We start from the raw sequence: 57,671 nt of genomic DNA, 5'->3' as shown, positions 1-57,671 counted from the left end.
TGACATACGGACGGTAGTCACCGAAGCCCATCGATCGAATGATTTCTGGTAGACCGATCATAAGAATGGCGCCAACAATCGGGCCATAGATGGTCCTGAGACCGCCAAGAACGGCGATTACCAACAGAAGCACTGTCTGGTCAAGTGTAAACGCACCTGGCGTGATGAGGCCGTTAACGTGCGCGTAGAGCGCACCGCCGATGCCGAGTACAAACGAGCCTAACACGACGGAAATGAGTTTATATCGAGACGGATTGTACCCAATCGAACGCAGTAGCTCCTCGTCTTCACCAGTCGCGATTGCAAGCGTGCCGAACAGCGAGCGGTCGAACGCGGTCACGATGAAGATTACGAGAACCAAAACCGCAAGCAAGAATACGTATTGTTCAATCTGACTCGTGAAGACAAGTGGACCCAACGAGGGACTGGGCATCCCGGAAATACCGGTCGGGCCCACTTCGCCCCAGTTGGTGAAGACGTAGTAGACGATTTGCTCGAAGGCGAGCGTGGCGATGACAATTTCGAAGGTCGAGCCGATGATGATCGCCGACATCGCGACGGCACTACCAACGATGGCGGCTGTGACGCCGCCGATTAGCAGTGTCACCACGAAGGGGAGTCCCATCTGAATCGCCAGCAATGACGAGACAACCCCACCGATGACCGCAAGCGCAGCCGGACAAAAGACAAGCAGGTTTGGCCATCCAAGCATGATGTTGTAGCCTGACGCCATAATGCCAAACATGAGTACTAAGAGCGAGACGTAGCCGACATAACTTGACGAGATTACGAGCGGAACCGCGATAAGCCCGGCGAACAGAACGAATACGGCGGTACGAATCGGTTCTGTCCACTTTAGGTTTCGTAGATCGACGTCAAGTTCATCCTCAGGTGTGGCCGTCGACTCGGGATTACTCATCTGATTACCCCCTGTCGAAGAGACTTTGCCCGTTTCCGGAGTCCGGTGATAAGCGATTCTTCGCCCTCATTAAGGATAATAGCCTTCAATAAGAAGAAGGCGATGAGCACGGCGAATTCCGAGGCATAAATATAGTACGACGAGAGGTACAGTACCGCGAAGGTTTCGTAGAGACCGAGAGCGTAGCCGGCAACCATCGCCCCCATGACACGGCCGATGCCACCGAGAATCACAATGATGAAGGCCTTGATGAGCAACGAAAACCCGAGCGTCGGTTCAAGGGTGAACATTGCTGCATTAAGTATGCCAGCGGCGGAAATCATCGCCGCGCCCAGCGTGAACGCTACAAGGAACACCCGATTGACGTTGATGCCACGCATGATTGCGAGTTCTCGATCCTGGACGATTGCCTGAAGGCTGAGGCCGATCTCTGTGTAGTTTATGAGCCAATAGAGGAACACGAAATTCGCTATGGCGAATGCGATTACAACCAATTCAAGATGGGAAACGGATGTGTCTACGACCTGGATGCTACCCTCTTGAAGTTGGCCCAACTCAATGTATTTCGGCGAATGGCCCCAAATTTGGGCGTAACCCCGCTCAAGAATTCTAGATAACCCGATAGTCACGAGGATGACCCCGAAGACGTACTCCGATTCTTTCCGGTCATAGAGAGGTGAAATAATTGCTTTTTCGATAGCGGCGCCAAGTAAAGCGATTATGAGAACAGCCCCGATCAGGCCGACAACCCACGGGAGACCAGTGAGATTCACCAACTGATAAAAAGCGTATGCACCGCCCGCAAACAGCGCGGCGTGTCCCATGTTGGGAATATCCATCACCCCGAAAATGATGGTAAAACTCGCCGCGAATACGGCGAAAATGCTTCCTTGAATGAGGCCATTAATGAGTGATTCAATTAGGACCATCTCTGTCTCAGAGTTCCGTCTCCGGCGGGATGCTTGTAATCGGCGGGAGTTGACCGTCCCATGCAACAGTGTCAATTTCTGCCTCACCACTTGAGCCGTCGAACTTGATTAGTGCACCGGGAATGGACGGCTGACCTCGATTATTGATGGTCGCGTCGCCGAGGATGGTCGTGAATTCGTTCCCGACTAACGCCTCTCGCAGGTCTTGTCCGTTCGTTGATCCAGCCTGTGTAAGTGCGTACTCGGCAGCTTGTGCGTCGGCATAGACGTTATAAGCGGTCGGATGGTCCGGTGTTCCCTCTATTGATTGGTATGCCTCGAACTGGGAGAGAGCCTCATCACTGATGGTTTCGGCAATTTGATCGTTATCGGCGTAGGAGAGCCGGGTATAGACGCCAAGGGCGTATACGTTGGTCATCGAGCCACCGACTTGGTCTAGTGAATTGTAGTCGGCACCTCCGAGACCGGTTAGGATTGGCATTTCGTCGTTGAGACCGGCTCGGTCCTGTTGTGCAATGAATCGCTGCATCGCCGCTGCCCATGTTTGCACGTAGAGCGCATCAATATCGGCGTTGCGAGCGCTAGTAATGTACGACGAGAAGTCTTGTTGGCTGAACGAGAACCGACCGAGATTTTCATATTCACCGTCGTTGCCGGCTTCGTTGAACCACCAGTCCATCAGGTCAAGCGTGTCGCCGCCCCAGTCGCCTTCTTCAGCGATGACACCAATTCTGTCGATGTCGTCGCTGTCGCTGACGAATTGGAGTGCTGGATAGGCGTCCATCACTGTCGAGACCGTTAGTCGCATCATGTACGTCCCCTCGGTGTTTACCTGAGGAGTAAAGCCATGTGTGAACGTCGGAATCTGGTTATTATTGATGACCTCATTAATCGCAATGGCACCGTTCGAGCGCCACGAAGAGAGAATCATCGAAACGTCGTCTGATGTGGCGAGTCGCTGTGCTGCCGACCGTGCTTGGTCATTGGAGGATTCGTCGTCATACTCAACGATACTAACCTCGCGCGACTCGCCGCCCACATCAAGACCGCCGTCGCTGTTAACGTTCTCGACCCAGGCGCTCTGCGCTTCTGTCGCCAGTTCACCGAAGGCAGCAGCGGATCCTGACAGCGGATTGATTGCGCCCAACTGAATTTGGTTTCCACCGCCGCCACCGCCCATGCACCCAGCTAGACTGACAGCGATTCCAGTTACCGCGCCACTCTTGGCCAAAAACGACCGTCTATTGTACTCTGCCATGTGTCTCCAAGTGCCACATCTCAATGATGGTATATAAAACTTTTTCATGAGATAGTGCGTTCAGATAAATGCTTGAATGTTACTGGTATTTTATCTTCTTCCCCAATTTATGGCGATTTCAACCCAAAACTAGGCGGTGGTTTGTTCTAATCCGAATCAAACCTCGAAACGAACACAGCGAAATCCATCTAAACACGACTCTTGTCTGAATCTATCTGTCATCCGAAAATTGAATTGCTCAGGAATTATACAGAATCGAGGAGAATACCTGTGGGTTCAGCCGCAGGATGAATCCGGTAACTCGGACCCAGTGCACGGTTCGATAGCCAATCCCAGAGTTCTTCATCCGTGTGTTGAACTGACAGGCAACCATACTTAGAGGCAGGAATCGGGTGGGATGGAGTAATTCCCGCCAGTCCGACGATGGCGGCCTATCTACCCCACACAATCAGACAGTAATCGGAACCAGTCTGGTGAACGGTCGGTTCCTAGAATGAACCGATTCCGTGCCCGACTGCTTGCAAGCACCACAGAACGTAACTTCGAGTCCGTCGAAGTCTGGGGGATTTCCCGAGGCAAAACCAACTCCGGGAGTCCCTCTATGACCGAGGAGAGGAATCCTCGGGGGCTTGGCACTCCCAGCAGTCTCACCCGTCCCAGTCCGTGAACCCCGCGCGGATTCTTACCGCGTCGGGGTTCGGTGGGACTGCAAACCTGAAATCTCCAACGCTCAGGATTCCTCCGCGTTTACGCCGAGGAGGATGTCAACGGTCCTCGACGTACGTCATTTCGTCGTCAACCGACTGCCAGACGTCCATCGCGATGGGAGAATCCTTTTCCTCGATGATTTCTGCAATGAGTCCAGCTGCACGGCTAACGATGGCAAACCCACGAGCAGCTTCCGGTTCTAAGCCAAGGTCTGACGCAAGAGCTCCGATAGCTCCAGTAACATTGATCGGGAGATCTCTTCCTGTAGCCCCCTCAAATTCGCTCTGTAGGTCCCGGAGGATGGCCACATGTTCGCCAGCAACGTTGGCATCTTCGGCAAGCTCGAAGAGACGCTGAGCGCGAGGATCAACCGGGTCAAATTCGGGGTGGCCTATTCCTGAAAAACGACTCCCACTCTCTTGGTAGGCCGCAACGAGCTCTGCCACTGACGCTTCTCGGTCGTCGGCCGAAGCAATCGACTGGAGGTCGGTGGCGCACTGTTCCATCGCTCCTGCGAAGCGGGATCCGACGCCGAGCAGACCGCTTGCCACAGCTCCTTGAGTCGAGTTAGGTTCTGAAAGGAGTGTCAAACGCGTTGCGATTGCATGGGGTGTCGTTCCGTGTACCATCAATGAGGAGAGCATCGCATTCACGAGGCGCTGCTCCTCGGCTGTCAGCGACTCTCCAATAAGTAGATGGATGAATGCACTCCCGAAGTCCATCTTGCCCATCACCTCTTCTGTGAGGTTCTTCCCACGGATAGTCACTGATTCCTCGTCGTGTGTCGAAAGTCGGGTCTTGTAGTCACCGTTCATCGCAAATAGACTTGTTTTGCTTTGAACAATAAAATTGGCGCTCCATTAACTCCAAGCTAGATAGCAGTGGTGCTATTGGTCGAAAGAGGTTGACCAGTGCGAACAAACAAGGAAGGGTGACTAGCGATTCTGATTAAATGAGGTGGGCATTTCCAAATATAATTGGACCAAAAGCATTCGAATATACAAAAATCATTCCTATACTTTTAGAATTTTCCTACCTTACAGCCCTATCGACGGAATCAATACCGAAGCACGCGATAAATTTTGGTGCTCGATTCCATGCTTTCAGGTTATCACCGTGAGCGCTACTGAAGTGGCGTCCGACACTCCTGTGTTGGCAGAACGGGAGTCCACTGGCAAGCCCACCACTTCAGCGGCGGGTCGCTGACGTAATCGGAATACCGCCGAACGGGTGTTTTTGAATGTGGAATGCCGCCCTGAGATGTTTGCCACAACTTTTCGTCAAGTAACTACAGACTTTGCTGAAATATGACCACAAACCTTCGCGGTTGTCTGGGACCACCCAATTTGAACAATACCTGTTTGTGGACACCAAGCTATTTGCTGTAGTCACACGATAGCAAAGATATGACTTGGCGTGGCGACACCCTCAACGAGTTGTTAGATGCAGCCAAGAGAGACTACGGAGAAACAGATGCACTCGTCACATCGCGTGAACACTTAACGTACACTGAATTGCACGAACGCGTTCGTGAATTCGCGCGCTCCCTACTCACAATCGGAGTTCGTCCGGGCGATCGGGTCGGCGTACTCATCAGTAATCGTGTGGAGTGGTTTATTGCCACCTACGCTGTCGAACGTGTGGGCGCAACTATGGTTGGTCTGAATACGTGGTACAAGGCTGATGAACTCCAATACGCACTCCGACAGGCGGATGTTTCGACACTTATCACTCTCGATAGCTTCCTCGGAAACGACTATACGGAGATGCTCACCGATATTGACCCTGCCATCGCGTCGGGTGATTCCAGCAACATAAATTCCGTTGAGTTACCAACCCTCCAAAATATCGTTGTAATCGGTGATGCACCGCCTTGGGCACACGAGTGGACGAGGCTTATTACAAGGGCGGAGGATGTGTCTCTGGAGCGGTTAGAAACAATTGCCGAGTCCGTTTCCCCAACTGACGAGGCTTTTATCCTATTTTCATCTGGGACAACGAGCCGTCCAAAACCGATTGTTCTCGAACACGATGGGTTGGTGACGAACCCGAGAAGTATTGGATCACGACTCGGAATCAAAGACGGCGACCGCTTTTGGCTCGGGTTGCCCCTATTTTTCAGCTTTGCGGCCTGTAATGAGTCGATAACGGCATTTGCACATGGTTCTACCCTCGTCGTTCAAGAGCACTTTGACGCCGACGAGGCAGTCGCCCTCATCCAAGAAGAAGCCTGTTCTGTCTTGTATGGAATGGGGAATATGTTCAAACAGATGGAAGATTCTGGAATTGATCTCCAAGAAGCACTTGACTCAGTACGAGTTGCCTTTGTTGTCGGACCACGCCCTGTCCGTCGACGTTTTGAAGAAGAGCACGGTATTGAGCAAGTGTTACACGGTTACGGCCTCACCGAAGTTTCTGCTATCTGCGCCATTACGCACCATAAATCCCCGAAAAAGCAACGGCTAAACACCGTCGGACACCCGCTTGCCAACGTCGACATTCGGATTAAGAACCCGGAAACAGGCGTCGAGGTTGCTCCCGGCAAGGAAGGTGAAATATGTGTTCGAAGTCGAGCGATGTTCAGAAAATATCTCAAGCGACCAAATAGGACTCGAAAAGCCATTGACGATGAAGGATACCTTCGAACCGGTGATCTCGGATGGCTTGATGCGGACGGCCGACTGGTCTTCGAAGGCCGTATCAAAGATATGATTAAAACCGGCGGTATTAATGTCTCGCCACAAGAGGTCGAGCGCGTCATTAGCCAGCATCCAGATGTCGATGAAGTATCCGTAGTAAGCCTGCCTGATGACGAAAAGAATGAAGTCGTTGGTGCAGTGGTGAGGCCCGTGTCGAATCGCCCGCTCACCGAAAACGAAATTATTTCATTCTGTGCAGAGCAGATGGCGGGTTACAAGGTCCCGGCTGCGGTTGACATCCGTAAGGGTGAATTTCCACGGACAGATACTGGAAAAATTCGGAAGGTCGAGCTCCGTGAAGACCTCGTCGACGAGACGGAACGTTGAGTACCACCAATGAACATATGGTAATGACCTACATACATTGAGTATGGAGACAGATTTACGTGGGGACACGCCTGGTGTTCACCGGCTGCTCACAAGTCTCGTCGCACCACGCCCTATCGGATGGATAAGTACCATAGACACGAGCGGCGTGTCGAACCTTGCGCCATACAGCTATTTCAACCTCGTCCATACTGACCCGCCGGTTGTGATGTTCTCAGCAGAGGACGGCGACGACGGTTTGAAGCACACACCCGCGAACGCAATCGAAACCGGAGAATTTGTTATAAATCTAGTTACAGAGGCGCTTGCGGAGGCGATGGAACACACGGCTCATCCTGCTTCAGCTGCTGAAAGTGAGTTCAAGTCTGCAGGGCTTGAGGAAGCACCCTCAGTTGTGGTTGACGCCCCGCGGGTTGCTGCGTCTGCGGCACATCTCGAATGCGAACTGCGGGATACAAAGAAAATCCACGGAAGCACGTTAATTTTCGGTGACGTCAGACACGTCCATGTCGATGAGGATTTGCTGACGGACGAAGCAATCGACGCTCGAAAAGTCGACGCAGTCGGCCGACTCGGCGGGCCGTATTTTACGGGTATAAACCAACTCTCGCTTACGCGAAGGACCGATTACTGACGCAATTTCGGTCTATCCGTGTTGTGTGTCACCATTACACTTATCAGGTACTCCCTTCGAAACCCCCATATGGAAGCTCTTACCGATGAGCAGCGGATGGTTCTCAAGACCGTTCGGGAACTCGCCGAGCAGAATTTTGCCGAGAAGGCGTGTACTTGGAACGACCAAGCACCGTGGGAGAACATCCAACTTCTCGCTGAGCACGGGTTTCTCGGCCTCAATTTTGACGAGAAGTACGGCGGTGGCGGGATGACAGAAATCGAAGCTGTGCTGATGATTGAAATCGTCTCCCGGGTCTGTCCTGACACAGGACTATTCCTCAACTCTCAACAGATGCTCGCCCCGCGTGCCGTCAATGAGTTCGGGACTGAATCTGCGAAAAAGGCCTATCTTCCACCCATTATGAACGGTGAAGACGCGATGGCACTCGCTATCTCTGAACCCGATGCCGGGTCTGACGTCAGTGCGATGAACACAACTGCGGTAGAAGACGGCGACGGTTTCCGCGTGACCGGTGAGAAGACATGGGTGAGCGACGTTCCGCACTCCAGTTCTGCCGTCGTTTGGGTCCGGTACCCCAATGAAGGGCTTGGCTCCCTTATTGTGGATTTCGACGCAGAGGGCGTCGACATCGCCAATCATTTCACGAATATGGCCGGTCACAAACAGACACAGTTCTATATGGAGGATGTCTATGTCCCCAAGGAGAATGTTCTCACACATGGGCGATCCGCATTCAAGGAACAACTTGTTTCCCTGAACTGGGAGCGACTCGGAAACGCAGCGATGATAACCGGACGAATGGCATTTGCCCTCGACATGGCAATCGAGTACGCGACAGAGAGAGAACAATTTGGACAGCCCATCGGCGATTTTCAGGGCATCGAATGGAAACTTGCCGATCTCGTCAAACAGTACAAAGCCGCACAGGGACTAACCCACCAAGCGGCCCGTAATGCCGTTTCGGCCGACCGGACACTGAATCGGCTTGACGCATCAGTCGCAACCCTCTATGCGTCGGAGGTTGCGGAACGCGTTGTGAGCGAGTGCCTCCAGATTCATGGCGCGAACGCCTACCAGCGAGGCCATCCATTGGAATTCCTCTATCGGGATGTTCGTGGGTGGCGCATCGGTGCGGGAACCGACGAAATTCAGAAGAATCAGATTGCGGATGCGATAAAGGAGAACGGACTTGGCCACATAGTGTAACTGCCAGCACCTATCTTCTGCAAGGAGAGAATCCCGTCGTTCACGACGGGCGTGAATCCACCAACGCCGACACAATCACTGCTCAGCACCAATACGGGTATCTACGTGAGGTCACTTCCTAGTATGACGCACTCCGAGGCGGCATGACCGCCACCTAAATGCACAATATCGGAAATTCCGAGACCCAGGATGTTCGAGACACTCTCTCGAAGGGCTGTGGTGTCTCAACCAAGATAATTCCGAGTCCCATGCTGGGATAGGAGTGACGGCGGTGTGGCCCCGCCATCGGCCCGTCATGCCAACCGGTCGAAAACCAGCAAATAGCCCAAACCAGCGGTGCGGTGGGACGCCTCGCCGTTCACGGCGAGGAGGTCACAATTTAGGGCACCATATTTTCGCAAAGATCAATCTGTTCTGTCGGCGTTGTGTCCACTGTGGCCGCTATTCGACATAGCGGTCCGCGACCCGATCACGAAGTTCGACCTTTTGTATCTTCTCTCCGTGTGGGCCGGCCGATCGCGGAAATTCATCTACGAACTCAATAGCTTCCGGTTCTTTGTAGTCCGCAACGTAGTCATCCAGAAATTCATAAATCTCGTCGGCGGTAAGGGTTTCGTCGCTTCGTTGGACGAAGGCAACGGCGACCTGTCCGTGTCGGGGATGTGGTGCACCGACGACTTGGGAAAGCGAAACGCCTTCGTGTTCATTTATGACGGTTTCAATATCACGTGGTGCGACGAGAAATCCACGGATACGGAGTGCATCGTCCATCCGAGATTGATAATAGAGATGACCATTTTCAGGGTCACGGACGCCAAGATCCCCCGTATGAAACCATCCGTCGTTGTCGATGGCTTCGTTCGTCTTATCCGGCTTCCCGAGATACTCGTTCATCACGTTGAATCCTTTAAGGCATATCTCACCTGATTCACCGTCTGGGAGAGCATCGCCGGATTCGGGGTCAGCAATACGCACCTGCTCCTCTTCCGGGAAAATCATCGGCCCGCCAACACGCTTTCGGCTCTCTTGGGAATCGTTTGGATCGCCTACGAATATCTGACTGTTCCCCTCCGAGAGTCCATAGGGCTGGCAAATCGGAATCCCGGTGCGGTCTTCGATGGCCTCGAAAACGGACTCGTCATAGCCCATGCTGACGAATCCGATAACACCTTTTGTGAGCGAGGCGACGCGGTCCTCCGTAAACGCATCATCCTCAATAAGTCGCTGATACATTGTAGCGAGTCCAGACATATATGTGACGCCGTGGTCCTCAACATTCCTAATCGTTTGTTCGGCGTCAAAGTGAGTCTGCACAATTTGTGGAATGCCATGCGTAAGAACACTCATGAACATGTTATAGCCCCAAATACCACAAAACGGGAGGATTCCGAGGCCAACATCGTCCTCACCAAGCCCGAGGTGTTCACCTACTTGATAGGAATGGTTGAGCAGCGAACGGTTGGACTGCAGAACACCTTTTGGGTCGCTAGTTGTGCCGCTTGTATAAAAGACGCAAGCAGGAACCTCAGCCTCTGTCGCCGCCGAAATATCATCCTGCTCACGCCCACTATCCTCAACATCCGCATACGCTCTCACTGCTGGGAAGTCGTCGTGGGAGTCGAGAGCAATGACGTGTTCGAGCGATGGGACGGAATCTGGATTGAACTCCTCTGGCGTTGTGGTTTCAATCTCAGGGATGGCATCCGCAACCATCTCGAGGTACTGGTTTCCGAGGAAAGCTTCCTCGGTAAGCAGGACGGAACACGACGAATCCGACATCATATACTCGAGCTCATGAGTTCGGTAACGCGTATTCACCGCAACAATGGTCGCACCAAGGTAAGAGGCAGCGAGTTGGGCTTTGATCCATTCGGGCCGGTTGCTCAGCCACACAGCTATCCTATCCTTTGCCCCAATCCCGAGGTCGGCAAGGCCGTGTGCGAGTGCCTTGCTCTCGGCGATTAAGTCGTTATAGGTCGTTGCCTCTCCCTCGAACCGCATCGCGACTGTATCTGGATTTTCGGATGCAACGGCGTCGATCCCTTGATAAATGGTAGCATTGGGCCAATTGAGCATACAGTAGAAGAATATCACGGAGCAGCAAAAAACCCGGGTTTGGCACACTCCAGCACGTCCTTCTGTTGGCGAAAGAAACGGAGCTCAATCGAGACGGAAGACGGGTATTCCGACGCCTTCCTCCTCGGTTAAGATGAACGCGACGGAGACCGGGTCGCCGACGGAGACATCGCCGGGATCACAGTCGACAAGGTTCGTCATAATCCTTGGTCCTTCAGCCAGCTCAACGTAGGCAACAACCAGTGGAAGGTCCGTCTCGGGCCAACCCTCCATACGTTCGGCGACGGAGTACGAGTAGACTGTGGCACCGCCGCTGGCCTCCATCCACTCTGTCTCTGTGAAACAGTCGGGGCAGCGTGCTCGGGGATAGTGGATGGCGAGGCCACAGTCGGGGCACTTAGAAAGTAATAGTCGTTCGTTGCTCGCACCGTTCCAGTAGCGCTCGTTCTCGGGTGTAACTGTTGGCAAGGGACGCGGCTCCCACGTATCCATCATGAAGTACCCTCCTCCCCGAGGATAACCGTCGCCGCACCGTGTCGGGTCGCAATACTGCCGCCGGTGCCGTGTGCGAGCGCGATGTCGGCATCAACCTGTACCTCGGGATTTGCCTCGCCACGGAGCTGTCGCACAGCCTCGATGACTTTTGTCATCCCGCCACGATTCCCTGGGTGATTCGAACAGAGGCCACCGCCGTTGGTGTTGAATGGGAGTTCGCCATCCGCGCGTAGGGCCCCATCCGCGACAAACGTGCCGCCATCGCCTTTTTTGCAAAACCCGAGGTCTTCGATGGCTTCGAGGACGGTGATTGTGAAGGAGTCATAGATGGAGGCGTAGTCAACGTGTTCGGGGCCGAGACCTGCCTCCGTGAAAGCCCGTTCACCAGATTCAACAGCTCCTGTCGTGGTGATATCGAGTCGGCCGGCATTGTGATGCTTTGGTGCTTCTCCATGGCCCAGCACTTTAACACACTCACGATTAATTTGAGAACGAACATCCTCGCTGACGACGAGGAGAGCCCCCCCACCGTCCGAAATGACACAACAATCGAGTAAGTGTAGTGGTTCTGCAACGACGGGGGATTCAAGGACATCGTCAACAGAGACCGGATCGGGGTACATCGCGTGTTCGTTATATTGGGCGTGATGGGACGCTGCAGCGCGTATCTCTGCAAGCTGCTCACTGGTCGTTCCGTACTCCTCCATATGACGACGTGCGGCCATTCCGTACATTGTCACGTTCGTCGTGCCATAAATGCGCTCGTAGCTATCCTGAACAGTCCGGAGCTTCCGAGCTCCGGAACCCGTCGACTGTCCGCGTGAACGTGGACGTCCAGCGAGCGTAATCAACGCGACGTCACACTTATCGTCACGAATGGCGCTTGCGGCGTGGCCGACGTGTGAGATATAGGACGACCCACCGTAATCTGTCGAATCAGCATATGCGACATCTAAGCCAAGGTAATCGGCAGCCATCAACGGCGTCAGACCGTGTTCCATTTCAGGCACGCCGGCGGTGAAGTAGGCATCAACGTCGTCTTTTGGAATTCCGGCGTCCCTGAGTGCGCCCACGGCGACGTCTGCGTGGAGTTGCATCGTCGATTTGTCTGGAGCTTCCCGCGTTGGGTGCTCATAAGCCCCCGCGATATACACTGATTCAGGCATTAGACCACCCCTCTACCGTATCTGTATATCGTGAAATTGTTGTGCTGGCAATACAGGAGGTAATGCGGCTTGTGGTGGTTTCTGATTCAATCATGTTCGGTTAACGTGCCAATCGAGTGCCGTTTCGATATCGTGGGGAATGTGCCCACCGGAGGCGAGCCCGCGGTCGAGATACTCTCGGAGGCCTTCCCGGTAGTCCGGATGGGCGCACTGCTCGATGAAGGCCGTCGCGGTTTCTTTTGGGGATTTACCACGGAGGTCAGCGACGCCTTGCTCGGTAACGACTACGTCGATATCGTGTTCAGTATGGTCTACGTGAGGAACCATAGGAACGATTCGGGAAATTTCGCCACCATCGGCTGTTGACGGAAGCGCGAGCACGGCGAGTGGGGAGTGGCGGTTGAAATCACCGCTTCCCCCGATTCCGTTCATCACGCGCGTGCCGTTCAGGTGTGTTGAGTTTACATGGCCGAACAGATCGACTTCGAGCGCACTATTTACGGCGACGACGCCGAATCGATCGATGAGCGTTGGGTTGTTTGAGAGGTCCCCTGGCCGAAGAACTACGTCCTTGGCATAGCGGTCGAGGTTGTCGAACAACCGCTTTTGTCCTTCGCTGGACAACGCGAGCGATGTCGCACTCGCAGCGGTCAATTTTTGCTCATCAAGGAGGTCAAGTAAACCGTCTTGGATGACCTCACCGAAATATATCAAGTCGCGGCTACCGAGGTCTGCATCGCCAAGCGCGCTCATCAGCGCATTTCCAAGGCTTCCGACGCCGAACTGGATATGGAGTGATTCTTCGAAAATGGGTGACCGCCGGACCTCGTCTTCGAGGAATGTACCGAGGTTCGACGCAATCGCGCGGTCGTCAGAGGTCGGATCACGGAATTCGTAGGGCTGGTCGCGGCGGTCGGTTTCGACGACGCCAACGAGTTTCGAAGCGTCAAACTCTATCCTTTCATCCCCAATCCGTCCGCCAGGGTTGGTGAGCGGATTTGGTGCCCGATTCGGAGGTCTTTCGGGGCGATAGATGTCGTGAAATTTACGGACGGCTGTTGGGACTGAGCGATTGAGTTCGACGATGAGGCGATCCGCGCTTTCGACGAAAGCGGGCGTCTGGCCGATGCTCATCGTGGGAATTAGCCAATTCGTGCCCACTGCAAGAGCTTCGACGACAGCAGTACCCCCATCTGCGAGCCCGCCGTATTGAACCTCGTCACCGAGTGTGCTGATGTTCCGATCTTGGAAAGCAATTTCCTGCGCGTTGACGGCCTTCCGAGCAGGAGAGCGGGCCTGATATGGATAGCGTCGAGCGATTGCGTCGGCCTCAACAAGTTTGCTGTCTATTTCGTTTCCGACACTCCCGCCGCTTATCACAGTAAGAGAAAGGTCGCGGTTCGAGGCTGCGAGTGCGAGCGGAACCGTCTTTGGGTAGCCGACACTGCCGAACCCGCTAACGAGTAGGGTTTCGTCGGCAGCTATGTCGGTGGCTACCTCTGAGGCGTCGCACAGGGGCAGATTACCGACGAGTCGCTCGCCATCGTTCATTCACCTTCACCCGGTTGTGTCCCGACCCCCCCTGGCCATCCTGGGGGCCGTGCTGCGGATGGCTCAGCGTGTTCACGTTTGAGCACCATCGGCGTCCGTTCAAGCGAAAGAACGAGGTCGTCATTTTCATTATACGCGCGTAGCTCCGTCGTAACCATTCCCACATGGTCGCGGCTTTCGGACTCACGCTTGGAGAGGACCTCGGATTCCGCGAAGATTGTATCACCGTGGAAAACGGGGCCGTGGTGGCGGACCTTGTCGTATCCAAGGTTCGCCGTGGCGTTCATTGAAACATCAATGACGCTCATCCCAACCGCTAGCGAGATAACGAACGTGCCGTTGACGAGACGTTCACCGAACTCCGTCTCCGACGCATACGCCTCATTGAAGTGCATCGGGTTGGTATTCATGGTGACATTCGTAAACCAGACGTCGTCCGTCTCGGTGACTGTCCGCCCGTATGGATGTTTGTAAACGTCACCCACCTCGAAATCTTCATAGAACCTTCCCTGCCAGCCGGGTTTAAGTGATTTTTCTGTCATCAGTAGGATCGCGGAAGTCCGAGAACATTCTCACCGATGTAATTCAACGCGAGTTGCTGTGTAATTGGCACTAGTCGCGTGAGGCGTGCTTCGCGGAAGAATCGCTCGACGTCGTATTCGCGTGCGATGCCAAACCCTCCGTGGGTTTGCACAGCGGCGTCAGCGGCTTGGAACGCTGCGTCAGAAGCGAGGAATTTCGACATGTTCGCGAGTGCTCCGACGTCTTTCTGGGTCGCTTCGCCGGCCTCGTTTGCGGCATTATATACCATCCCTTTAGCGGCCTGGACGCGAGCATGTGCTTCGGCAAGCGGATGCTGTATCGCTTGGTTGGAACCGATTGCAGCTCCAAACACCTCTCGCTCGTTCGCATAATCGACGCCAGCTTCGATAGCTGCCTCTCCGAGTCCGATACACTCGGCCGCAATGGCGAGTCGTTCCTCGTTGAGGCCGTCGAGCATTTGGTAAAATCCCATTCCTACCTCGCCAATTACGTTCTCTTCGGGGATTCGGAGGTTCTGGAAGAAGAGCTCGTAGGAATGAACTGGTCCACTCGCTGTCTTGTCTATTTGCTCAATCTCGAGTCCGTTTTGCTCGTAAGCCTCCTCAAGCGGAACGAGGAACATTGTCAACCCCTTAGTTTTCTTTTCGACCTCGGATTTTGGCGTAGTACGCGCCATAAGGACGAGATAGTCACTCGCGTCAACCCGGGAAATCCAGATTTTTTGGCCATTAATTACGTATCCGTCGCCATCCCGCTCTGCGCGCGTCTCAATAGATGTCGAATCAGAGCCCGAATTCGGTTCGGTGAGTCCGAAGGCCTGAATCGACTCTTCACCACTTGCGATTTTTGGGAGGAGCTCTTCTTTCATTTCTTCGCTCCCATACTCCACCAACGGAACGGAGTTATAGATAGCGCCATGGACGGCTTGTGCAGCGCTAAACCCACCGCCAGAGGCGGCAATTTCCTCCATCATTACCACTACTTCTGGTGTACCCATTCCAGCGCCACCGTACTTTTCGGGAAGAAGCGCCCCAAACCACCCGCCTTCGGCGAGATCGTCTGCGAACTCGTGTGGATATTCCTCTTGTTTGTCCCTCTCACGCCAGTAAGACTGGTCAAAGTCAGAGCATATATCTTGAATCGAGTCTCTGACCAGTCGCTGCTGTTCTGTTAGCTGGACCGTGTCTCTATCTACCATTGACCGTTTGCTACACGTAAGGGAAACGGCTTAAAACTATGGTTCAGTCACGCTTCCAATTGTAGCCACCACATCCTCATGCTCTTCTAGAGTTGTGAAAACATCCACGAGAGCGTCCGCATCGGACTTGGAAATGGCGCGGCCTGCACACTCATTGAATTTTTCTCGGAGTTCTGCGTCGGTAAGTGGGTTGTCATGGGTTCCTGGTGGATTTACCTGCTGTCGCTCATAGGTACCATCATTCGTCTCGATACGGACAACCGCCTCGTGAGAGTCGTAGTGGAGGTTGTCGTCGACCTCGTATTCAACCCTCTCTCTGACGCGCTGAACGTCAGTCTCTTGAATCGCTGACTGGTCGAAGACACCGAGCCCAACGCGGTCACGAACGGCAGCGCATGCGACGGTGTACTCTAGCGAGAATTTCGCTTCGAGGCCGGTTTCAGGGTCTGAGTGGTGGAGAGCATCGGCTGCACCTTGTGCAACCCGAACGTGGATGAGCTCGATATTTTCCGGGCTAATATCATGTTCGTTGACGAGAGTCTGGGTGCCGGCGATACTTGTATGAGTGAAATAACAGCAAGGATAATATTTGATATGGATACCTCGATTGGCGAGAATCCATTCGTCGGAGTCGAACGTAAATTCGGTACGCTCCTTGGGACCGTATAAATCCCAAAATCCACGAACGCCACTTAGCGCGTCGGAGTCAGCGCTAAAGCCCGCACCTGCTAGACGTGCGGCAGTAACCCCGGAGCGCGCGGCTAATCCAGCATGGAGCGGTTTGGTCATCGATCCAAAGTTGCGCTTAAGACCGGCAGGCATCGACGCTGCGACGTTCAACACATGGCGGGCTTCCGCCGCGGAAAGGTCGAGCAATGAAGCCGCGGCGGCGGCCGCTCCGAAGGTCCCAAATGTGGCGGTTGCGTGCCATCCAGACTCGTAATGGTCGGGACTAATCGGGTCGGCTAACGCGCATTCGACCTCAAAACCGGCAGCGAACGCCGTAATGAGATCTTTGCCGCTTGCGTTGGCCTCATCCGCGAGTGCGAGAAGTGGCGGGACGAGCGTAACGCTGGGATGGCCATCCATCGACCATGCGAGGTCGTCGTAATCTAGCGCATGACTCGCGGTTCCGGTATGGAGGGCTCGATCGGTTGGCGACCGATCCGATTTGATACCCAATATGGTTGGGACGCCCGCGGTGCTAGTGTCGACACCGTCAATTTCGAACACCGCACTGCCGGCATCATCAATCGCACCCGCTAGTGTAACGCCAACTGTATCAACAAAAGCGCGTTTGATTGTTTCACGAGCAGGTTTCGGGATATCTTCGTACGTTACTGTAGCGATAAAATCGCTGAGTGCAGCCTCAGGCGAAGTCATAGGTAGAACCTCGGGAGCAACGCACATAAATATTCGTCATAAAGAAGATTTTCGACGATAAGGAACATTAAATATAGATGGGGTGAATATGTCATATATGACCGAAATAGAATCAGACTCCGAGGCTGACTCCGTCAAGTCTGTGGAAACTGTGTTTGATGTCATTGAGTTTATTAATCGGAGAGATGGAGCTACCATTTCGGAGGCCGCCTCGGAGCTTGAATATGCGAAGAGTACCATCCACCGCCACCTTTCGACGCTCGAACGTCGAGGATATGTAGTCAATGAGGATGGCTACTATGTCGGCCTTCGGTTTCTCGAGATTGGTGAAGATGCTAGGAATCGAAAACTGGCATATCAACTGGCAAAAGAGAAGGTAGAAGAGCTGGCGGAGGAGACGGACGAACGAGCACAATTTCTCGTTGAGGAGCACGGCGAAGCCGTCTATATTCACCGTGCAGCAGGCGACCGCGCTATTAGAACGGACCCCGGAATCGGCAAACGGATACCTCTGCACGCGACCGCGTCGGGAAAGGGAATTCTCGCAGCGATGCCACCAGAGAAAATGTCCCGCATTATCGAACAGGCAGAATTCAAGCAGATTACAAACGAGACGATCACAAATCCAGATACCCTGTACGACGAATTGGATCAAATTCGTGAACGGGGTTATGCTTTCAACCGAGAAGAAAATCTTGACGGCCTTCATGCAATCGGTGTTCCAGTTAAAGGTCCCAACGGGGGTGTAATTGGGGGTCTCAGCGTTTCGGGCCCTAGCCATCGGCTCACCGGCGAACGCTTCGAGGTGGACCTTCCTTCACTACTGCTTGGAACCGCAAATGAACTCGAACTCAACATCGCACACGCCTGAAAACGACTGCCGTGCTAAGATTCCTTAAAATGTGAATGAACGTGAGTTTCGTGGCCATTTTTTGGATAAAACAGCGACGGCGCGTCCCTTAACTGCGATATATCGTCTCGACAAGGATCCGAAGTGGCGTCGCCAGCCTCTCAAACAAGAGTGACGTCCTCGTACGGTTGTCCCACGTTCGGTCCCCCGTGTTTGAGAAAGGGCTTCTATTAAGCTCCAACAATAACAAAAGTACTTTTGTTATTCATCCCCATATTTGTTGGAGTATAAATTCTTGATTCCACACAAGGAAGCTTGGTTTCGGCATGTATTGAGCGTCATGATTCTTGCCTCAATCGTACTTTTATTTAATTAGTCATCATTTTCCAATCTTTTGCCGCTCCTATTTGTTCCGTATCATGGAACAAAACTCTAGGATCGGCATTGGTAGTGAGTCACCCGGCAGTGTTCAGATAAGGATGAAGGGTGAGGTGGAGCGAGATTCTAGTGATCCATGCCAGAAATCGCCCGCCTCAACGGAGGTAGCGACTGCTTCGAGTTAGAATTTGTGGAGCGAGAAGCGACACCGGAGCCTGCGATGAAATTGGGTATCCGACTCCATACCGCCGGCTTATCACTCTCGGATACCGTCTCAGTCTTAGCTTCCATCCGTCTTTAGCTAAGCCAGAAACCGCGTGACAGCAGCGGCTTATCGAGGCTACTTTTTGTGAGGAGTGAGGGGGCGACGAGTGTGCACAACGAAGCCTCCTCATCGAGAATTATGCGTCAGCTCACTACTCTCTTTCCCTCTGAGTTCCTCGAAGAGCACGCCGAGGAACTCGGCGTGGTCGAGCGAGACGGCAAACTTCAGATTCCAGTCCTCGTGTGGGCGCTCGTGTTCGGCTTCGCCGCCGGCGAGAGCCAAACACTCGCCGGGTTCAGACGCTGCTACAACTCCACAGCTGATGAACCGCTCTCTCCCGTTGGATTCTATCAGCGGTTGACGCCGACGTTGGCAGAGTATCTCCGCGACCTCGTCGAGCGCGGCCTCGACGAGGTCGCTGTCCCCAACGCTGTTGACGCTGATATCGACCGATTCAGGGACGTGATGATCGCTGATGGAACGGTGTTGCGGTTGCACGAGTTCCTCTCTGATGAGTTCCAAGCCCGTCACGAGGAGCAGGCTGGAGCGAAGCTCCACCTGCTCCACAACGCCACCGATAAGACGATCGAACGGATCGACCTAACGGATGAGAAAACGCACGACAGCACGTTGTTCAAGACAGGCTCGTGGCTGCACGGACGGCTGGTTTTGTTCGACCTAGCGTACTTCAAGTACCGCCGGTTTGTGCTGATCGACGAGAACGACGGCTACTTTGTGAGCCGGCTGAAGGATAACGCGAATCCGGTGAGAACAGAGGAATTACGGGAATGGCGCGGCCGCGCCATTCCCTTGGAAGGCGAGCAGATCCCGGATGTGGTCGATGACCTCTCACGACAGTACATTGACGTGGAGGTCGAAGCCCAGTTCAAGCGAGGCCAGTACGAGGGAACGCGTTCGTTGGATACGAAGCGGTTCTGCGTCGTCGGCGTCCGAATCGCGGACGCCGACGACTACCATCTGTACATCACGAGTTTGCCGAGAGAAGAGTTTCTCCCGGCGGATCTAGGGACGCTGTATCGGTGTCGCTGGGAGGTAGAGACGTTGTTCCGTGAGCTAAAAACACAGTACGAACTGGACGAGTTCGACACAAGCAACCGTGATGTCGTGGAGATTTTGCTGTACGCGGCGTTGTTGTCACTGCTGGTGAGCCGTGAGCTGTTGGATCTGGTAACCGAGCAGGCTGATGATGAGATCGTGTTTCCGCCGGAACGCTGGGCGGCGACCTTCCGGTCGCACGTCCAGCTCATCCTCCATAAACTCGGTGAGTATCTCGGTTACTCGCCACCGCCGTTGCTGGAGCGGCTGATTGAGGATGCTCAGAAGATTCACCAGCAACGACCAGTCTTACAGGAGACGCTCGCTACCGCTACGCAACCGAGGTGTGAGTCTTAGCTAAAGATGAATGGTCTTAGCTTCCTTCGGTGTCGAACGTGCTCGTTCAACTGTTCACAATTGGGTACAGAAAGCCGGCCTACAGCCCAACTCCGGGAAGAATCCGAATCACGTTGCGATCGACGAAACCGTGATTCAACTCAATGACCAGCGCTACTGGCTGTACGCCGCAGTCGATACTGAAACCAACGAATTCCCCCCCACGTCAGACTCTTTCCAACCAGAACAATCGTCTTGACAAAACAGTTCCTGACGGAGCTCCGCGAGAAACATCGCGTCGAAAATGCCGTGTTTCTGATTGATGGCGCACCGTGGCTCAAAGCCGCATTATTCGAGCTTGAGCTCCGATTCCAACACGTCACATATGGGAATCGGAATGCCGTCGAACGCGTGTTTAAGGAACTGAAACGTCGCACTGAGCAGTTCGCCAACCACTTCCGCTACGCAACTGCTGACTCGGCAGAAACATATGGTTGCAAACCTTCGCGTTTGCCTGGAATCAACTAATCTGAACAATGCCGAGTCACCCCCGCCCCACACTTAGCATCGATCAGTAGAACGTTCCGCCGTTCTTCGCCTTCTCCACGAGCAAGTCGCAAGGGAGTGTCTCAGCGACTTTGTCGGTATCTGTGTGGCGGTTAGCCACTTCGGTGACCTTTTCCAAAACGACATCCGCACCGACCTCGTCGCATTTTTTGAGAGGGCCAGTCGGCCAATTCCCGCCGAGTTCTGCACCGGTATCGATGTCCTCAACGCTAGCAACCTCGTTTTGAACCATCTTTACGGCCTCATTAATGATTGGCGCCCATACGAGCAGCGAATCAAAGCCTTGGCCAGCATCAACGGGAATATCTGGCTCATCGCTGTCAGTGTAGTCGTAGTATCCGGCGTTGGTCTTACGTCCATACCGTCCCTTGTCGTAGAGTTGGTGGAGTATCGGACATACTTCCGTGTCATAGGACATGGGGCGATCGTCTTTGAGGTGGTCCTGTTCGGCCTCTACCCGAACTTGGAGACCACCGGTGTAATCCGCCAATTCGAAAGGACCCATTGGAAACCCGGCTTTGAATTTCATTGCAGAGTCAATCTCTTTGATGGAGTGTTCGCCTCGGTACACCATCCACGCGGGCTCCTCACCGTACGGTCTCATCAATCGATTTACGATAAACGAGGGGATATCTATCTTGCATCGAATGGGCGTTTTATCGAATGATCTGATGATTGATTCAGCAGTGTCAGCCGCGCCATCTACCGTGTGTTCGGTCATAATCACCTCGACTAATTCCATTAACATCGGCGGGTTGAACCAGTGCGTCCCAATAACCTGTCCGGGCCGACTAGTCGTTTCGGCAAGTTGAGTGATATTGAGTCCGGACGTGTTCGTCGTAAGAAGGGCGTCCTCAGGGGCTATCTCGTCTAAATTTTCGAAAATATCCTCCTTGACCGATTGCTGCTCAACCGCTGCTTCAGTGACGAAGTCTGCATCACCAACTGCTTCCTCAAGATCGGTGGTGAACGTAAGTCGTTCAATTGCAGCGTCTGTCTCCGCCTCGGTCGCGGCTCCGTTCTCGACAGATTTTCCGTAGGACCACTGGATTTGCTCTTTTGCCTCAACAAGCTGGGACTCGTCAATGTCGTTGATGTATGTCTCGTAGCCAGCCAATGAGGCGACAGCGGCAATTCCTCGCCCCATCTCTCCGCTACCAATTACTGCAACGGTCTCGATGTCGCTGATTCCTACAACCATATTTATGCCGTCTCAAACGAGCCTGAAAAGTGTATTGCTCCGAATGAGGCCTTGCGAAGAATATCACGGCTGTGCCAAACACGACAGGCGAATAACACAGGTGGGGGTGTGACGTGACCACGCCCTGCGTCCTCGTGTGTGACGTTTTCTATGACGCCCTCAACGTGTGTTTAAGCCATTTAAACGGCGCATTGAGCAATACGCTACAAACTCCCGCTCACAACTGCTGACTCCGCTGAAAAATGGCTTCAAACATTCGCATCCGTCTGGAGTCAATTAATTTGAACAATGCCGTTTCAAGAGAGAGTAGCTTATTTTCCTTGCCACTCCGGCTCACGGTCCTCAGCGAAGGCGGTGGTGCCCTCATCGGCGTCTTCGGTCTCTTGAAGGATGTCGAAAACCCGACGTTCGTACCGTCGGCCCTCGGCTAAACTGACTTCCTGTGAGCGATTGACGACGTCCTTCAACGACCGAATCGATAGCGGGGGCTGGCCTGACAGTTCTTGGGCAAATTCCTGAACGGTCTCGTCCAATTCTTCTTCCGGGACGGCTTCGTTGACGATACCGTCTTCGGCGGCCTTGTTCCCATCAATTTTCTCGCCGGTCATGGAGAGTCGCTTGGCTCGGCTGGGTCCAACCAGTTCGGCCAGTCGTTGGGTTCCGCCACCTCCAGGAATCAGCCCAAGATTGACCTCTGAAAAGCCGAACAGGGCATCCTCGCTGGCAAATCGGAAGTCACAGGATAGCGCCACCTCTAGGCCACCACCAAGACAGTAGCCATCGATCTTGGCAATCACCGGTGCTACGAATTCCTCGGCGATACTCGTGACTGGGCTCATATTGAAGGAGCCGGTTTGGACCTCCGAAAACTCCGTTATATCGGCACCAGCACAGAACGCCTTCTCACCAGCCCCCTCTAGCACGACGACACTGACTGCAACGCCGTCCGACTCGTCATCCAACCGTTCGAGCGTCTTGAAGGCGGTGATGACGTCTTCACGCAACTGACTCGACAGGGCGTTCAGGACGTCCGGTCGGTTTAACATAATCGTCGCGATTCCAGTGTCTTCGTCTAAGTCCCACTCGACTGTTGCCAATGACTCGCTAGGCATACTTCCGTATGTCATTGGAATCAGTAAAACTTTACTGAGAATCTGTCCGGCATTGTTCAGACTAACTGATATTTGGAAAGTGAACAAACCATCGAGATTCATCGATCAAAATACTTGTAAATCAGTTTGGAGAGGCCCATAATTCGAATTTAGAAGAAATTTAGAGGAATCAGCGGACGACAACTCCCATCAGGACGTCGCTGTCCGCTTCCATCCAACCGGTTGTTCGCTCAGAGAACCAACAATAATTTTAGCTGTATCAGGGATTGAAGGCCCTCACAAACTAGTTTGGAAGTAGACACACAGATAATGTCTGGAGGAAGCTGTGCCCAGGCTGAGGGGCAACTGAAGCGGCTCACAGTTGACGAGACGGGCACTGTTCAGATTACGTGAACTCGACTCCACGAAGAATTCGCCCCTGTGCCCGTCAGTCTGAGCAAGCGCGACGATACCACAGAGTCCATGGAAGTCTGCCAGATTTCCTGGGTATAACGACACGGAGAGTCCGAACGGGATCGAGGATAGGGAACAGCCAATTGGTGCGGCTAGACAACCACCGGCAACAATAGCTTGGTTGGATGTGAGCTTCCGTGAAGTGGCGACGATTATAGTTTCATACTTGATGTTTTCACTGATAGGGATTCTTCCCCTTACACGTGGAGGGGGCTGTCAATTGTCACCCTTAAATTTGGATTTAGCCAACGAAACGGCAGCATCTGTATCAAGTGAGCCACGGTCAGATAGAAGCTCAGCGAACTCCTTAACCTGGGCCTCTGTCGGATCAACATCTGCGCGTTCGAGTAACTTTCGAGCACCAGTATAGCCGGTTCCTGCTCCGAAAAAGAGTCGACGTTCGCCACCGAAGCGCTCGGGATCATATGCTTCGAAGATGGTCGGTTCATCAAGCATGGCCGCAGTGTGTATCCCCGATTCATGCTTTGTAACCTCTTCTCCCAATATCGCCTTACGAACCTCAACGTCTTCACCAAGTGTCTCAAGGACATCACGGCAGACTGGCACTAGTTGAGACTCGTTAACGCCGAGGGGGTCATCATAGTCGGTTACTCCGCTGACGACAACCTCTTCTAATGCTGCATTACCTGCGCGTTCACCCAGCGAAGCGACACTCACGTCAGCCTTTCCAACACCGAAATCATAGGCCGCCAGAACATTTGCTGTTGCCACTCCCAAGTCGTCATGGAAGTGAACCCCCGTGCGGTTAAGATTGATCGTATCTCGTAGTTCCTGAAGATATGATCGCACTGTCGAAGGAGTCCGAGCCCCTACTGTGTCCGCTAACGTAATATAGTCCACACTCGGGAAGGCTTCAAACACAGTTCGAACGTCTTCAACATCGGTCCGGAATGCATCAGCAAGAGTGATATGAATTGTCCCACCGCGATCACGGGCATGGCCGACGGACTCAGCAAGCATATCTAGGGCCTTCTCACGATCCATGTTGAGGACGTGCTTGAGGTGGTTATCCGAGATTGGGAGGAAGATATCAATGATGTCGGCATCCGCGTTAATCGCGGCGTCAATATCCGCCTCGCGTGCTCTGGCTAACGCACTAATCGGTGTCTCGACTTGATTCGAAAGCGCGGTGATTGCCTCCTGATCAGGTTGCCCTGTCGCAGGAAAACCAGCCTGAATGAACTGAACTCCGAGCTGGGATAGTGCGGTGCCAGCTGTGACCTTTTGGTCAACACTGTACTCCCTGCCGGGCATCTGATTGCCTTCCCTGAGAGTGACGTCGTTGAGCAGCATCTCAGACAACCCCATCCTCTCGAAGCTGTTCGAATTTGGATTCGGCTAGGCCAACTTCCCGAACGTATACTTCGCGGTTGTGCTGGCCGTGCCGTGGTCCAGCATGTTCTACATCTCCAGGGGTCCTAGAAAACGTTGGGACCGGCGCGGCTGTCCTCAGTTCACCAAGGTCTTCGTCTTCAATTGTGATGATGTTGTTGCGAGCCTGGTATTGCTCATCCATGAAAATATCACTAATATCATATACAGGCCCGACGATGGCGTCGTTCGCTTCCATCGCCTTGATAACGTCGTCCGTTGGGCGCTTCTGAGTCCATGTTTCAATAATATTGTTTAACTCTGCTGCGTTTTCAACGCGTTTGTCATTATCTGCGAATCGAGGATCGTTGATTAGATCACTCCGCTCAATTGCATGCATAACGTTCTCGAATATCTGCTGGGAAGACGCTGAGAGAGTGATGTACCCGTCAGAAGTTTCATAGATGTTCCGTGGTGCAGCGCTCGGGTGCTGATTCCCGGTCCGCTCTGGAATCCGACCGTTGCGATCATATGCTTCAACGTCGCCGAGGAAAAGCCGGAACAATGGTTCATAGAGGGTGACATCGATCATTTGGCCTTCGCCGCTACCGCCCCGTCCAATGTCGCGTTCGAAGATTGCGAACATCGCTGCCTGAACCGCGAACTGGGCAGCTGTTAAATCAGCAAGACTTATCGGCGGCAGTAGTGGTTCTCTATCGGGAAATCCGTTCACATGAGCCCAACCCGAGAGTCCTTCTGCGACCGTTCCAAATCCGGGTTTATCTGACTGAGGTCCAGTCTGGCCGTAGCCCGAGATGCGGACATAGATGAGTTCCTCATTAACCGATCGGAGAGACTCCGGTCCTAGCCCCCACGATTCCATGGTACCTGGCCTGAAATTCTCGAACAGCAGGTCAGCATCCTCTACAAGCTCGGTGAGTAATGCGGCGCCTTCAGGTGTGCTCAGATTGAGTGTGACACAGCGTTTATTCCGGCCAATCGATTTCCACCAGAGTGATGTCTTTGATTGCTCTTCATCGTAGGGCGGCCACTCTCGAATCGGGTCCGGCTGTTCAGGATGTTCAACCATGACTACATCGGCACCGAAGTCACCAAGTTGTGCCGTCGCAAATCCACCGCTTATCATCCCAGAACAATCGATCACGCGGAGGCCATCAAGAGGGCCAGTTCGCTTCTTCGTGGTCATCGGTCTGTGGAGAACTATAATGCGCGATTAGAAAGGACTTGCCCCAGAGAATGTTGGGTGCTTATAACCAGTGGCGGAATTCCGTAGCACCACCCTCAACCAACGAGTCCGTCTGGGCGAGCGGCTCTATTGAATCACTAGACGGCGTCGGTGTAGGTCGGTAAATCAAAGGAGTTGAAGCGGGTGAGTGGTAGTTTGGATGAACCTCACTACCCGCTTCACCGTGGAGATGGTGTCGCTGGCAAAAAGTTATTGCGACGATCCGGGGTCGCGTTAAGTTAGAGAATGAGGCGGTCATTAGTTCGGATTCCTATGGCCGAATTAGACCGCCTCAGCGAGTCTACCGAGTGGATTGACTTGGATTTTGTGGAGCGAGAACGGACACCCGCGAGATTATTGAAAAGGGTATTCGATACCATCTTGCAGGACTATCACTTTCGAATACAGTTACGCTTCTTGAGGATTTGGGTGTCGAGCGGAGTCGTGTCGCCGTTCATAACTGGGTACAGAAGGCCGATCTACAGCCAGCTGACGGTGAAAGCCCGGATCGCGTTGCGGTCGATCAGAAAGCGATCCGAATTAACGACGAACAGTATTGGCTGTACGCTGCTGTCGATCCAGAAACGAACAGATTCCTCCATTCTCGGCTATTTCCGACGTATACGATTCCGATTGCTCGAGAGTTTCTCACTGAGTTATCCGAGAAACACGACGTCTCTGAGGCCGTGTTTCTCGTCGATGACGCGGACGATTTAATCGGCGGACTCCGTCGAGAAGGCTACAGCTACCGCGTCCAGCAACACGGCTTCAGAACTTCAATCGAACGTGTCTTTAGAGAGGTAGAACGACGAACCTCTTCGTTCTCAAACTGTTTCCGCCATGTCGATCCAGCAACTGCTGAAACGTGGTTGCAAGCCCACGCCGTCTGGTGGAATCATGCCTAAGTTAACACGACCCATTCGCAACGTCACCCAGAACAACTCTATATCCTAGTATACGGTTTATCAGATTGTTTTGGCGCTAACCAACGCGCGTGCGTGTGAAGGAGATCCGGGTATATCCAGGTGCTTGAGGCCGAGACTAACCTATGGTGCCGAGAACCACGGGTCCGTCGACGAATTCGACGCTACACCTGTACTACTGTCCCGGATCACTGCCGGGTGCCAACCCTCATTCTAGCCCGGATGGCAGCTCAACCGACGACTTCGACCGTTATACTGAGGAAACTCACGTCTACAGCACGTATCCTTCTGAAAATCGACTGGAGCCTCCCGTAATTCTTGTAGTTCGAGTTGGTGTCTCGATGCCAACTGGGGACGACAGCTGAGGCTAACATGGCAAGCTATCGTCGGCTTAGGGCATCAAAGTGAACTATTGGTGGTGGTTCAAACCATCAAGATGTCCCTAAGGGTGACAACCTCCTCGCTGTGAACGGCGAGGCGTCCGACGGTACCGCATCGCTGAGTTGGAATATTTGTTTGTTGGCGACTAGTCGGTATGACTGGGATACTGGCGGGGCTACATCGCCGTTTCTCCCTTCCTAGCGGGCTCGGAGTTCCGATATTGACCGATTACGTGGGCGGTCATGCCGCCTTGGAGTACGTCATGCTACAGAGCGATCCCACGTAAATAGCCGTATTGTTGCTGAACGGCGAGTGTGTCAGCGTCGTCGGATTCACGTCCGGCCCCAGAACGCGGAGCGTTCCGGTGTGCAAACGAGACACGAAGTGTCTCGCGAACGCGGTATACAACAGAATTTTCTTTGCAGAAAGATAGATCGGGGGGTTGAATCACCTCTTGTACTCACTCACCCCCGATATTTCGACTCAGTCTATCGGTTGCCGACGCTTCTCAGGCTGTAGTTGCCAACTTACTCGTCGGATAAACCCCATAGTACGATACACAATCCAGTTCGGGTGGGATCACTCGTCCACGATGGACGCTGGCGGTATACTGCTTGAACGGCCTCTGTCTTGATTAGTCGAGAGGATCCCGTCGTTCACGGCGGGCGTGAATTGCCGCATGAGGGACTTACGTGTTCGGTAGCCGCACAGGTGGTGACCGACGCCAAACAACTGAGATAACTCCGAGTCAGCTGGGTAGAACCTCGACCACTGCCGGATAGGAGTAACGGCGGCGTGGCCCTGCTAGCACCTCGTCGGTGTGCAAACGTCAGTTCCCAACTCAGCGAGCTTTGGCTTGCGGGAAGCTCGGTCGTTTACGACGAGGAGGAGGTCACATCCTCAGGTACGTCCTCGCATCAAGGGTTCGAGAATTGGGTCTTCAAAATCTCGGCGGTGGTGTTCTGTCGAGATAGTCTGGGTTCGTCCCGGAAGAGAGCTTAACGCAATTACTCTGGTCGCGCTGGGACTAATTTTGATGAGTGACAATAGAACTGGTTTCCGAGTCCTGGTGATCGTCCATGCCTTCGGACTGCTGGCAAGTAAACCACCACGTTGGGTAAGTAGTTCCGGGCCTGTCTTTGAGCCCGCTTCACCGGTGCCGACGCCGAGTGGGGGCGGAATATCTGTACGGGCGTCACCACCGAAAAGCCACCAAAGGTAGCCAAGGTGCCTTAGCCACCTATTGTATCTGAGTTAGTTAGTGGAACTTGTGCACCTTGCTCATCTACCTGGTCTACCTATTCCCGGTGTTTTATGCCGGATGGCGCAGAATCCCCACCTGATTCAGCGTAGGCACCACATCTACAATAGGTGCCTATTCCTGACGAGGTAAATAATGCAAACGGAACCACGCGCTGTCAGTGTCGGCATCCTGAAGGGCGGATTCGCGAAAACAACCACGGCGCTCAACCTCGCGCGCGAACTCGCGCACCGCAACGAGCGCGCGCTCGTCGTCGACCTCGACGACAACGGCCACATGACACTCAACCTCGGATTCGAGGATAGATACAACAGCACCGATGGCGACGGCGGGAACCACGCCGAAGCCGTCCTGCTTGAGGGTGAGGACCCACGCGAGTACGTCGTCAACGTCGCGGAGGGCTTGGATCTCTTCCCCGCGCACGAAGACTTGGAGAGCGTGCAGTCCGCCCTCAAGGAAGCGACGATGGGGACGACGCGGCTGAAACGAGACCTCGTCGACCCGCTGCTCGGCGAGGAGTACGACTACATAGTCATTGACTGTCCCGCCAACCGCGGGAAACTCAACGACAACGCGATGTACGCCACCGGAAACCTCATCATCCCACTTCGCCCCGAGAACGGCTACGAAACCGGCCTGACGAACACGCTCGACCGACTCGTCCAAGAAGCCCGCGAGTACTTCAATTTGAACATCCTCGCAGTCGTTCCCTCCGACCTCCGCAAGCGCATCGACCAGTCGACCCGAGACCGCAAACTCCTCCGCGAGATTACGACACGGGACGCCATCGACCACCTCGTCCCGAACTTCGCGTACCTCTCCGAAGAGGACTGGGCGGCCATCGACGCCGACGACTACGACGGTGACCTCCCGGGTATTCGATATCGTGCGGCCATCGACGACGCCCACCAGGAGGGCGTGCCGCTGCGCGACTACGACCCCGGGTGCGACCAACTCGGGGCGTACGATGAACTTGCGGCCATCGTCGAACGTGGGGAGGTGACTCGCTAATGGGATTCGACGACCTCGAAGCCGCCGAACAGGAGCACATGGACCAGGACGACGCGGCGAGCGAGCACGACGACGAGCCAGCAGCAGCCGAGAACGAGGCCGACGAGGGAGTGGACGTTAGCGGCGCTGCATCCGAATCTTCGACCGACCAGGACGGAACATCCGGCGAGACGTCCGAGGACACGACTAGCGAGACGCCGGCGTTCGAGTACGGCGACGTCAAGCAGGCCCCGATGTACGCGCGGCCGGAGGCGTGGACCGCGCTCGAAGACACCCTCGACTTGGACGTCGTGCGCACGCTGCGTGAGGCTGGCGTCCGTAACGAGGAGAAGCGCGAACTCCACGACGCCGTGCTCCGTGTCGCTGCCGACCATCCCGACGAAATCGCCGAGGCAGTGCAGGAAGCGCGCCGCGAGGACTGAATCTGCCAGAAAACACAAGCCACAGCCGTCGGTTGCGAACGTATGGCGCCGTCCTTGCCGGCGGAGTGGCACGAGGTAGAGAATCCCGACTACATCACCGAGAAGTATCGAGCGACGAATCCGACGCTGTTCGTGCGAGAGGACCAGGACGTCGGCGTGCACGTGCTCCCGGTGTCGACGTCCTCGCCCCACGACGAGGACCAGTATCGGGCTGGCGCGATTCGTGGGAATCGCGACGAGTTCGATCGCGAAGAACCAATCGAGACGTTCGACGAACGGGAGCCAGCGTTCGAGCGTGCACTGGAATTCGCAAACCGCTACGAAACCGCCTACGACGACCTCGGGGACGAGGAGGCGGCAATAGAGGCAGCCGTCGAAGCCGTACAGTAGCCGCGTCGTCCGTTTTCGCGGTCACAACTTGTTGCTTCGCAATCCCGCGGAGTGCCCCTTCACAAAACCCTATGTCGCTCACTGTACAATATTGGAACTGACATGGACGTACTCCTCCTCGGTGCGAGCGGTCGAATCGGCCAGCGAATCGCGAACGAACTTCTCGACCGCGGGCACAGGGTTACCGGCGTTTCACGGAGCGGTCACGTCGGCGGCATCGACGACCCCGACTTCGAGGCGGTCGCCGGTGACGCGACCAACCATATCGATATTGCTGACCTCGCGGAGGGCCACGACGCAGTCGCGTCCGCACTCGGACCTAGCGAGGACGAAGACCCAAGGGTGCTCGTCGAGATGGCGGAAGCCGTCGTCGAGGGAATGCGAGACGCGGGCGTCGACCGGCTCGTGTGGACGGGCGGCGCGGGCGGTCTCCACGTCGCTCCCGACACTCGCCTGATCGAGACGGAGGAGTTCCCCGTGGAGTGGGAGCCGGTGGCGCGTGCGGCCATCGAAGCCTACCAGGTATTCGAGGCTGCTGACGACCTCAACTGGACGTACGTCGCCCCCGCGGCACTCATCGAACCTGGCGAACGAACGGGCGAGTACCGGACAGCGGAAGGCGAACTCGTCGCCGACGAGGACGGCGAGAGCTACATCTCGATGGAGGACTTCGCGGTGGCGTTCGTCGACGAACTCGAATCTGGCGTGGCGATTCACACCTACCTCGGCACCGGCTACTAGAGCGTCGACGTGACCTGTTCGGCGCTGGCGACCTCGGGGATGATGACGCGGTCAGCGCCCGCGCGGCGGGCGAGTTGCTCGTAGGTCTCGTCACCGACGCGCACGACGAGTCGAACAGTCGGCGCGATTTGGCTGGCGTTCATCGCAATCTGAATGTTCGCGTTCGAGTCGTCGATAGCACCGACGACGACGCCGGCTCGCTCGACGCCTGCGTCCGTCAGCGTCTCCTCGCGGCGGGCGTCGCCCTGGATAGCGAGGAGGTCGTCGTCGAGGGCGCGCTGGAACTCGGCGTCCTGTGACTCGATGACGACGACGTCCCGGTCGGTCTCCTGGAGCGCCCGCGCGATGGTTTTCCCGAACGTGCCGTATCCGCAGATGATGACGTGGCCGCGGAGGTCCGCGACTGCTTGTTCGATTTGCATGTGTTTCAGTTCCGTTTGGATTTGGCCGCCGAACGCCGCCGACAGCACGGTCTCGCCGATCCAGAGCCCGGCGACGACGAGCCCGGAGAGTACGACCACGGCGTATGCTTTCACGAGCGTCTCGGGGCCGTCGTGGGCCTCGAAGTGGAGTTCGATGCTGGTGGGGTCGAGCAGCCAGAACAGCGCGTCGACGACACCGATTCCGCCCAGTGAGCTGAACCCGGCCACACCGATTGCGACGACCGTGGCGAACGCTGCGACGGGGCGCAGCAGCTGACGGAGGAGTTGCCGGCGGACGACAGCCCGGAGCGGCGTGTCCAACGAGTGCTTCACAGCACGACCCCTTCGCTAATGCCGCCCAGTATTTTACTCGACGGACGTAAACTATTACACTCCATAATTGTCTTTAACCGAGTCTAATTCTATGAAGAAGAATACATATGCGGGCGTAATAGTGTTTACTACACAACGATTAACCAAACATATCTAGTGAGGCGCTGCCGTCTCGAAAAATAGCGCGTCAGAAGCCGCGAGTCGCCGAATTCAGAGGCCGGCGTACGGACCTTCCTTGGCTTCGGTGAGTCGGTCGACCTGCTCGTCGGAGAGGTCGATGGCCGCGGCCGCGAGATTCTCCTCCAGTTGGTCGACGGTGCGTGCGCCGACGATAGGTGCGGTAACGCCGTCGCGATGAGTCAGCCACGCGAGCGCGACCTGCGCGGGCGACGCGTCGACCTCGTCGCCGATCTCGTCGAGCACGTCGTGGACTGCGAAGTTCTCCTCGGTAAGGTAGTTCTCCTCAAAGCGCGAGGACTCGCTCGCACGGGATTCTCCGGTGAGTCCGTCTTCGCGGTCGTACTTTCCGGTGAGGAAGCCCTGGCCGAGCGGGCTCCACGGGCAGACCGCCAGCCCCTCGCTGCGCGCCATCTCGAGGTAGTCCCCCTCGATTTCGCGGTCGACGAGGTTGTACCGCGGCTGGAGCACCGTGAACGGCTCCCAGCCCTCGCTGCGCGCGAGTTCGTTCGCCTGCGCGACCTTCCATGCGTTCGGCCGCAGCGTCGACGCGCCAATGTAGTGGACCTTCCCAGCCTCGACGAGGCCGTTCAGTGTCCGCATCAGCTCGCGTGTCGGCGTTTGGTCGTCCCAGCGGTGGATGTACAGGACGTCGATGTAGTCCGTGCCGAGACGGTCGAGGATGGCGTCCACGCGGTCACGAATGTTCTTTCGGTTGTTCCCGCGGCTGTTCGGGTCGCCCTCTCGAATCTGCCAGTAAATCTTGGAGGCGATGGTGTAGCGCTCGCGGTCGCGGTCGGCGAGCCAGTCGCCAATCCACTCCTCGCTCTTCCCGCCACCGTAGACGTCGGCTGTGTCGATGTAGCGCCCGCCCGCGTCGGCGTACGCGTCCAGCAGTTTCTTCGCGCGCTTCTCGCCGATTTCGACGTTCCCCTCCTCGGTTTCTTTGCCGAATCGCCACGTCCCGAACTGCAACTCGCTGGTCTGGAGGCCGGTGTCGCCGAACTGGACGAATCCGAGCCCGTCGTCGGAGTCACTCATATTCGTTGTACGATACGTCCACCGCCCGAAAAAGCGTGCGGCAAGCGGCAAGCCCACTCGGTTCGGGCTGGCACGAGTGTCTCACAGAACGAACGCTTATGCCCCATCTCCGGTCAGTAACCATATGAGAGAGACGCTTGTGGGACTCTACCAGCGAAACGAGGTGTTCTGGGTTGGGTTGTTCATCGTCGCGCTCGGCGTGTTGGTCCCCGAATCTCTCTTCGTCGCCACACTCGACCTGTCGCGACTGCTCGTCGTCACCGGGGGCGGCCTCCTAGTGACGAGTTTTTTCGTCGGCCTGTACAGGCTACTCGCGCCGGCGTGACGGCTCTGAGCGAAGAAACCGAGTGGACACGCTCGTTAGAACTCCGTGACGAGTTCGATGCCGCTAGTCTCGTAGTCGGTCATCGCTGCCAATCGGTCGGAGACGTTTTCGAGGGGGACACGCTCGGTGACGAGTTCACTCGGGCGAAGCCGGTCCGAGGCAATCATCCGCAGGAGTTCGTCGTACCTGGATGGCGGCATCCCGCGTGACCCGAGGACGGAGATGTCCCAGCGCGTGATTTCGTCGACGGGGAGCGAAACTTCGCCCTTCTCGGCTTCCGACGTCAGGCCGACTTGGACGTGCGTGCCGCGCGTGCGGAGGCAGTCGACGCTGTTTCGGCAGGTCTCCGCGCGTCCAAGTGCGTCCATCGAGACGTGCGCGCCGCCGTCGGTCAACGCCGCGATGCGCTCGGGCACCGACTCGACAAGATCCGAGCGTACGGTTTCTACAGCGCCGACCTGTTCGGCGAGTGCGAGTGGTTCCTCGCGCACGTCGACGGCGACCACGCCGGCCCCGAGGGCCGTCGCAATCTGAACCCCAGCGAGCCCGAGGCCGCCGCAGCCGTGGATGGCGACCCAGTCGCCGCCCGCAACGTCCGCACGGTGGGCGAGCGCGTGAAACGCCGTGGCGTACCGACAGCCCAGCGCCGCCACTGCCTCCATCGGTACGTCCTCGGGGACGACGGTCGCATTAAAGTCGGCGTGTGGGACGTGAACGCGCTCGGCGAACGCGCCCTGCGCGTCGTGTTCGAACCCGAGGGCATAGCCGTCCTCGCAGACGTTCCCGTGGCCGCGCCGGCACTGCGGACACGCTCCCTCGCCGAGATTGAAGGGAACAGCAACACAATCGCCGACGGCGACGCTGTCCACGTCGTCGCCGACTTCGACGACTGTGCCCGCAGGTTCGTGGCCGAGAATCTGTCCGAAGTCAACCTGGTCGTCGGCCCACTCACCGTGCCCCTTCCATGCGTGCCAATCGCTCCGACAGATACCACACGCTTCGACCGAGACGACGACCCCGTGGGGGTCCAAATCGGGGTCCGGCACCTCCTCGACAACCAACGGTTCACCGTACTCCTGTAGGACTGCTGCGCGCATACGCTTCGTACGCGGCGTCCAGAACTTAACAGTAGTCGTCGCCGCGATTCACATCCGGAAGTATCCGAAGCTAAAACCGGTACGAGCATACTCGTGGTGGGAACGGCTCCCAGAACCGGATTTTCTCAGTACGGTTCAACCCGTCGTTTACCATCTGGTCAACGAACGTATCCCTCTCACGACCCCGGTATAGTATGATGACGAACCCTCCGCACGCTTCCGCTAGTAGTGTACGCCGAACGCCGACACGGGTGAGTGCCTGATGGCGCTCGCACTCGACGCAGTCCTCCTCATCGTCGGTCGCATCCTCTTCGGTGGCGTCCTCGCATTCACCGGCTTCAGTCACTTCACGCAAACCGAACAGATGGCTAGCTACGCCGAGTACAAGGGCCTCCCCGCACCGAAGCTCTCCGTCCTCACCTCCGGTGCACTCCTCGTCCTCGGCGGCTTGGGCGTCATCGTCGGTATCTTCCCGGTCGTCGCCGCAATCGGGCTCGCAGCGTTCCTCATCGTCTCGGCAGTCGTCATGCACGACTTCTGGGCGGTCCCCGAGGACCAGCGACAGGACGAAGTGAACAGTTTCCTGAAGAACGTCTCCCTCGCCGGCGGGTCGCTCGTCGTCGCAGCGGTCGCCAGCGGCGGCTGGACGCTCAGCATCGGCGTCGGACTCTTCTAGAGGCTCCACTCGGCCGTCCGTTCCGCCGGAGGCCGTAGTCTTATCCCCCCGTGTATCGTGGCCATGCAGTATGCGAGCAGTCCGCTTACAGGAACACGGCGACCCGGATGTCATGCACGTCGAAGACGTTGATCGGCCATCTCCCGACGCGGGAGAACTCCTCATTGAGGTAGCGGCTGCGGGCGTCAACCCCGTAGACACGTACTTCCGTGAGGGGTCGTACGAGCCCGTTGGGCTTCCGTTCACGCCCGGCGTTGACTACGCTGGCACCGTCGCCGAGGTCGGTGAGGGCGTCGACGCGTTCGAGGTCGGTGACCGTGTCTACGGCACGGGCATCGGGAACGGAGCGCATCAGGGCGCGTACGCAGAGTACGCGACCGTTCCAACTGACCGCACTGTCGCGCTGCCAGACGGCGCGGACGCCGTCGAAGCTGGCGCGGCAGGTGTCGCGGCTGTCACGGCGTGGCGCGCGCTCGTCGATCACGCTGCTCTCGACCCCGCGGAGTACGCACTGGTCCACGGCGGCTCCGGTGGCGTCGGGCACGCTGCGGTCCAGATTGCTGACGCGGTGAGCGCGCGCGTGCTCACGACTGCGCGACCAGAGTACCACGACGACGTCAGCGCGCTCGGTGCTGACACCGTCCTTGACTACGCACGTCACGACCTGGAGGACGCCGTCGTCTCGGCCTCCAACGGCGGTGTGGACGTCGTGCTCGACCACCGTCTCGACGATTACCTCCAGTTCGACGCGAACGTCGCCGCGCACGACGCTCGCGTCATCGGCATCGGCGAGAACAGCCCTGACCCGGGCTTTACCGACGACGGCGCTGCGCGCTCGAAGGACGTCACCTACCAGTTTATGAGCATGTTCAACACGCCAGACCTCCGCGTACCGCTACGCGGCGTTGCGCACCTGATGGCAACCGACGAACTCTCCATCGAGCTCGCAGAGACGTACAACCTCGACGAGGCCGCCGCCGCTCACCGCGACGTGCTCGCGGAGAGCTACCTCGGGAAGCTCGTCGTCACCCCCTGAGTTCGAACGAAACCTATTACGGGGTCGGCGACGACGCTCCCGACGCATGCACCGACGATTGGTCCTCGCGTGCGTGCTCGTCGCCGTCGTCCTCCTGACCGCCGGCTGTGCCGGCGGTCCGTTCACCGGCGGCGAGCAGACCCCGACGGCGACCACTGGCCAGCCCAGTGGCACCGTCGACGGCACGACGAGCACGCCGACCGAGTCGAACAGCACGGACGACGCGCCCGGCGTGGGCGACGTCGTCGAGAACGCCACCGCCGACGCCTTCTCCGTCACCGCGCTCGCCGACGCTGGCGACGGCGGCACGCTCTTCGGCGGGGCGAGCGGCCTGCCCGCGTCCAACGCGACCGTGCTCCGCATCGGCGCGAACGGCACGACGAACTGGACCCGCGAGTACGCGTCCGCGAACCGGACGAGCATCGCGGCCGTCGCGTCCAGTGGCGACGGCGGCGCGTACGTCGTTCGGACCGAGCGACGGCAGTCCGAGAACGCCTCGCAGTGGAACGTCAGCGTCTCGATCGCCCGGCTCGGTCCCGACGGCGAGCGACAGTGGGCGGACTCGCTGAACACCACCGGCTACGTCGCGCGCGGCCTCGCGCTCGCGCAGGCCGACGACGGCGTGGCCGTCGCGTACACGCACGCGGACAGCAACGTGCGGCTCGCGCGCTACGACGACGCGGGCAACGCGACGCTCGAACGCACCTACGGCGTCGACGCCGCGCCGACCGCGCTGCAGACGACCGGCGACGGCTTCGTCCTCGCGGGCAGTGGCTCGTTCGACACGCCGTGGGTGGCGCGCGCGAACGAGACCGGCGCGCTCGTGCTGAACGAGACGTACAGCGACGCCACCGGCGGCCGCGTCGTCGGCGTGAAGCCAACCGGGGACGGCGACCTCATCGTCGCCGGCTCGATGCGCCCGGGGTTCATCGGCGGCCAGTCCACGCCGTGGGTCGCGCGCGTCGGCCCGGACGGCGTCCCCGAGTGGAACCGCGTCTACCCGACGGCGGGCGAGACGCGCGTCAGGGACGTCCTCGACACCGAGGACGGCGTTGTCCTCGTCGGGTCGGACCGCACGGAGTGGAGCGACAACACCACGACGCGGTTCGTCGGCGTCGCGGCGAACGGTACCGAGCAGTTTCAGACGACTCACGCGGACACGGCCCGCGTCGTCGCCGCAGTCGGCGACGGCGACGGGGCGACCGCGGCGACGATGAACTTCCGCGCGCGGAACGTCTCGACGAGCGTCTGGTCGGTGGAGTTCCCCGACGCCACCGCCCCGACGACGCTCGACGCGGAGGCCGCGCCGACGTCCAACGAGTCGGTCTACCGCGGACAGGCGCTCGGCTTTGCGTACCCGAACGCGAGCGCCGACGCGCTCGACCTCGTCGCGGTGCCCGGCGAACACGACGACATCCAGCGGCACGTCGAGCGCCGCGTCGCCCTCGACGCGGACGGCGAGGCGGTCGTCGAGTCCGCGACGCTCCCGCTCGGCGAGTACGTCCTCGAACCCCCGGGCGGTGACGCGCTCGCGGTCGAGAACGGCACGCTGACGCGCACGACCGAAAACGAGACCGCTGCCTTCGAGGTGACCAGTCACGACCTCGACGCCGAGACGAACTCGACGTACGTCGACGCGACGACCGGGGACGCGGACACCACCGTCTCGCTGTTCTCGGAGCGCGCGAACTTCTCGGTGTACGTCGGCGCGGATCGCTTCCGCGGCGACCGAGCGGGCGCCGACGCGCTCCGCGACGCGTTCGCGAACACGCCCGGGTTCGCGGGCGTCGAGCGCGTGGACGGCCGGCCGGTCGCGCGCGTCGACCTCGGGCCGTCCCACGATGTCGAGATGGACGACCGCTACACCCGCTGGAACAAGGAGTTCTCGCTGTCGGCCGACGCGCTGGACGCCGGCCTCTACCGCGTTCGCGTCACGGGCGTCGACACCCGCGACGGCGGCGCGACCGCGACCACGCGGCTCGTCGTCGGGAAGTCGACCGGCGAGCCGCTGAACGTCACGCTCGAAACCGACTCGCTGAACGTGTCGGTCGGCAACGAGTCCGCGACGAACGTCACGGTGTCCGGGCTGGACGACGGCGTCGGCGCGATGTCGATGAGCGCGCGGCGCAGCGGCGAGCCCGCCGTCAGTCTCGGAGCCGACGTCGGCATCGACGCCAGTCGCGGCGAGGGCCACGGGATGTGGTCCGACCGGCGGTCGACCGCCAGCGCCGCCGCGTTCGACGGGAACACCCGCGACGGGACGGTCACCGTCGGCGAACTCGCCGTGCGTACCGACGAGCGCACGGTCGACGTCAAGGGCGACGCGACCCAGACGGTCACGTTCGGCCTCGACTGGGTCGTAGACGAGGACGGCACGCCGTACGCGATACCGGACGAGCGGACGATTACGGTCGAGGTGACCAATGAGACCGCGCCGTCGTAGGCGGGCTCGTAGCCCGCCCCGCGGTCGTAGTTCCGCCGCTCCTCGTTCTCCTTCAGGGTGCGTGCGCACCGAAAAAGCGCGGCGTGTCTGCGCCGGTCAGGCCGACCGAACGGCGTCCAGCACGGCGTCGTAGTCGGGTTCGTTGGTGGGGTCGTCGGCGACCCACGCGTACGTCACCTCGCCGTCGTCGTCGAGGACGAACACCGCGCGGTTGGCGATGCCGTACAGCCCGAGGTCCTCGATGTCGATTTCGAGGTCGTACGCGCGGATGGCGTCGCCGGTCATGTCGCTGACGAGGTCGAACTCGATGCCGTGCTCCTCACGGAACGCGCCCTGCGAGAACGGCGAGTCCGCGCTCACGCCGAAGACGGACGCGCCCGCGTCCTCGAAGTCGTCAAGGCGGTCCTGTAGTGCGATCATCTCGTTCGTGCACGGCGGCGTAAACGCGCCCGGGAAGAACGCCAGCACGACCGGACCGTCACCGAGCTGGTCTTCAAGCGCGAAGTCCTCGTGGTCGCTCGTTCCGAACGTCGCCTCAAACTGCGGTGCGGAGTCACCAGTAGATACCATACCAGTTGCTACGTCGTCCTGACACAATAAGTTACGTTCGAACACGGTCGAGCGTGCACTCGCAACGGTAAAGAACTCCAATAGTCGAGTTAGGTAAAATAGGTAACTATTGTATCTGATTAGTCGTCGACTCTGTCTCTCTCCTCGGCTGGCCGTCCTCCAAACCGGTGGCGTGTCAGTTTCTGCCGTGGGTGAGAAATCCTTTTATCGTGATGCCGTGGAGAGTACGCATGAGCAGTCGCGAGAAGATACTCCCGTTGTTGCGCGAGAACGCGCGCTACTCTAACGAAGACCTGGCCCGGCAGACCGGCCTCGACGTCGAGGAGGTCGAAGCAACCATCCGGGAGTTAGAGAGCGACGGCGTCGTGCGCGGCTATCGTGCCATCGTCGACCGGAATCAAATCGAGCCCGAGCGCGTGCGAGCGTCCGTCGAGTTGAACGTCACGCTCGACCGCGAGACGGGCTACGACGACATCGCCGAGCGCCTCGCGAAGTTCCCCGAAGTGGAGGGGCTGCGGTTGGTCAGCGGTGACTACGACTTCGCGATGGACGTCGAGGGCGACTCGATGAGCGAGGTGTCGAACTTCATCAGCGAGCAGGTCGCGCCCGTCCCCGAGATTACGCAGACGGTCACCCACTACATCATGGAGACCTACAAGGAGGGTGGCGTGGAGTTCGAGGACGGCGACGACGACGACCGACTCTCGGTCTCGCCATGAGCTTCGAGGAGTCCGGACGCCTCGAAACCGTCCCGCCCAGCGGCATCCGGCGGTACTTCGAACTCGCCGAGGAACAGGACGACATCATCTCGCTGGGTGTCGGCGAACCCGACTTCGCACCGCCGTGGGCGGCCCGCGACGCCGCCATCACGTCGCTGGAGCGCGGGCAAACCTCGTACACGCCGAACCGCGGGCTGCGCGAACTCCGCGAGGAAATCGTCACGCACGTCGACGACAACTACGACCTCGACTACGACGCCGACGAGGAGGTGCTGGTCACCGCCGGCGCGAGCGAAGCCGTCGACCTCGCGTTCCGCGCGTTCCACGACCCCGGCGACACGGTCGCGGTCGCACAGCCGTCGTATCTCTCCTACGTGCCGGCGGCGCGGCTCGCAGGCGCTGACGTCCTCGACGTGCCGACGCGCCGCGAGGACGAGTTCAAGCTCACGCGTGACGTCCTCGAAGCATCGGGTGCCGCCGACGCGGACACGCTGGTGCTGTGCTACCCGAACAATCCAACCGGCGCGACGATGACCCGCGAGGAACTCGAACCGGTCGCGGACTTCGTCCGCGAGCACGACCTGCGCGTGTTCGCCGACGAAATCTACGCCGCGCTGTCCTACGAGCACGACCACACGTCCATCGCGACGCTGCCCGGGATGCGCGAGCGAACGGTCGTGTTCAACGGGTTCTCGAAGGCGTACGCGATGACGGGACTGCGACTGGGCTACGCGCTCGCGCCGCCGGAAGCCATCGAGTCGATGAACCGCATCCACCAGTACACGATGCTGTCCGCGCCCACAACCGCCCAGCACGCCGCTATCGAGGCGCTGCGCAACTGCGAGGACGAGGTCGCGGAGATGCGCGAGCAGTACAACCGCCGCCGCAACTTCGTGCTCTCGCGCTTCGAGGAAATGGGCATCGACTGCTTCTCCGCGTCGGGCGCGTTCTACGTCTTCCCCGAGTGCCCGTGGGACGACAGCGGCGAGTTCGCCGAGGCGCTCATCGAGGAACAGGGCGTCGCAGTCGTCCCCGGCGACGTCTTCGGCACCGGTGGTGAGAGCCACCTGCGCGTCACGTACGCGACGGGACTGGGCGACCTCAAGGAAGCGCTCGCACGCATCGAAGAGTTCATCGATTGATCGGGACGCGGGCCGCGTGCCGCGCTACTCGGATTCCGAGTCGGCCACGCTGACGACTTGTTTGCCGATGTTGTCCCCGGAGAACAGGCCGAGGAACGCGTCGGGCGCGTTTTCGAAGCCGTCGACGACGGTTTCCCGGTGAGAGATCTCTCCGGTCGCGATCCACTCGCCGAGTTGCTCGCTGGCCTCACCGAATCGCGTGGCGTAGTCCCCGACGAGCAGTCCCTGGACTTTCGCGCGCGGCGCGATGAGTTGCGGGAGCTTCCGTGGGCCCGTCGGTACGCTCTCGTCGTTGTAGTGGGCAATCTGACCGCAGACGGCGACGCGGGCGTCGAGGTTTAGCTTCGTGAACACAGCGTCGGTAATCGGGCCACCGACGTTGTCGAAGTAGACGTCCACACCACCGGGTGTGGCGTCGTCGAGCGCACCGCGGTAGTCGTCGACGTCCTTGTAGTTGATTGCGGCGTCGAAGCCGAGGTCGTCGGTGAGCCACTCGACTTTCTCGTCGGTGCCCGCGAACCCGACGACGCGACAGCCGTTGAGCTTCGCGATTTGGCCGACAACGGAGCCGACCGCGCCCGCTGCCCCGGAGACGACGACCGTGTCGCCGGGCTTGGGGTCGCCGACTTCCAACAGTCCGAAGTACGCGGTCCGGCCGGGCATCCCGAGCACACCGAGATACGCCGGCAGGTCCGCAATCGAGGGGTCCACTGGGGCGACACTGTCGGCGTCGAGAACGGTGTAGTCCGCCCACGTCCCGTTACCCGTCACGAGGTCGCCGACATCGTACGCGTCGCTCTCGCTCTCGACAACCTCACCGACGACAGCGCCCTCCATCGGATTGCCGACGTCCCACGGTTCTGCGTACGATTCGGCATCACGCATCCGGCCTCGCATGTAAGGGTCCACGGAGAGGTAATGGACGCGCACGAGCAGCTCGCCGTGCTTCGGACTCGGCACGTCACCTTCGCGGAGTTCGAAGCTATCCATGTCTGGCTCGCCCTCGGGCCGTTCGGCGAACACCCACTCGCGGTTTGAATCACGCATACCTTGTCTTCTCGCTGCTCCCGGAGGATGGTTGCGCTTCCAGCAGGGCGTTCCGGTGCAGCGATTCGCTACGGCTCGTCGCACGCAGAGCCGACGCAATTCACTTCGTCTGCCGCCACAGGGCCTCTGTCGGTCACAGGTCGCCGCAACCGCCAGCCGTAAGCCGTCGGGTGGTGTCGGTGCGAGCATGCCCGACGTCACGGAACGGGTGCGGGGCGTCGAACGCTCGCGCATCCGCATGATGTTCGACCGCGCGGAGCAACACGACGGCGACCTCGTCCGACTGGAGGTTGGAGAGCCGGACTTCGACACGCCCGAGCACATCGTCAATGCAGCGGCCGAGGCAGCCCGGCGTGGCGAGACCCACTACACACCGAACGCCGGGACGCTGGAACTTCGTGAAGCCGTCGCGGAGAAGTTCGAGCGCGAGCGGAGCGTATCTTTCGACCCCGAGTCCGAAATTATGGCAACTGTCGGTGGCATGGAGGCGCTGCACCTCGCGCTGCTTGCAACCGCCGAAGACGGCGAGGAGGTTGTCATTCCGTCACCGGTCTACCCGAACTACGAGGCGCAAGCGAAGCTCGCGGACGCGACGCCGGTCAACGTCCCGCTCGACGAGGACGAAGGGTACGCACTCGACGTAGACGTCGTTCGCGACGCCATCACCGAGGACACCGCGGCGGTCGTCCTGAACTCGCCGGCGAACCCGACCAGCCAGGTGTTCGAGCGGGACGTCGCGCTCGAGGTCGTCGAGGCTGCCGCCGAGCACGACGCGTGGGTCATCTCCGACGAGGTCTACATGGGACTGACGTACGACGGCCCGACACGCAGTCTCGCCGCTGATGCGGAGACGGACAACGTGCTCGTCGTCGACTCCGTCTCCAAGCAGTACGCGATGACCGGGTGGCGCGTCGGCTGGCTCGCCGGCCCCGAACACCTGATTTCGGAGACGACGAAGATTCACGAGGCGACGACTGCCTCTCCGTCCAGCGTGGGACAGGCGGCCGCCACGGAAGCGCTCACGGGTGACCAAGAACCAATCGAGGCGATGTACGACGCGTTCCTCGAACGCCGCAACTACGTTGCCGACCGCATCGCCGACATTGACGGCGTCACCGCGCCCACGCCTGACGGCGCGTTCTACGCGTTCATCGACGTCTCCGAGCTCGGCGATGACTTCGAAATCGCCAAAGAACTCTGCGACGACTACGGCGTCGTCCTCACGCCCGGCAGCGGCTTCGGCCCGGGCGGCGCGGGCAACCTTCGGCTCTCGTTCGCCAACAGCCTTGAGAACCTCGAAGAAGGCCTGAACCGCTTCGAGAAATTCGTCGCCGACAACCAATAAGTGGATAATATGACCGTAACGAAGCGTCTCGACGCGTATCTGGCGTCCACCGACTACGAAGCGGTATGGTTCGCGCGACCGAACTCGTTTGCGTGGCTCACCGAGGGCGGAGATAACATCGTCGACCGAACGGGCGATATCGGCGAGGCAGCAGTAGGCTACGACGGCGACACGGTGACGGTCGTCACGAATAACATCGAAGCACCTCGGCTTCGCGCCGAGGAACTTCCCGAGGACATCACGATCCAGACGTACCAGTGGTACGAGCGCGACCTCGCGGCCGCCGTCGCCGCCGCCAGCCCAACACCGGCGGCCGCGGATTTTCCCGTCGAAGGGTTCGCAGCCGTCGACGCGTCACCGCTCCGCCAGCCACTCACGGCCGACCAAATCGAGACGTACCGCGCCCTCGCTCGCGACGTGGCGGACGCAGTGGAATCGGTCGCTCGCTCCCTCTCGCCGGAGACGACCGAGCGCAGCGCGGCAACGACGCTGCGGACTCGACTCGAATCGCAAGGTATCGCGGCTCCGGTGGTCCTCGTCGGGGGCAGCGAGCGCGCGCAGGCGTATCGGCACTACACCCCGAAGGACGAACCACTCGGCGGCTACGCACTCGTCTCGGTCACTGCTCACCGCGACGGTCTGTTCAGTAGTTGCACGCGAACCGTCGCGTTCGACGACGCGCCAGCATGGCTCACGGAACGGACTCGCGACGCGATGCGCGTCGAGGCTAGCGCGCTCGCCGCGACCCAGGAAATGGGCCGCGCGGGCGGCACGGCCGGCGACGTCTTCGAGGCAATTCAGGACGCGTATGCGGCGCTCGGCTGGGACGGCGAGTGGGAACACCACCATCAGGGGGGTGCTGCCGGGTTCGCTGGCCGCGAGTGGATTGCGACGCCCGAGAGCACCGAATCAGTCGAACTACCGATGGCGTACGCCTGGAATCCAACCGTACAGGGCGCGAAGAGCGAAGATCTCTTCCTCGTGACTGACGAGGAGGTAGAACCGCTAACTGTCACGGGCGACTGGCCGATGACGACGGTTTCGGCCGTCGACTCCTCGGTGACGCTCGAACGCCACGCGGTTCTCGAACGGTAGTCGCTCGTCTCTCAATGAAAGGGATTATCGGTGCGTCGATACTTATTCGGGTATGACAATCGCTACCGGCGATTCTGTGACCCTGGAGTACACTGGTCGAATGGACGACGGTACCGTCTTTGACACCTCGCGTGAGGCCGTCGCCGAGGACGCGGGCCTGACCGAGGCAGAGGGCGAGCGCGAGTACGCGCCGCTGACGCTCGACGTCGGCGAACAGCAAGTCATCGAGGGCATGGAAGAAGGCCTCGTGGGCCTCGAGCAGGGCGATTCCACGACCATCGAAATCCCGCCCGAGAAGGGCTACGGCGAGTGGGACGAAGAGAACGTCCAGTCCTTTGAGACGGACGAGCTCCGCGAGATGCTCGGCGGGCAGACGCCCGAAGAGGGCGCGTACCTGGAAGCTCAGAACGGCCAGGTCGGCGAAATCGTTCACGCTGATGAGGAGGAGATTCGCGTGGACTTCAACCACGAACTCGCCGGCAAGACGCTGGAGTTCGACGTCGAAATCGTCGACGTCAACTGAACGCCAAACGAGTCAGCGATCGCGTCGTTTTGACCGCTCCTAGCGACCGACTGTTCCCTGTCGCGTGACGGGGGCGTCGGGGTCAACGAGGAATGCGACGAGAACTGCGTCGGTTTCTGCCGTGACTGTAACCGTGTCGTCGTCGACGAGCAGGCCGCTTTCCGTCGTGTCGAAGTGGGTGCTGTCGGCCGTGACCTCGCCATCGAAGACGTAGAAGTAGACATCTCGCCCCGCCTTCGAAGGGAGGTCGACACTACTCTCCGCGTCGAGGCGGACGTCGTAGAAGTCTACCGTATTACGCACTGTGAGGGGCGCGTCTGACGTATCGGGGCCGAAGAGGTGACGCCACTCGTTGGCCACGGGGTCGGGAATGGGTTCGTGTTGGATGGTTGCTGGGAGATCGAGGCTGTGGGGCCGCACGAAGATTTGGAGCATGCGCAGCGGCGGGTCGTCAGCGAGCGTGCGCTCTTCGTGCCAGAAGCCGCTGCCGGACCCCATTACCATCAGGTGTTCGGGGTCGGTGACGAGTTTGTTTCCTTCGCCGTCGTCATGGCGCATTACGCCCTCGGGCACCCACGAGATGATTTCCTCGTTGCGGTGCTGGTGCATCGAGATCAGCGTGTCCGGGTCCATGAACGACTCTACGACGGTTGCGAGCGGGCCGTAGCCGTGGTCTTCGTGGTCCGGAAGGTTTCGCCCGGGGAAGTTGAGGTGGATGCGGAACTTCCCCTGATTCTGGGAGACGTTCGTTCGGGGTGCCTTGTAGAGACTGGCGGAGTCCGAGTGCAAGATACGGCATCATAGGTGCCGCAGCCCCATATACGCGTGGCGTCGGCGGGTGGATGGATATGGTCCAAAGAGTCTTATCGGCTTGTCGCCATCTTCCGCGCATCGGTGTCCCAGATTCCATGAACAGCGTTGAGATTACACTCTTGACCGCGCTGCTCGGCGCGATTGCGTTCGTGCTCGCGCTTGCCGTACGTCGTAAAAACGTCGCAGCGGCCGTCAACGCCGCTGTCTCGCTCGGTGTTGCCGGAGTCGCGGTCGCCGCTGCTGCCGGATTCGAGTTCGGCCAGCGTGGCTTCGTTGCCCCGGAACTCGCGTTCTGGACGGCAGTTGCTGGGCTCCTCCACTCTATCGGGATGCTCGGCCCCTACGACTCGGTTTGGTGGTGGGACCACCTGACACACGCCCTCTCAGCGGCGCTCTTGACGGCGCTCGTGTACGCCGGCCTGCTCGTTACTATCGATGACGCTGTTTCCACCGTTGTCGTCGCCGTCGCAGCAGTCGGCTACACTGTCGTCGCCGGCATCTGCTGGGAACTCGGGGAGCTCGTCGCGCGAGCCGTTGGCGACCGCTACGACGTCGAACCTGTGTTGGTGTACTATGGCTGGCAAGATACTGCCTACGACCTCGTCTTCGACGTCGTGGGTGCAGTGCTCGTCGTGGCGATCGACGTCCGAGTGTTCGTCGACCTCGCCGCCACTGCTCCCGGCACGACGCGACAACTACTCGTCTGGTCCAGCGCCACCGTCGTCGCGGGGTCCGTGCTGATGGCGATTGCGTTGTTCGCACGACCCGGCGGGCAGTCTTGATGAAGGGAAAATATCAGAGTTAGATATATTCTCTAATTATGGTTGTTATGATATTCTGAAAGAAATTTCGCGGTTCGTAATTGGTATCCAATATTTGTCGGGCAGTGGCGACGATTCACTCGGCGAGTAGCTAGAATAAGGGAGTTAAATGCCTAACAACTCGGCTTCTGGCTGATAACGGAAATCACACCGGTACTGAGGTATCGAAAACTACCACGAACTTCCGGCAAAGCGAAATCGCATAGATACACTTGTAGCGAGTTTTTATCACTCCTTCCGTACGAAACTGGCCTGTCTAAAACTTTGAACCACGGTCTCGAACCTTCGTCCGGAATACGCGACACGGCGTCAAACTCGGATAGATAATAAACTGTATAGAAACGATGAACTACCAGTCTCATATAATTTCAATAGCCAATTCCAATAGCGCCATTCGAACAGGTGGCGACAGCGGATTTTCCTTCCCGATCACAAAGCCGTCGAACGGGGATGCGACCGTTAGTCGATCTGCTCGACGTAGGCGTAGTCGTCGTCGAGCGCCTGGGCGTCCTCCGGGAGCAGTGCGACGGTGAGGTAGTCGGCGTAGTCGCTGAAGTATTCCACGACGCGTGCGATGCGGTCGGAGTCGATGGCTTCTAGGGAGTCCAGCACCATGAACGGGACGTCCTCGTACACTTCATGGACGAGGTAGCCCGCTAGCGCGAACACGAGCCCGGTCACTTCGCGCTCACTCTCCGAAAGGTGGTCGATGGTGTCCCGGTAGGAGGTGCCGTCGTCGGTTGCGCGGATGATGTGGAGGTCGAAGGTGGTCTTCTCAACCTTGCGGCGACCCTCGCGAACCTCGCGCTCGCGTCGCTCGACCCAGATGCGCTCAATGTTGTCGTACTCCAGCACTGCGAGCACGGACTCCATGTGGTCATTGAACTCCTCGACGGCTTCGGCCTCAATACGGTCGACTTTCGTCCGGAGGTCGGTGAGTTCGTCATCGATTTCATCGCGGCGCTCGGCCAGTTCGTCGCGCTCGCCGAGCGTCTCCTCGTGGTCGGCGATACTGGATTCGACGTCCTCGAGGTCGCTCTCCAGGCGGTCGACGCGGAGTTCGACTTCGTTGGACTTGCGGTGGAGCTCCAGCACTTCGTCGTAGTCACCGCCCGTGCCGGCGTCCTCGGTCTCGGCTTCGAGGCGCTGGACTTCCTCGCGCTGGTCCTCCAGAGAGTTCTCCAGGGAGTCGATGCGCTTCTCGGTGGCCTCGATTTCGTTCTCGACTTCCGAAAGGCGTCGCTCGGTGCGCTCGCGTTCGCGCTGCTGTCGCTGAATCTCCGAGCGAGTCGACGAGAGGTCGTCGATTTGTGCGTCGAGGTCGCTACGCTCGTCGAGTTTCTCCGCACGGAGGTCGCGGAGGTGGTCGACAGTCCCCTCAATGTGGTCGCGCTCGACCTCGGAGCCACACGTCCAGCAGACGACGTCCTCGGCGTCGCCGAGGAGCTGTTGGGTCGGGTCGGCATCGGAGTCGGTCTCGTCACCGAACTCGTCGAGGTCTAGGCCTTCGCCGTCGAGCATCTCCTCGTTGAAGTTGATGACGCTGCCGAGCTGGCTAATCGTGTCGTCGAGCGCTCGCTTGCGCTCACGGAGTTCGTCGATGCGACCGGCGAGCCGGTCGGGGTTCTCGTCGTGCTCGTCGACGTCGTCAAGTTCGGCTTCAAGCTGGTCGCGCTCGTCACGGAGGTCTTCGAGGGTCTGCTGTTCGGTTTCGAGTTCGAACTCGACATCTTCGAGGTCGGATTGGGCGTCCCGCAGTGCCTCGAAGGCCTCCTCGATGGCTTCCTTCTGGGAGCGGCTCTGTTCGAGACTGACGTCTTTTTCCTCGATTTCGGCCTCGACATCGGCGAGCTCCTCGCGCGCTTCTTCGAGATCCGCTTCGAGGCTCTGTTTTTCGGCTTCCAGTTCCGGGAGCTCGTGCTCGATTCGCTCGAGCTCCTTGATCTGGTTGTCGAGGTCGCGTTTCTCGTTTTCGAGTTCGCGAATCTGGGACTCGATTTCCTCGGTGTCCACCGGGTCCATGATGATCTCACGGAGATCGTCGCCGCGCGCGACGGCGCGGCGGACTTCGGTGTTTTCGAGGAGGAATGCGAACTGGTCGGCGACCTGGGGGTCGTCAAGGTAGGGGTCGCCGCCATAGACGACGGTATCGCCGCTTCGCGTGAGTGTTCGGGTGTAGGTTTCGTCGCCAACCTGCAGTTCGACTTCCCCCTCATCGGCGTCGCCTTTCAGCGAGGCGCGCTCGCTACCCAGACCCGCCATAATCGCCTGGAGGAACGACGTTCTGTTGGTCGCGTTTCGGCCGGTGAGCACGGTCACACCCGGGGGGAGCGAGACTTCGGCCTCGTCGATACCACCGATGTTGCGAGCGTGAACGCGGACGTCACGTTCGACAGGCTGCTGTGATGCCATTAGTTACGTATGATAAGGGGCTACGGCATAAGTGTTGTTACCCACAGGTTCCTCATGCCTCGCCACAGTCGCAGCCGCCCTGCCGGAGCAGTTCGCCGGCGGCATAGTCGGTTCCACAATCCCCACAAAACACGCGCACGTCGACGATAACGTCGTAGTCACGCTCGCTGAGTTCGCCGCTGGACACCAACCCTTCGATGGTCGAGTCAGTGACGGCTGAGGTGCGGCCCTGGAGGCGTTCGAGCATCTCTGCTTTCTGGTTGGGGTCACCAGACTGGTCGGGAAGTTCGGCCTCGCGGTACTCCGTGAGGTACGTGTGGATTGCCTGGTGCGTGACGAAGTCGGACTGGACGGCGTCGGCGTCGACGCCCATCGCTTCGAGTTCGCGCTGCTTCCGCATCCGGTCGCCGCTGGAAACGTCGTTTCCGGTGAGTGTCTGGTAAGCACTCTGGAGGTCTGTCTCGGAGATACTGCCGTCTGAGCGCCGGATGGCTGCGTCCAGTACTGCGCGGTTGAACTCGTCGGCGAGGTCGCGTAGGCTCGTTCGCTCGCCGCGTTCGCCCGTCCAGGCTACTTCGAGTTGTTCGCCCATGCCGCCAAGGTCGTACTTCTCGATGACGCGGGCAACCTTGCTGTTCGGCCGCGACGGAGACTCACTCATGTCGCTAGCTACTTGCTCCGTCATTACAAATGTATCGGTGTAATATCCTATTGCAGTACCGGACCAACCGGCGTCGCTGTCCACAACACAGTATTAATATCGCTGAAGTGGGCATTCTCGATAGATAGTACTGCTCTTGCCGCCGTTCCGTTCTATGATAGCGAACCGTGTGCCACGCTCGTTCTGTTGGTGGTCGGACTGGACACCACCGAGTAATGGAATTGCTCGCAAATAGTCTCGTCCAGATAACGCAAACCGGGGCTCGTCGCCGTGCGTCTCCGCACGATAGCGACCATAATTGATAATTCGATGGACGACAAGACCGGACACGATTGAATGCGGGGTCGGACTCACCGATGGACGTGGTCACACCTCAAGTAGAATTCTACATATCAGAACAACCGTATACTCTTGGATAGCAGTAGTGAACTTGCATATGGCCGATATAGCGGCCTAAGTAATGATATAGATAGTCCCGCAGGCATATTGTATTTCCTTTGATAGATAATGTATTCCTAGATACAGAACAGATTTCCCCGTCGGGAACAACCTCCCCTATGTGAGGGATCCTCATAGACTAATTATCGACGGTAGCGAGGGACACGTGGTCGTCGTTGTAGGTGATGGCGCGCCCGTTGTACACGCCGACACTTCCTTGGAACTCGGGTTTGCTTACCTTCTTTCCATCTTCGAGGATGCGGTCTTTGCAGTTACCGAGGGCGTCGGCGGCGAGGTTGTGGGCAGATTGGACGAGACGGGCTTGCAGACTGGACTGCTCCCGAACAGTAGTGTAGGTTTGTTCGTGGCGCGTGTTCTTCGTATCCTCGATTTCTGTGGGGTCGTCGCTCCATCTAGCGTCAGCAACGTGTTGGGTCGCTTGACGGAATTACTCGAACGTCTCATCGAGAACGCTGTGAGCACCCTCGGGAACGTCAAGCTTTAGCTGGGTGTTACAGACAACTGCCATACTTCATTAGTGTTGGTAGAGGGACTCGAAAGGATCCGTTCAAGGTGGTGTGGAGTTAGCCCTGCCATCGTGTGGTTTATCTCATTGGTTGTCGGCTTCCTCCCCGGCCTCAAGGGTCGGGTTATCCGCCTCGCGATCTCTATGAACCTCACCGTCAAAGAAGGACCCTACGCGTTCCGCGTCGGCCACTCTATCACGGACGTCGCATTCACCGCTGACTTCGAGGTCACGGGCGAAGCCGCCGAAAGTGGGCGGACGTACTTCACGGAGACCGAGTTCGAAAACGAAGAATAGCGAACCAGTAGCCGTCTTTTCCCCGCGTCGTACGCAGCACCCAAAGTACGCTCGTCCGTCGCTCGGTTCACCGGTCGCGCGTCACTACGGTCCGAAGTGTTCAGACGACGACGGTGTCGTTGACGAGTTCGCCGATGTGGTCGATGTTGATCGTGACCTCGTCGCCCTCGTTGAGAGTGAACGTATCCGGCGGCACGAGTGCGGTGCCGGTGAGCAACACCAACGTCTCCGGGAGGTTGTTGTGCCGGCGGAGGTACTTCACGAGCGTCTCGCAGGTCGTCGCCATCTCCGCGGTTGTGGTTTCGTCCTCGAAGACGACCTCGCCGTCGCGCTCGATGGCCAGCGACATCCCCAGGTCGTGGGGGTCTTCGATGACGTCGCCGGTCGCAACGCAGGGGCCCAGCGAGCAACAGCGGTCGTACACTTTCGCCTGCGGGAGGTACAGCGGATTCTCTCCCTCGATGTCCCGGCTGGAGACGTCGTTGCCGATGGTGTAGCCGACGACCTCCTCGCGGTGTAGGACGACGCCGAGCTCGGGCTCCGGGACGTTCCAATCGGAGTCACCGCGCACGCCGATGGAATCGTTCGGGCCGACGGTTCGCGAGGGTGTCGCTTTCAGGAACAGCTCCGGGCGGGCGCTATCGTAGACGTCGATATACACCTCAGGCTTCCCGCTCTCGGCCTTCCGTGCTTCCTCGCTGATACTGTACGTGACGCCCGCCGCCCAGACTTCGTCGGGGACAACCGGAAGGAGAGCGTCCCGTTCGGTGTCGTCCAATTTGCACTGGTTGGCGTCGGGAATCCGGTCGCGCGCGATAGCGTCAATGAACCGGTCGCTGGCGTTCGCCGCGCGAGCGAGTTCGGTGAACGAACCGAGGTCATCGGACGCCGTCGCCAGATTGTAGGCGTCTTCTTCCTCGTCGACGACGACGAGGGACTCCGAGTCCGTCCCCTGCTCTCTACTAGGGAGTCGGTAGTACCGCATACTCGTTGATACACCGATGTAGTTAAAAGAGTATCGCCGCCCTGCCCGTGAACTCACTGATAATACTCGGTTGTCGGACAGACGCGATCGCACGATGAAGTGGCGTATTGCGAAGTCCACCGAACGGGCTTCGACGCGTTACCGATCCGAGTCATGGGCCGGTCGCGTGAGTCAGAGGGTTACGTGTCGGCCGCTCGGGACCCGGTGTCCCGTGCTCGACGAATCTAGGCCTCGTCGAACAGCGTTTCGCCTTCGACCATGTGGTCCTCGATGGCGTCGAAGTTGAGCGTCAGGCCGAGACCCGGCTCCTCGGGAATTTCCATGCGGCCCTCTTCGATGAGTTCGTCTTGTTCGACCAGATCCTCCCACCAGCCGAGCTCGTAGGAGTGGTACTCCAGCGCCAGCGAATTCGGGATGGCGGCGCCGACGTGCGCGGACGCCATCGTCCCGATGGGCGAGGAAACGTTGTGCATCGCCACGGGGATGTAGTACATGTCCGCGAGGTCTGCAATCTTGCGGGTCTCGCGCATCCCGCCGACGCGCGGCAGGTCCGGCGCGACGATGTCCACGGCCTGGGGCTCCAGCAGCGTCCGCTGGCCGTGCTTCCGGTAGACGTTCTCGCCGACCGCGATGGGCGTCGTTGTGGACTTCGTCACCTGCTCTTGGACCTCGTGGTTCTCCGGCGGGACGGGGTCTTCGAGCCACCAGACGTCGTACTCCTCGAGTTCGCTGGCGAGGCGCTTCGCCGAGCCACCGGTGAACGCCCAGTGGCAGTCGAAGGCGACGTCCGCCTTGTCGCCGACGGCCTCGGTAGTCGCCTCGACGATGTCGACCTTGTGGTCGATTTCGGGGTTGCGGAGGTGGCGGTTCGCGCGATCCTTCTCGTGGCCGGAGGGGACGTCGAGGTCGAACTTGATGGCGTCGTAGCCGAGGTTCTCGACGACGCGCTCGGCTTCGGCCGCGCAGGCCTGCGGGTCGGCCTCGTTTTCGGTGTGGAGGTCACAGTAGACGCGGACCTCGTCGCGGTACTTTCCGCCGACGAGCTGGTAGGCCGGAACATCGAGGAGCTTGCCAGCTGCGTCGTGGAGCGCGATTTCGATGCCGGAGATAGCGGAGATGACTTTCCCGGAAATGGAGCCCTCGCCGCTCATCTTCTGGACGAGGTGCTCGTAGAGTCGGTCGATGTCGAGGGGGTTCTCCCCGACGAGGAACGGCTTCATCCGCTCGATGATGGCGGTGTCGCCGCCGCCCCAGTAGGATTCACCGGTGCCGACGACGCCCGCGTCGGTGTAGACGCGAACCAGAATCCACGGATAGTTGCCGTCGACCATTGTCGTCTGTACGTCCGTAATCTCCGCGTCGCGGACACCACCGCGCTCGTTGGAGATGCCCATCGTCTCTGCGGAGAGGTCCCGCATGGTGTACTCCGCGTTCGGGTCGCGGAGCTTCGCGTGATCGACCATTTGCGTCCGTATATTCCGCAACCCGATAGTAAAACTTTGGATGTGCCACTAGCTCGCACCCTTCCCCATACGCTCCAGATTCTCAGCGTTCGGACGCCGCGATGAGTTACAGCGAGACCGTGCTGCCAGTTTCGGCGGCTTCGTAGATTGCTTCGAGAGTCTGCATGTCCACGAGCGCGTGGTCGCCATCGGGGTGAATCGGTTCTTCCCGGAGCACGCGGTCGGCGAAGTAGTCGAACTCCTCGGCCATCTCGTCGCCGAACACGTTCCGGCGGCCGTCGTCGATTTCCATCTCCTTGCCGTCGACGCGCAGCGTCAGCGTCTGCGGGGATTCCCCGAGGAACGTCGGTTCGAGGCGGAGTTCGCCGTCGGTGCCGACGACGCGGAGGTGGCCCGAGCGGGCGCCGTGTTGGCTAGCCGTGCAGGCGGCGTACGTCCCGTCGTCGAACTGTATCGTGAACGCGGCGTGCTGGTCGGGAACGTCGCGGAACGCCTCGTCCTCGGAGTGCATTTGGGCGGTAACGCTGACGGGGTCGGCGTCGAGGACGAACCGCGCGGTGTTGATGGGGTAGATGCCGAGGTCCATTACGGTCGCGCCGTAGCCGACGAGGTTGGGGTCGAGGCGCCATTGGTCGGTGTCGCTGGAGACGACGTCCAGCATCTGCTGGCTCATATTCCCGTGGACGGCCACGGGGTCGCCGATGGCGTCGTCCGCGACGAGTTCGCGCATTCGGCGCACCTGCGGGTCGGTCTGCATCCGGTAGGCAACCATCAGCGGAACGTCCTCAGTAGCTTCGACAAGTGCTTGTGCGCGCTCACGGGTGGCCTCGATTGGTTTCTCGCAGAGGACTGCTTTCCCGTGTTCGGCGGCGGCTTCCGCATACGGTAGGTGGAGTGCGTTTGGCGTGCAGACGTAGACGGCGTCGTACTTATCGATTGCATCGCCTGCCTCAAACTCCTCGTAGGTGAGTGCGGCTTCGACGGTCAGCGTTTCGGCGGCGACTTCCTCGGCTTTTTCGTGGCTGCTGCTGACGACGACCGTAGTCTCACAGAACTCGGAGTTGTCGACGGCTGGCATCGCCTGTTCGCGGGTCCACCAGCCGAGGCTGACCATCGCGACGCGGAGCGTCCCGGACTTAAGTTGCTCCCAGTCACGGTCGCGAACGGTGCTCAGATAGTCGATGGCTGACATGGTAGTTAGGTTCGTGGCTCCTTCCAAAAGTGTACTGGACGCCGGATCTAAGAGTGCCGGAATCGTAAGAATGGTATGGTTGACTTGCGACGCTTCGAGTGTGACTGAAACCAAGCAGAACTACGTTGACGGAGAGTGGGCCCTTTCGGAGACAGGCAAGACCTTCGATGTTGAGAATCCAGCCAATCCCAGTGAGACGGTTGCGAGCTACCAGCAGTCTAACGCCGGTGATGCGACTGAGGCTGTCGAGGCTGCCGTCGCCGCTGAGGACGAATGGGCGAACACAGCCGGCCCGGAACGCGGCCGCATCCTCCGACAGGCCGGTTCGATTCTCGCCGACCGCAAGGACGAGCTCACGGAACTCCTCGTCAACGAAGAGGGGAAAGCGCGTCCCGAAGCAGCCGGCGAGGTCCAGCGCGCGATTGACATCTTCCACTACTTCGCGGGCAAAGCCTCGGACCTCGGCGGCACCGTGAAATCCTCCAGTAGCCAGGATACGACGCTGTACACGCGTAAGGAACCGGTCGGCGTCGCCGCGCTAGTGACTCCATGGAACTACCCCATCGCCATCCCCGCGTGGAAGCTTGCACCTGCCCTCACTGCTGGGAATACGGTCGTGCTCAAGCCCGCCAGCGACGCGCCTGGCGTCGTGCTTGCTATCGCGGAAGCACTCGACGAGGCGGGACTTCCGGACGGCGTGTTGAACGTCGTGACTGGCCCGGGGAGCTCGGTCGGCAGCGAATTTATTGAGCACGAGGGTACGGATGCCGTCTCCTTTACGGGCAGCAGCCAGGTTGGGGAGATGGTGTACGACCAGGCGACCGACCAGGGCAAGCGCGTCCAGACCGAACTTGGCGGCAAGAACCCGACGCTGGTCACCGACTCCGCCGACCCCGCGGAAGCCGCGGAAATCGTCGCGAACGGTGGCTTTGGGACGACCGGCCAGTCCTGTACGGCGTGCTCTCGTGCGATTGTCCACGAGGATGTCTACGATAAGTTCGTCAACGCACTCGTCGACCAAGCCGAATCGATCGATATCGGTCCTGGCCTCGACCACGAGATGGGGCCACAGGTCAGCAAGAGCGAACTCGAATCCACGCTCGATTACATCGACATCGCCCAAGAAGAAGGCGCAACCCTCGCAGCGGGCGGCGACACGCCCGACGAGTACGACACCGGCTACTTCGTGGAGCCGACGGTGTTCACGGACGTTGACAATGACATGCGTATCGCTCAGGAAGAAGTATTCGGGCCGGTCGTCGCCGTCATCAAAATCAGCGACTTCGACGAAGGCCTAGAAGTGGCGAATGACGTCGAGTACGGCTTGTCGGCGAGCGTCGTCACGGATGACCACACGGAAGCCAATCGCTTCGTCGACGAAGCCGAGGCGGGCGTCGTCAAAGTCAACGAGAAAACGACTGGCCTCGAACTACACGTCCCCTTCGGTGGGTTCAAGCGGTCGTCCTCCGAAACCTGGCGCGAACAGGGCGACGAGGGCCTGGAGTTCTACACCATCGAGAAGACCGTCTACGACAACTACTAACAGCGCGTCCTTTAGGGCGTTCGCCGCTTCTGGGAGTGGCTTGCCGGTGTGTTAGCGCCGGCCACGCAGAGTGTAGATATATCAACAATCGCTCTTGGGTAGAGGATTGTTGGTCAGGTTTCAGCAGTCGCTGGAAGTCACAGCGGGCAAGGGTGACGCGGACGCGTCACCCGACGAACGATGTTCCCAATCAAGACGTTCGTCTCGGAGCGTCGGGCCGCGAACCTGCTGGCACAGGTTCGCTGGCGTAACGGTGTCTATTGCCCACGCTGCCGTACCGAATCACGGATTCGGCACGGCAGCTATCAAGTGTTTCAGCGGTATCGCTGTAAGAATTGCGACCGCACGTTCAACGACCAGACTGGCACTGTCTTCGAACACTCAGCGGTGGCACTCAGAACGCTTTTGGGTAGGAGATTGTTGACGCTACTGAGCGGTAGCTGTGGCGTCGAAGAGGGTAAGGGCACCGCGGCAGCGGTACCCAACACGGATGATTCCGCTAGATGTGTTCGGGTCGGAATCGGTCGCAGCGGACCTGCTCCAACAGGTTCGCTGGCGTGACGGGGTGACCTGTCCTCACTGCCGTTCCGACCGCACGGTCAAGAACGGCAGCTACAGGGAGTTTCACCGATATCTCTGTAAGGATTGCGACCGCACGTTCAACGACAAGACGGGCACAATCTTCGCTCACTCGAAGATTACACTCCGTTGGTGGTTGTTCTCGATGTACGCGTTTCTCCGCTTTAACACAAGCCTCCGCCAGCTCCAGTGCGAAATCGACGTGACACACAAGACGATCCAGTGGCGCATCGAGCGGTTCGCCAACGCGCTCGATGCGCCTTCGCTTGATCTGCTTGGACCGGTTGAAATCGACGAAATGTACGTCTCTGCGGGGCTGAAAGGCCGCGAGCGTGACCAAGCGTCGCGCTCGCGTGGCCTGTCCACGCGTGGGCGTGGAACATATGATGGCGACAACCCACCTGTGTTCATTCTCGCTGATCGTGGCACCGGACGGCGGTACGTGAACCCTGCGAAAGCCGCCGACGAATCGACGATTCGACTCCTCTTGGCTGACCGTAACGAGGAGTCGCTGACTGTCTATACCGACGGTTTTCGGGCGTACGAACCGCTCGACGAGGACGACGTATTCGACCGCGAATACGTCGTCCATGGCGACGGTGAATACAGCCGACGACGAGGTCCACGTCAACAGCTGCGAGAGCCACGCCTCGCTGACGCGACGGTGGCTCTCCCCGCATCAAGGCATCTCGAAGGACAAGCTTACACAGTCTCTGAGAGCGTTCCAACTCCGCCGAGAAGTATATCGAAAACCGGGACAAGACGCACTCAAACTCGCGATCCAAGCAAAATTCAGACATCAATAATGTGCTACACAAGAGCGAAACTTTTTTGAAGTGTCGAGAGAGGGTGGTAAATCGTTACACATGGCAATTGAGTTCGCACACAGTCCACTGCTCACGTTCGCGGTCGGCCTGGCCGTGGTCGTGA

Annotated in this window: 49 protein-coding genes and 5 pseudogenes (2 of these 54 cut by a window edge); 28 read left to right on the top strand and 26 right to left on the bottom strand. The window is 58.6% G+C overall.

Translation table 11 applies throughout. The features are described from left to right. The 4 genes from LPA46_RS08480 to LPA46_RS08465 all read right to left on the bottom strand — a co-directional run. Positions 1–919, bottom strand: partial view of a branched-chain amino acid ABC transporter permease gene (locus LPA46_RS08480; RefSeq protein WP_230892149.1) — the 5' portion only. Its footprint begins 119 nt before the window's first position; 919 of the gene's 1,038 nt are visible here — the first part of the coding sequence; it begins with the start codon at positions 917–919; its stop codon lies beyond the left edge, outside the window. Then, entirely contained in the window at positions 916–1,848 is a 933-nt protein-coding gene (locus LPA46_RS08475) for a branched-chain amino acid ABC transporter permease (RefSeq protein WP_230892148.1), read from the bottom strand. The genes LPA46_RS08480 and LPA46_RS08475 overlap by 4 nt, the downstream gene beginning before the upstream one ends. A 7-nt stretch (positions 1,849–1,855) precedes the next feature. Beyond that, complete coding sequence (locus LPA46_RS08470; RefSeq protein ID WP_230892147.1) at positions 1,856–3,106, bottom strand: ABC transporter substrate-binding protein; 1,251 nt, start codon at positions 3,104–3,106, stop codon at positions 1,856–1,858. 764 nt (positions 3,107–3,870) lie between these two features. Beyond that, positions 3,871–4,629 (bottom strand): citryl-CoA lyase, encoded by a 759-nt coding sequence (locus LPA46_RS08465; protein WP_230892146.1) that lies wholly within the window; start codon positions 4,627–4,629, stop codon positions 3,871–3,873. A gap of 591 nt (positions 4,630–5,220) precedes the next feature. Between LPA46_RS08465 and LPA46_RS08460 the strand changes: the two genes are divergently transcribed. The 3 genes from LPA46_RS08460 to LPA46_RS08450 all read left to right on the top strand — a co-directional run bounded on the left by LPA46_RS08460 (position 5,221) and on the right by LPA46_RS08450 (position 8,683). Further along, positions 5,221–6,840 carry a class I adenylate-forming enzyme family protein gene (locus tag LPA46_RS08460; protein WP_230892145.1) on the top strand — a complete coding sequence of 540 codons (1,620 nt, stop codon included), beginning with the start codon at positions 5,221–5,223 and terminating at the stop codon, positions 6,838–6,840. A 43-nt stretch (positions 6,841–6,883) separates the two neighbouring features. Continuing rightward, positions 6,884–7,474: a flavin reductase family protein gene (locus LPA46_RS08455; RefSeq protein WP_230892144.1), complete on the top strand. Its 591-nt coding sequence runs from the start codon at positions 6,884–6,886 to the stop codon at positions 7,472–7,474. Positions 7,475–7,543: 69 nt separating this feature from the next. Continuing rightward, positions 7,544–8,683, top strand: a complete 1,140-nt coding sequence (locus tag LPA46_RS08450; protein ID WP_230892143.1) for an acyl-CoA dehydrogenase family protein — start codon at positions 7,544–7,546, stop codon at positions 8,681–8,683. A 441-nt stretch (positions 8,684–9,124) separates the two neighbouring features. On the opposite strand, the gene LPA46_RS08445 is transcribed toward LPA46_RS08450, so the two are convergent. The 7 genes from LPA46_RS08445 to LPA46_RS08415 form a co-directional block, all read right to left on the bottom strand. Beyond that, complete coding sequence (locus tag LPA46_RS08445) at positions 9,125–10,759, bottom strand: class I adenylate-forming enzyme family protein (RefSeq protein ID WP_230892142.1); 1,635 nt, start codon at positions 10,757–10,759, stop codon at positions 9,125–9,127. 84 nt (positions 10,760–10,843) lie between these two features. Then, positions 10,844–11,254: a Zn-ribbon domain-containing OB-fold protein gene (locus LPA46_RS08440; RefSeq protein WP_230892141.1), complete on the bottom strand. Its 411-nt coding sequence runs from the start codon at positions 11,252–11,254 to the stop codon at positions 10,844–10,846. Continuing rightward, a complete protein-coding gene (locus tag LPA46_RS08435; protein ID WP_230892140.1) occupies positions 11,251–12,420 on the bottom strand; it encodes a thiolase domain-containing protein in 1,170 nt (389 codons plus the stop codon). Before LPA46_RS08435 ends, LPA46_RS08440 begins: the two co-directional genes overlap by 4 nt. 90 nt (positions 12,421–12,510) lie before the next feature. Further along, positions 12,511–13,971 (bottom strand): acetyl-CoA hydrolase/transferase C-terminal domain-containing protein, encoded by a 1,461-nt coding sequence (locus LPA46_RS08430; RefSeq protein ID WP_230892139.1) that lies wholly within the window; start codon positions 13,969–13,971, stop codon positions 12,511–12,513. Beyond that, positions 13,968–14,513, bottom strand: coding sequence for a MaoC family dehydratase (locus tag LPA46_RS08425; RefSeq protein WP_230892138.1), 546 nt, complete (start codon positions 14,511–14,513; stop codon positions 13,968–13,970). The genes LPA46_RS08430 and LPA46_RS08425 overlap by 4 nt, the downstream gene beginning before the upstream one ends. Further along, entirely contained in the window at positions 14,513–15,712 is a 1,200-nt protein-coding gene (locus LPA46_RS08420) for an acyl-CoA dehydrogenase family protein (RefSeq protein ID WP_230892137.1), read from the bottom strand. Before LPA46_RS08420 ends, LPA46_RS08425 begins: the two co-directional genes overlap by 1 nt. A gap of 36 nt (positions 15,713–15,748) precedes the next feature. Further along, positions 15,749–17,095: an MmgE/PrpD family protein gene (locus LPA46_RS08415; protein ID WP_230892136.1), complete on the bottom strand. Its 1,347-nt coding sequence runs from the start codon at positions 17,093–17,095 to the stop codon at positions 15,749–15,751. Between the two features lie 97 nt (positions 17,096–17,192). On the opposite strand from LPA46_RS08415, the gene LPA46_RS08410 reads away from it, so the two are divergent. The 4 genes and pseudogenes from LPA46_RS08410 to LPA46_RS08395 all read left to right on the top strand — a co-directional run. Further along, complete coding sequence (locus LPA46_RS08410; RefSeq protein ID WP_230892135.1) at positions 17,193–17,966, top strand: IclR family transcriptional regulator; 774 nt, start codon at positions 17,193–17,195, stop codon at positions 17,964–17,966. A 493-nt stretch (positions 17,967–18,459) separates the two neighbouring features. Next, a pseudogene (locus tag LPA46_RS08405) lies at positions 18,460–18,606 on the top strand (IS6 family transposase); the annotation flags it as partial. 120 nt (positions 18,607–18,726) lie between these two features. Further along, entirely contained in the window at positions 18,727–20,001 is a 1,275-nt protein-coding gene (locus tag LPA46_RS08400; RefSeq protein ID WP_230892360.1) for an IS4 family transposase, read from the top strand. Positions 20,002–20,014: 13 nt separating this feature from the next. Next, positions 20,015–20,513, top strand: a pseudogene (locus LPA46_RS08395) (IS6 family transposase); the annotation flags it as partial. A 38-nt stretch (positions 20,514–20,551) separates the two neighbouring features. Here the strand turns inward: LPA46_RS08395 and LPA46_RS08390 are convergent. The 4 genes from LPA46_RS08390 to LPA46_RS08375 all read right to left on the bottom strand — a co-directional run bounded on the left by LPA46_RS08390 (position 20,552) and on the right by LPA46_RS08375 (position 25,852). After that, positions 20,552–21,748, bottom strand: a complete 1,197-nt coding sequence (locus LPA46_RS08390) for a 3-hydroxyacyl-CoA dehydrogenase (RefSeq protein ID WP_230892134.1) — start codon at positions 21,746–21,748, stop codon at positions 20,552–20,554. A gap of 311 nt (positions 21,749–22,059) precedes the next feature. After that, positions 22,060–22,860: an enoyl-CoA hydratase/isomerase family protein gene (locus tag LPA46_RS08385; protein WP_230892133.1), complete on the bottom strand. Its 801-nt coding sequence runs from the start codon at positions 22,858–22,860 to the stop codon at positions 22,060–22,062. Positions 22,861–23,529: 669 nt separating this feature from the next. Continuing rightward, positions 23,530–24,627: a LeuA family protein gene (locus tag LPA46_RS08380; protein WP_230892132.1), complete on the bottom strand. Its 1,098-nt coding sequence runs from the start codon at positions 24,625–24,627 to the stop codon at positions 23,530–23,532. A gap of 1 nt (position 24,628) precedes the next feature. After that, positions 24,629–25,852, bottom strand: a complete 1,224-nt coding sequence (locus LPA46_RS08375; RefSeq protein WP_230892131.1) for a CaiB/BaiF CoA transferase family protein — start codon at positions 25,850–25,852, stop codon at positions 24,629–24,631. A 312-nt stretch (positions 25,853–26,164) separates the two neighbouring features. On the opposite strand from LPA46_RS08375, the pseudogene LPA46_RS08370 reads away from it, so the two are divergent. The 5 genes and pseudogenes from LPA46_RS08370 to LPA46_RS08350 all read left to right on the top strand — a co-directional run bounded on the left by LPA46_RS08370 (position 26,165) and on the right by LPA46_RS08350 (position 31,020). Beyond that, positions 26,165–26,796: pseudogene (locus tag LPA46_RS08370) on the top strand (IS6 family transposase). Between the two features lie 1,795 nt (positions 26,797–28,591). Continuing rightward, a complete protein-coding gene (locus LPA46_RS08365; RefSeq protein WP_230892130.1) occupies positions 28,592–29,467 on the top strand; it encodes a ParA family protein in 876 nt (291 codons plus the stop codon). Continuing rightward, the gene (locus LPA46_RS08360) at positions 29,467–29,889 is read left to right on the top strand and encodes a hypothetical protein (RefSeq protein WP_230892129.1); all 423 of its coding nucleotides are present in this window, start codon (positions 29,467–29,469) and stop codon (positions 29,887–29,889) included. Before LPA46_RS08365 ends, LPA46_RS08360 begins: the two co-directional genes overlap by 1 nt. Before the next feature lie 42 nt (positions 29,890–29,931). After that, the gene (locus LPA46_RS08355) at positions 29,932–30,279 is read left to right on the top strand and encodes a hypothetical protein (protein ID WP_230892128.1); all 348 of its coding nucleotides are present in this window, start codon (positions 29,932–29,934) and stop codon (positions 30,277–30,279) included. Between the two features lie 102 nt (positions 30,280–30,381). Next, positions 30,382–31,020: an NAD(P)-dependent oxidoreductase gene (locus tag LPA46_RS08350; protein ID WP_230892127.1), complete on the top strand. Its 639-nt coding sequence runs from the start codon at positions 30,382–30,384 to the stop codon at positions 31,018–31,020. Here LPA46_RS08350 and LPA46_RS08345 read toward each other — a convergent pair. Together LPA46_RS08345 and LPA46_RS08340 are read right to left on the bottom strand one after the other, a co-directional pair. Beyond that, positions 31,017–31,775, bottom strand: a complete 759-nt coding sequence (locus LPA46_RS08345) for a potassium channel family protein (RefSeq protein ID WP_230890365.1) — start codon at positions 31,773–31,775, stop codon at positions 31,017–31,019. The two genes, LPA46_RS08350 and LPA46_RS08345, sit on opposite strands and share 4 nt — an antisense overlap. A gap of 210 nt (positions 31,776–31,985) precedes the next feature. Next, complete coding sequence (locus LPA46_RS08340; RefSeq protein ID WP_230892126.1) at positions 31,986–32,993, bottom strand: aldo/keto reductase; 1,008 nt, start codon at positions 32,991–32,993, stop codon at positions 31,986–31,988. Positions 32,994–33,117: 124 nt separating this feature from the next. Here LPA46_RS08340 and LPA46_RS08335 point away from each other — a divergent pair, with 124 nt between their 5' ends. Next, positions 33,118–33,318 carry a hypothetical protein gene (locus tag LPA46_RS08335; protein ID WP_230892125.1) on the top strand — a complete coding sequence of 67 codons (201 nt, stop codon included), beginning with the start codon at positions 33,118–33,120 and terminating at the stop codon, positions 33,316–33,318. 35 nt (positions 33,319–33,353) lie between these two features. Here LPA46_RS08335 and LPA46_RS08330 read toward each other — a convergent pair whose 3' ends face one another. Beyond that, positions 33,354–34,415, bottom strand: coding sequence for a zinc-dependent alcohol dehydrogenase family protein (locus LPA46_RS08330; protein WP_230892124.1), 1,062 nt, complete (start codon positions 34,413–34,415; stop codon positions 33,354–33,356). Between the two features lie 262 nt (positions 34,416–34,677). On the opposite strand from LPA46_RS08330, the gene LPA46_RS08325 reads away from it, so the two are divergent. From LPA46_RS08325 to LPA46_RS08315, 3 genes are all read left to right on the top strand, one after another. Continuing rightward, positions 34,678–35,091 (top strand): DoxX family protein, encoded by a 414-nt coding sequence (locus LPA46_RS08325; protein ID WP_230892123.1) that lies wholly within the window; start codon positions 34,678–34,680, stop codon positions 35,089–35,091. A gap of 70 nt (positions 35,092–35,161) precedes the next feature. Further along, on the top strand, positions 35,162–36,127 hold the full coding sequence (locus tag LPA46_RS08320) for an NADPH:quinone reductase (RefSeq protein WP_230892122.1): 966 nt from the start codon (positions 35,162–35,164) through the stop codon (positions 36,125–36,127). Between the two features lie 46 nt (positions 36,128–36,173). Next, the gene (locus LPA46_RS08315) at positions 36,174–38,570 is read left to right on the top strand and encodes a hypothetical protein (RefSeq protein ID WP_230892121.1); all 2,397 of its coding nucleotides are present in this window, start codon (positions 36,174–36,176) and stop codon (positions 38,568–38,570) included. 96 nt (positions 38,571–38,666) lie between these two features. On the opposite strand, the gene LPA46_RS08310 is transcribed toward LPA46_RS08315, so the two are convergent. Beyond that, a complete protein-coding gene (locus LPA46_RS08310) occupies positions 38,667–39,140 on the bottom strand; it encodes a redoxin domain-containing protein (protein WP_230892120.1) in 474 nt (157 codons plus the stop codon). A gap of 230 nt (positions 39,141–39,370) precedes the next feature. Here LPA46_RS08310 and LPA46_RS08305 point away from each other — a divergent pair, with 230 nt between their 5' ends. Both LPA46_RS08305 and LPA46_RS08300 read left to right on the top strand, forming a co-directional pair. Further along, a complete protein-coding gene (locus LPA46_RS08305) occupies positions 39,371–39,859 on the top strand; it encodes an Lrp/AsnC family transcriptional regulator (protein ID WP_230890356.1) in 489 nt (162 codons plus the stop codon). Beyond that, complete coding sequence (locus LPA46_RS08300) at positions 39,856–41,001, top strand: pyridoxal phosphate-dependent aminotransferase (protein WP_230892119.1); 1,146 nt, start codon at positions 39,856–39,858, stop codon at positions 40,999–41,001. Before LPA46_RS08305 ends, LPA46_RS08300 begins: the two co-directional genes overlap by 4 nt. 24 nt (positions 41,002–41,025) lie before the next feature. Here the strand turns inward: LPA46_RS08300 and LPA46_RS08295 are convergent, their stop codons facing one another. Beyond that, complete coding sequence (locus LPA46_RS08295; RefSeq protein ID WP_230892118.1) at positions 41,026–42,048, bottom strand: NADP-dependent oxidoreductase; 1,023 nt, start codon at positions 42,046–42,048, stop codon at positions 41,026–41,028. A gap of 187 nt (positions 42,049–42,235) precedes the next feature. On the opposite strand from LPA46_RS08295, the gene LPA46_RS08290 reads away from it, so the two are divergent. The 3 genes from LPA46_RS08290 to LPA46_RS08280 are packed head-to-tail and all read left to right on the top strand — an operon-like array spanning position 42,236 to position 45,011. Further along, positions 42,236–43,393, top strand: a complete 1,158-nt coding sequence (locus LPA46_RS08290; RefSeq protein ID WP_230892117.1) for a pyridoxal phosphate-dependent aminotransferase — start codon at positions 42,236–42,238, stop codon at positions 43,391–43,393. 9 nt (positions 43,394–43,402) lie between these two features. Beyond that, positions 43,403–44,488: a M24 family metallopeptidase gene (locus LPA46_RS08285; protein ID WP_230892116.1), complete on the top strand. Its 1,086-nt coding sequence runs from the start codon at positions 43,403–43,405 to the stop codon at positions 44,486–44,488. 52 nt (positions 44,489–44,540) lie between these two features. Next, positions 44,541–45,011 carry an FKBP-type peptidyl-prolyl cis-trans isomerase gene (locus tag LPA46_RS08280; RefSeq protein WP_230892115.1) on the top strand — a complete coding sequence of 157 codons (471 nt, stop codon included), beginning with the start codon at positions 44,541–44,543 and terminating at the stop codon, positions 45,009–45,011. A gap of 39 nt (positions 45,012–45,050) precedes the next feature. Here the strand turns inward: LPA46_RS08280 and LPA46_RS08275 are convergent, their stop codons facing one another. Next, on the bottom strand, positions 45,051–45,800 hold the full coding sequence (locus LPA46_RS08275) for a pirin family protein (RefSeq protein ID WP_230892114.1): 750 nt from the start codon (positions 45,798–45,800) through the stop codon (positions 45,051–45,053). Positions 45,801–45,919: 119 nt separating this feature from the next. Between LPA46_RS08275 and LPA46_RS08270 the strand changes: the two genes are divergently transcribed. Next, on the top strand, positions 45,920–46,606 hold the full coding sequence (locus tag LPA46_RS08270) for a hypothetical protein (protein WP_230892113.1): 687 nt from the start codon (positions 45,920–45,922) through the stop codon (positions 46,604–46,606). A 498-nt stretch (positions 46,607–47,104) separates the two neighbouring features. Here the strand turns inward: LPA46_RS08270 and LPA46_RS08265 are convergent, their stop codons facing one another. Next, the gene (locus LPA46_RS08265) at positions 47,105–49,057 is read right to left on the bottom strand and encodes an archaea-specific SMC-related protein (RefSeq protein WP_230892112.1); all 1,953 of its coding nucleotides are present in this window, start codon (positions 49,055–49,057) and stop codon (positions 47,105–47,107) included. A 52-nt stretch (positions 49,058–49,109) separates the two neighbouring features. Next, the gene (gene rdfA / locus LPA46_RS08260; protein WP_230892111.1) at positions 49,110–49,718 is read right to left on the bottom strand and encodes a rod-determining factor RdfA; all 609 of its coding nucleotides are present in this window, start codon (positions 49,716–49,718) and stop codon (positions 49,110–49,112) included. A gap of 559 nt (positions 49,719–50,277) precedes the next feature. On the opposite strand from rdfA, the gene LPA46_RS08255 reads away from it, so the two are divergent. Together LPA46_RS08255 and LPA46_RS08250 are read left to right on the top strand one after the other, a co-directional pair. Beyond that, entirely contained in the window at positions 50,278–50,661 is a 384-nt protein-coding gene (locus LPA46_RS08255; RefSeq protein ID WP_230892110.1) for a hypothetical protein, read from the top strand. 165 nt (positions 50,662–50,826) lie between these two features. Continuing rightward, positions 50,827–50,979: a hypothetical protein gene (locus LPA46_RS08250; protein ID WP_230892109.1), complete on the top strand. Its 153-nt coding sequence runs from the start codon at positions 50,827–50,829 to the stop codon at positions 50,977–50,979. A gap of 100 nt (positions 50,980–51,079) precedes the next feature. Here LPA46_RS08250 and LPA46_RS08245 read toward each other — a convergent pair whose 3' ends face one another. The 3 genes from LPA46_RS08245 to gfo6 form a co-directional block, all read right to left on the bottom strand. Then, entirely contained in the window at positions 51,080–51,964 is an 885-nt protein-coding gene (locus LPA46_RS08245; RefSeq protein WP_230892108.1) for a fumarylacetoacetate hydrolase family protein, read from the bottom strand. A 224-nt stretch (positions 51,965–52,188) separates the two neighbouring features. Next, complete coding sequence (locus LPA46_RS08240; RefSeq protein ID WP_230892107.1) at positions 52,189–53,427, bottom strand: mandelate racemase/muconate lactonizing enzyme family protein; 1,239 nt, start codon at positions 53,425–53,427, stop codon at positions 52,189–52,191. Positions 53,428–53,533: 106 nt separating this feature from the next. Then, positions 53,534–54,619 carry a D-xylose 1-dehydrogenase Gfo6 gene (gfo6, locus tag LPA46_RS08235; RefSeq protein ID WP_230892106.1) on the bottom strand — a complete coding sequence of 362 codons (1,086 nt, stop codon included), beginning with the start codon at positions 54,617–54,619 and terminating at the stop codon, positions 53,534–53,536. A 70-nt stretch (positions 54,620–54,689) separates the two neighbouring features. Between gfo6 and LPA46_RS08230 the strand changes: the two genes are divergently transcribed. The 4 genes and pseudogenes from LPA46_RS08230 to LPA46_RS08215 form a co-directional block, all read left to right on the top strand. After that, positions 54,690–56,162, top strand: coding sequence for an aldehyde dehydrogenase family protein (locus LPA46_RS08230; protein ID WP_442908221.1), 1,473 nt, complete (start codon positions 54,690–54,692; stop codon positions 56,160–56,162). A 180-nt stretch (positions 56,163–56,342) separates the two neighbouring features. Continuing rightward, positions 56,343–56,570 (top strand): annotated as a pseudogene (locus tag LPA46_RS08225) (transposase); the annotation flags it as partial. Positions 56,571–56,652: 82 nt separating this feature from the next. Then, positions 56,653–57,547: pseudogene (locus LPA46_RS08220) on the top strand (IS1595 family transposase). Between the two features lie 60 nt (positions 57,548–57,607). Continuing rightward, positions 57,608–57,671, top strand: partial view of a GntP family permease gene (locus tag LPA46_RS08215; RefSeq protein WP_230892104.1) — the beginning only. 1,331 nt of this gene lie beyond the right edge of the window; the window shows 64 of its 1,395 coding nt (coding positions 1–64); it begins with the start codon at positions 57,608–57,610; the stop codon falls past the right edge of the window.

It is taken from the genome of Halobacterium sp. KA-6, from assembly GCF_021029015.1.
Lineage (GTDB): Archaea > Halobacteriota > Halobacteria > Halobacteriales > Halobacteriaceae > Halobacterium.
Note: the sequence above shows the minus strand (reverse complement) of the source record. Positions and strands in the feature narration are given on the sequence as shown.

Bases quoted from the DNA above. Each gene is read 5' to 3' on its own strand.
- LPA46_RS08475 (WP_230892148.1), bottom strand. From the start codon at position 1,848: ATGGTCCTAATTGAATCACTCATTAATGGCCTCATTCAAGGAAGCATT.
- LPA46_RS08250 (WP_230892109.1), top strand. From the start codon at position 50,827: ATGAACCTCACCGTCAAAGAAGGACCCTACGCGTTCCGCGTCGGCCAC.
- LPA46_RS08390 (WP_230892134.1), bottom strand. From the start codon at position 21,748: ATGGTTGTAGGAATCAGCGACATCGAGACCGTTGCAGTAATTGGTAGC.
- LPA46_RS08335 (WP_230892125.1), top strand. From the start codon at position 33,118: ATGAGAGAGACGCTTGTGGGACTCTACCAGCGAAACGAGGTGTTCTGG.
- LPA46_RS08415 (WP_230892136.1), bottom strand. From the start codon at position 17,095: ATGACTTCGCCTGAGGCTGCACTCAGCGATTTTATCGCTACAGTAACG.
- LPA46_RS08385 (WP_230892133.1), bottom strand. From the start codon at position 22,860: ATGCCTAGCGAGTCATTGGCAACAGTCGAGTGGGACTTAGACGAAGAC.
- LPA46_RS08400 (WP_230892360.1), top strand. From the start codon at position 18,727: ATGCGTCAGCTCACTACTCTCTTTCCCTCTGAGTTCCTCGAAGAGCAC.
- LPA46_RS08455 (WP_230892144.1), top strand. From the start codon at position 6,884: ATGGAGACAGATTTACGTGGGGACACGCCTGGTGTTCACCGGCTGCTC.
- LPA46_RS08285 (WP_230892116.1), top strand. From the start codon at position 43,403: ATGACCGTAACGAAGCGTCTCGACGCGTATCTGGCGTCCACCGACTAC.
- LPA46_RS08420 (WP_230892137.1), bottom strand. From the start codon at position 15,712: ATGGTAGATAGAGACACGGTCCAGCTAACAGAACAGCAGCGACTGGTC.
- LPA46_RS08460 (WP_230892145.1), top strand. From the start codon at position 5,221: ATGACTTGGCGTGGCGACACCCTCAACGAGTTGTTAGATGCAGCCAAG.
- LPA46_RS08245 (WP_230892108.1), bottom strand. From the start codon at position 51,964: ATGCGGTACTACCGACTCCCTAGTAGAGAGCAGGGGACGGACTCGGAG.
- LPA46_RS08375 (WP_230892131.1), bottom strand. From the start codon at position 25,852: ATGACCACGAAGAAGCGAACTGGCCCTCTTGATGGCCTCCGCGTGATC.
- LPA46_RS08410 (WP_230892135.1), top strand. From the start codon at position 17,193: ATGACCGAAATAGAATCAGACTCCGAGGCTGACTCCGTCAAGTCTGTG.
- LPA46_RS08350 (WP_230892127.1), top strand. From the start codon at position 30,382: ATGGACGTACTCCTCCTCGGTGCGAGCGGTCGAATCGGCCAGCGAATC.
- LPA46_RS08470 (WP_230892147.1), bottom strand. From the start codon at position 3,106: ATGGCAGAGTACAATAGACGGTCGTTTTTGGCCAAGAGTGGCGCGGTA.
- LPA46_RS08425 (WP_230892138.1), bottom strand. From the start codon at position 14,513: ATGACAGAAAAATCACTTAAACCCGGCTGGCAGGGAAGGTTCTATGAA.
- LPA46_RS08325 (WP_230892123.1), top strand. From the start codon at position 34,678: ATGGCGCTCGCACTCGACGCAGTCCTCCTCATCGTCGGTCGCATCCTC.
- LPA46_RS08265 (WP_230892112.1), bottom strand. From the start codon at position 49,057: ATGGCATCACAGCAGCCTGTCGAACGTGACGTCCGCGTTCACGCTCGC.
- LPA46_RS08360 (WP_230892129.1), top strand. From the start codon at position 29,467: ATGGGATTCGACGACCTCGAAGCCGCCGAACAGGAGCACATGGACCAG.
- LPA46_RS08430 (WP_230892139.1), bottom strand. From the start codon at position 13,971: ATGAACGATGGCGAGCGACTCGTCGGTAATCTGCCCCTGTGCGACGCC.
- LPA46_RS08300 (WP_230892119.1), top strand. From the start codon at position 39,856: ATGAGCTTCGAGGAGTCCGGACGCCTCGAAACCGTCCCGCCCAGCGGC.
- LPA46_RS08315 (WP_230892121.1), top strand. From the start codon at position 36,174: ATGCACCGACGATTGGTCCTCGCGTGCGTGCTCGTCGCCGTCGTCCTC.
- LPA46_RS08365 (WP_230892130.1), top strand. From the start codon at position 28,592: ATGCAAACGGAACCACGCGCTGTCAGTGTCGGCATCCTGAAGGGCGGA.
- gfo6 (WP_230892106.1), bottom strand. From the start codon at position 54,619: ATGTCAGCCATCGACTATCTGAGCACCGTTCGCGACCGTGACTGGGAG.
- LPA46_RS08435 (WP_230892140.1), bottom strand. From the start codon at position 12,420: ATGCCTGAATCAGTGTATATCGCGGGGGCTTATGAGCACCCAACGCGG.
- LPA46_RS08280 (WP_230892115.1), top strand. From the start codon at position 44,541: ATGACAATCGCTACCGGCGATTCTGTGACCCTGGAGTACACTGGTCGA.
- LPA46_RS08240 (WP_230892107.1), bottom strand. From the start codon at position 53,427: ATGGTCGATCACGCGAAGCTCCGCGACCCGAACGCGGAGTACACCATG.
- LPA46_RS08230 (WP_442908221.1), top strand. From the start codon at position 54,690: ATGGTATGGTTGACTTGCGACGCTTCGAGTGTGACTGAAACCAAGCAG.
- LPA46_RS08440 (WP_230892141.1), bottom strand. From the start codon at position 11,254: ATGATGGATACGTGGGAGCCGCGTCCCTTGCCAACAGTTACACCCGAG.
- LPA46_RS08310 (WP_230892120.1), bottom strand. From the start codon at position 39,140: ATGGTATCTACTGGTGACTCCGCACCGCAGTTTGAGGCGACGTTCGGA.
- LPA46_RS08295 (WP_230892118.1), bottom strand. From the start codon at position 42,048: ATGCGTGATTCAAACCGCGAGTGGGTGTTCGCCGAACGGCCCGAGGGC.
- LPA46_RS08330 (WP_230892124.1), bottom strand. From the start codon at position 34,415: ATGCGCGCAGCAGTCCTACAGGAGTACGGTGAACCGTTGGTTGTCGAG.
- LPA46_RS08380 (WP_230892132.1), bottom strand. From the start codon at position 24,627: ATGCTGCTCAACGACGTCACTCTCAGGGAAGGCAATCAGATGCCCGGC.
- LPA46_RS08340 (WP_230892126.1), bottom strand. From the start codon at position 32,993: ATGAGTGACTCCGACGACGGGCTCGGATTCGTCCAGTTCGGCGACACC.
- LPA46_RS08465 (WP_230892146.1), bottom strand. From the start codon at position 4,629: ATGAACGGTGACTACAAGACCCGACTTTCGACACACGACGAGGAATCA.
- LPA46_RS08305 (WP_230890356.1), top strand. From the start codon at position 39,371: ATGAGCAGTCGCGAGAAGATACTCCCGTTGTTGCGCGAGAACGCGCGC.
- LPA46_RS08355 (WP_230892128.1), top strand. From the start codon at position 29,932: ATGGCGCCGTCCTTGCCGGCGGAGTGGCACGAGGTAGAGAATCCCGAC.
- rdfA (WP_230892111.1), bottom strand. From the start codon at position 49,718: ATGAGTGAGTCTCCGTCGCGGCCGAACAGCAAGGTTGCCCGCGTCATC.
- LPA46_RS08270 (WP_230892113.1), top strand. From the start codon at position 45,920: ATGAACAGCGTTGAGATTACACTCTTGACCGCGCTGCTCGGCGCGATT.
- LPA46_RS08320 (WP_230892122.1), top strand. From the start codon at position 35,162: ATGCGAGCAGTCCGCTTACAGGAACACGGCGACCCGGATGTCATGCAC.
- LPA46_RS08445 (WP_230892142.1), bottom strand. From the start codon at position 10,759: ATGCTCAATTGGCCCAATGCTACCATTTATCAAGGGATCGACGCCGTT.
- LPA46_RS08290 (WP_230892117.1), top strand. From the start codon at position 42,236: ATGCCCGACGTCACGGAACGGGTGCGGGGCGTCGAACGCTCGCGCATC.
- LPA46_RS08450 (WP_230892143.1), top strand. From the start codon at position 7,544: ATGGAAGCTCTTACCGATGAGCAGCGGATGGTTCTCAAGACCGTTCGG.